Genomic DNA, 57,671 nt, shown 5'->3' with positions numbered 1-57,671 from the left:
AAAATGCATGGATTTGAAAAAAAATAGTGCTGCCAATAACACCAAAGGCGTTGCGACAATAAAGTTGGTTAAGGTACTGTTAAATGAGTTTTCTGCTGTTTTACCTAAAATACTATAAGCAGCCCAAGCGATGCCAGAAATGATCATCACCATTGAGTAAAGCAAATCTGGTGCATGCGCATCTGGTAAAAGTAATAGGATAATTCCAGCAAGTGCGAGGATTAAACCAGAACCTTTCTGTAGATTAATTTTTTCGCCATTTAAAAGCCCATAAAACACCATGGTCAATTGTACTGTTCCAAATAATAATAATGCTCCAACTCCAGCATCAATTTTTACATAGGCAACGGAGAGCGCAATAATATAAAGTGCAAGAAAAAAACCATCTTTAAAACGCCAATGCAGTGATATTTTTGTTGTTGATTGACTTGCGCTCACTAAAAATAAAATCCCCAGTACAACTGCGCCACTCAATACACGTAACAAACTAAAACTCATCGGATCAATATGATTTTGTGCTAAAGCGAGTCTACATAACACTGAATTTGCGGCAAAAGCCAACATTGCAATGGTTATTTTAAAATACATAAAATTCCTTTTTTGCTTTATTCTCTCTATATTTTAATGATTACTCATCTTTAAAATATAAGTTGAAATATCACTGATATCCATTTCAGTTTTAAAACGTCATTGCCATTTTTTTATTTAAATATAGAGGTGATTAAATAAAAAAATGCCTAATAAATACTATTAGGCATTCATACAAAAGGAAAGTCTATTTTATTATTTAGTCAAATATAAATACTTCGTTAAGCGACAGCACGCTCCTCTATTGGTAGCACTTTACGCAATTCATAACCCGTATAATCCGCACTTGGACGAATAATACGGTTGTCTGCACGTTGCTCCATCACATGCGCAGCCCAGCCTGTTACACGGCTCATCACAAAGATTGGTGTAAATAGTTTCGTTGCGATATCCATGAAGTGATAAGCAGATGCATGGAAGAAATCTGCGTTACAGAATAATTTCTTCTCACGCCACATCACTTCTTCACAGCGTACAGATACTGGATAAAGCACTGTATCGCCAACATCTTTCGCTAATTTTTCAGACCAAATCTTGATGATGCCATTACGTGGATCATTGTCTTTATAGATCGCATGACCAAAGCCCATGATCTTTTCTTTACGCTCAAGTTTGCCCAACATTTCACATTCAGCTTCTTCTGGTGACGTCCAGTTTTCGATCATTTCCATTGCAGCTTCGTTTGCGCCGCCGTGGAGTGGACCACGTAGTGAACCAATCGCACCTGTGATACATGAGTGCATGTCTGACAATGTCGAAGCACATACACGCGCTGTAAATGTCGATGCGTTAAACTCATGCTCAGCATAAAGAATCAACGATACATTCATCACTTGTTCATGGAGTTCGTTTGGTTTTTCACCACGAAGTAAATGCAAGAATTGAGCGCCGATTGAATCATCATCGGTATTTTCTTCGATACGCACACCATCATGGCTGTAGCGATACCAATAGCAAATGATCGCTGGTAAAGTCGCCAAAATACGGTCTGCAACGTCTTGCTGTTCATCAAATGATTTTTCAGTTTCGATGTTACCAAGCATTGAAACACCTGTGCGCATCACATCCATTGGGTGTGAATCCGCAGGAATACGTTCTAATACTTCTTTTAATGCTTGTGGTAATGAACGCAATGATTTGAGTTTTGCTTTATATGCAGCAAGTTGTTCTGCTGTTGGCAATTCACCAAAAAAGATTAAGTAAGCCACTTCTTCAAACTGGCAATTTTCAGCAAGGTCTTGTACATCGTATCCACGATAAGTTAAGCCTGCACCGCTTTTACCCACGGTTGATAATGCTGTTTTACCTGCAACTTGCCCACGCAGTCCTGCGCCTGTCAGTACTTTACCTTCAGCCATTTTTTATTTTCCTTCAGTGAATAATTTGTCTAATGTATTTTCAAAAGTGTGATAATCAAGGAATTCGTAGAGTTCTTTGCGCTGTTGCATTTTGTCCAGTACGTTGACTTGTGTACCGTCTTTACGAATCGCTTGGAAGACTTCGAGCGCTGCTTTTTGCATCGCACGTGTTGCAGACAATGGGTAAAGCACCATTGAAATGCCTTGTTCGCCCAATTCTTCAGTGGTGTAATATGGTGTATCACCAAACTCTGTGATATTTGCCAATACTGGTACACCGACTGCATCACACACAGTTTTATACATGGTGATGTCAGTCATTGCTTCGGCAAAAATCGCATCTGCGCCTGCTTCTACACATGCACATGCACGGTCAATCACAGCTTGTAAGCCTTCTTTTTGTAATGCGTCAGTACGTGCCATCACCACAAAGTTTGAATCTGTTTTTGCATCAACAGCAGCTTTGATGCGGTCAACCATTTCTTGTTGGGTCACGATTTCTTTGTTTGGACGGTGACCACAACGTTTTTGTGCCACTTGGTCTTCAATATGAACAGCGGCTGCGCCTGCTGCGATCATTTGTTTTACAGTACGTGCGATGTTAAATGCACCGCCCCAACCTGTATCGATATCGACCAATAATGGTGTATCAACACGTTCGGTAATACGACGAACATCTTCTAATACGTTGTCTAAGCTGGTCATACCTAAGTCAGGTAAACCATAAGAATAGTTTGCAACACCCGCACCCGAAAGATAAATCGCCTTGTAGCCGACTTGTTTCGCCATCATTGCTGCATAAGCGTTGACTGTACCGATAATTTGTAATGGTTTTTCCACTTCCAGTGCTTGTCTAAATCTTAAGCCTGCAGACGTTTCTTGTGTCATATTCCTTTCCTTGATCATTTGTTCAATGTTTTAAAACCAAGTGTTTTGGCACTCTATTTTGAATCAACATTTTGCAAATAAAATACTCACTCAGTTTCCAATAAAACTGATCCATACATTTCACGTAAATCTTTCTTTAAAATCTTACCTGTGCCACCAATTGGAATTGCATCAACAAAAATCACTTTGTCTGGAATTTGCCATTTGGCTATTTTGTTATGGTAGTAGTCCAATAGATCTTGTTCTGTCACAACGCCATGAGCAGATTTTTTTGCAATCAATACAGGACGCTCATCCCATTTCAAATGCGTGGCAGCAATGACCGCGACCATGTCGATGTCAGGATGTGCAATTGCAATATTTTCAAGCTCGACCGATGAAATCCATTCTCCGCCCGATTTAATCAAGTCTTTGGAACGATCTGCAATGTTCATATAGCCATCTTGATCTAAAGTGGCAATGTCACCTGTATCAAACCAACCATCTGTTGTGAGCGCCGATTCATCTTGACCAAAGTAGGTATCGACAATCCAATGTCCTTTAATCTGTAAATTACCTACACTACTTCCATCACGTGTAATTTCTGTTGTGCCATTTTCCTGTTCACAAATCCGTAATTGCACACCATAGGGCGGACGTCCCTGTGACAAGCGTACTTGATCTTGTGCAGCATCATCCAATTGCGCATGTTTGGCTTTAAGCTGATTGATTACACCCATCGGGCTTGTTTCAGTCATGCCCCATGCATGAATGGTTTCACATTGATATTTTTCTTTAAAGGTTTTAATCATTGAAGGTGGACATGCTGCACCGCCTACAACATTGCGTTTTAAACTGCTCAGTTGACTGCCCAATTGCTGTGCTGCATTGAGCAAACCTTGCCAAATGGTCGGCACACCTAAAGCAGTGGTCACCTGAAAATCATCAATCAGATTGACCAGACTTGTACCGTCGAGCATTGGACCCGGCAATACCAGACTCGCTCCAACCATTGCTGCGGCATAGGGTGTACCCCATGCATTGACATGGAACATCGGCACGACAGGTAAAACACGATCATTTGCAGATAAGCAAAATGAATCAGGCAAGCAACTTGCATAACTATGCAAAACAGTTGAGCGATGGCTATATAGCACACCTTTAGGATTCCCTGTTGTACCAGAGGTATAACATAATGAACTCGCTGAATTTTCGTCTAGTTTTGCCCATTCAAATTGTTCAGATTGGGGCTGAATCAGATCATCATAGAACTGAATGTCAGGGAAAATTTGAGCGATGTCTGCATCATAAGCATCCAAACAAATAAATTGTTTGACCTGCGGAATGCTGTCTTTAATTGACAAGACTAAATTGACGAATGTTTTATCAAAAATCAGCACTTGATCATCTGCATCATTGATAATAAAACTGAGTTGCTCAGGGAACAGGCGTGGGTTAATGGTATGACAAATCAAGCCACTGCCTGACACCGCATACCAAGTTTCCAAATGACGATGGTTGTTCCATGCAATGGTTGCCACACGATCGCTTGCAGCTAAATTCAATGTTTGTAAATAATTGGCAAAGCGTTTCGAGTTTTGGGCAATATCGCCCCAAGTTGTTTCAGTGATTGTGCCATTGGTATTTTTTGAAATAATGGCAGTATCTGCATGATAAGTTTGCGCATGTTCAATTAAACCACTGATCAGCAAGGGCTGAAACATCATATTGCCATACATGGAAAATATCCTTATTTCCGAATTCGCAGAAATCAATTTTTTTAAATTTCAGTGTCAAAGCACTGTGAGTATGTTTTTTAAATTAGCTGATTTTTTCTTTTATTTTTTATCATTTGACGACTCGAATTTATCTTTTCGACACATTTCGGTTCTTTTTTAGGAGGTTTTTTAAATACTGCCCAACTTTAAAAATTAATTTCCCCACTAAACACGATGTATGCATTACCCATAAAAATGTCTAATCATGTTTAAAAAAAGTATGCTAATAACATTTCGCATTTAATCCCAATACAAGCTGTAAAATTAAATTTAACGGAGTGGTGCTATCTCAGGCGACATGGATGTCGCCGTTGGGTAAGGGCGATAGGGACATCCCCTTTACCCAACAAAGGATTTTTGTTACTTTTTATCCTTAAAAAGTAAGGCATTGCCTACACAAATGATTTTGAATTTTTCAATACGAATGGGGCAGTGCAAAATATTATTCTACTAATTTCCTCAATAATCAAATCAGCATACATTTTAGAAAACTACCAAATACCTTATTCTCTATTTAGAAAATAAGGCATCTAAAAATTAATCTAAGTATAAATGGTGGAAATTCTAAAACTGCATTTTAAAGACCAAAGATGCAAAATCACGATCATCCAATACACTAAAATCGTTATTGCCAAAGAAATTGGTATAGGAAAGTTCAGTCACATACTTTTTCTGATAAGTTGCAGAAACGCCTGCACTGAGCGCCATTTGCCCTTCCTGAAAGTTAGGACCATAACCTTTGACATCGTGACGGAACATCAGACTTGGTGAAACTGTGGTATCTGCAAGCAAGTCATTATAATTGAGAGCACCACGTAAACGATAACCTGCTGACCATTCCTCAAAAAAGCCCTTATCATTACAATACTTGGCATTTAAATCACGGATTTCCGCATCTGACAGTTGCGCAGTTTTTGGCGAAATACAATAGGTTTCGACTTTGTCAGGATCATAAGCCGCTGTGGTTAAACCACTACGTCCAAATGCGCCACTGCGCCCAAAATGGTATTGATCCGTATCGCCAATGTGATTGACACCCAACTCACCCACCAACGACAAAGCACTTGCACCCAAAACATTCGGAATTGTTGTCGCAGCCCCTAAGGTAAACTGTGTAACGGGGACTTCAGCAAAACCATTGATCCGTTGCCCTAATTTTAAAGTTTCACCCGGTGCTGTGATCGGTGTGTCATTATACAATGCCTGCGCATAGACCATATCGGTACTGTTAAAGTGCAATGGCATGTTTGGCTTATAATTTAACTCACTGAAAATAGAAGTTTTTCCAAATTTTCCTGCAAAACTTAAACCATACATTTCAATGTCTTCAGGATAAACAGATACAATGCGTGCTGTATGATAATTGGCGGCTCCCGGCTCAGACACCACCACGCCATCAAAATGCATCATTCGACTATGGTAATTGGCATAATACGCTCCGATTTCAGCATTATTTAAACTTGGGATCGTGTGTTTAATCGCAAGACCATATTGACCACTGTTTTTGGCATATTCACTTGGTAAACGCGCCACAGTAAAGTCTAAAGGTCCATTCATTGCCTGATCAGAAGTAAAGCCCGGACCGCTGATGAGTAAAGGACCACAATTTTCTGCAAAGACATCGGAGACTTCAAAAAAAGTTCCACAGCCATCAACAACCGATGGACGGAATTTGAACTGATAAAAACCTTCTACTTTGGTTTTATCACTCAGACCTGCCACAAAAGAGAACATCTCTACAGGAATAATGCGTTCTTTGACATCTCCACCCGGACGGTTAAATGCAGCATAATCAAAGGCACTGACAGAGTTGATGCCATTATGAAAAAACTGTGATTTCCCCCAATTTAAAGCATGTTTACCTAATTTCAGGTCTAAACTTCGATCTTGATCAAATTTAAAATTTTTCCAAATATAAGCATCCCAAAGATCAATGCCTTTGAACTTCACCAAACGAGGCCAAGCCGAATCATCAAATTCAGTAAAATCGCCTTTGCCTGTTTCATAAGCATGGTCATACCAATATTTGGCACTCAACACAGCGCCTTGATCTTTACCATTTAAGCGAAATTCAGTTAAACCTTTAATGACCTGTGAAATGGCATCTCCTTTTTCAAAGTTGGTACGTCCGTTATCACCATTAATGTCAATACTTGAACCGTCTTTACCAATACTCATGGCATCAGGTTTATATAACAATGCTCCGTCAGGATCGGCTGTACTCCAACTTTGCCCAATACTTAGACTTGTATTGCTTTCGAGTTTCCAATCTTCATTTAAGTCAAAACTCACTGCTGAAGCCTGAGACATCAGACACGCCAAGCCCACGCTTGCACAAAGTTGAGTCAACTTAAAAACAGGCAATTGGATATTTTTACAGGTGAAAAAATGCCGAACCATATCATCTCCCTATCGATATGATGTGTTTTAAATTATTTTGCTGTGATCGTCCTGATCATCAACAAAACCATAAATTGTTGTTGTATAAGTCTTTTTACTGCATGAATATTTAAATCAATACATCTTTGGCATCGGCTTAAAATGGATTAAACCGATGCAGTTTTAAAATATTTAGGATGCTGAAACGACAGGCTGTTGCAGACGATCCAACTCAGCAATAAACTGAGTCGCTGCTGACCAAGGTCCAAAACCTGCCGCAGGGTTCATATGTCCGACTTGCCCAAGATTGACCAACTGACTGCCCCATGTATCAGCCATCGCTGTGACGGCTTGTAGACTTGCCAAATAATCATTGTCACTTGCAATTACAATGCTTGGAAATGGCAAAGCCTGTTGCGGCAAAGGCTCCCATCCTTCCTGACGCAAACTCTCAGGACTTGGATAATTGTCCGGCCAATCCTGATTTAAGTCGGGTGGCGTAACCAATAATGCGCCTTGAATCTGTGTCGATGTATGTTGAGCTGCCCAATGTACGGTCATCAGCACGCCTGCGCTGTGTGCCACCAAAATCACAGGACCATCAATCTGATCAAGTTCTGCCTGAATACGTGCCACACGATTGGCACAACTCAACTTATCGGTTTCCGCAGGAGGTACAGCACGCACTTTACTGAGCTGTTTGACTAAATGGGTTTGCCAATGTTCTTCCACATGATCACGTAAACCGGGAATAATTAAAATGGTTGCCTTTGTGTCGATTTTTTCCATCTTTACACCTTGAGCATCATGCTCGTTGAGGACAATAATTGATCGCAAATCTTCATCCACAATAAAGGCTCGGTTTGTGCAAAAATGCACTTCAGGCGACAGTCATTTTTCATTTCATGACACATTGTATAAATCAATTAATTTCAATAAAGAAAACTGAAAATTTATATTTATATAAAAATCAATAAATACAGTCAGATGGTGTAACTAACGATGAATAGGGACTTTCAGAAAAATGCTAATTTGGTTATAAATATACTGTTCATCAGGATGATGAAACCAAGAATAAGGAGATAATTAATGGTGCCTTTGGTGCATAGCACAGTTTTAAAAAATTATGTTGGCGTGATGCAACAATTAGAGCTGAACGCGTACCATTTATTATCCAATGTCGGTCTGAATCAAAATCAGCTCAGTGACAGTAAACAGCGTATTCCTGTAGAAAAAGCCATCGATTTATTGGAACAATCTGCCCGTTTGAGTGGTTGTGATGTGTTTGGTCTGTATATGGCAGAACAACGTGAACTGTCTGACTTTGGTGAACTCAGTCTATTACTCAGTTATCAGCATAATTTACGTGATGCGCTGAACACGATTAATCGTTATCGTAATTTACTGAATAATTCGCTCGCACTTTATATTGAGGAAGTCGGTAATACGGTGATTATCCGAGAAGAAATTGTCACCATGAATTCGGGCTACAGCCGTCAATCCATTGAGCTTGCATTAGGCATTACGCATCGTTTATGTGCTGCCTTACTTGCCAATAAATGGCGTCCACTCAGCATTCATTTTACCCACAATGCGCCACAGGACTTGTCGGTACATCGTCGAATTTTTGGTTGTACGCTCGAATTTGGCAGTGAATTTAATGGCATTGTCTGCACCACACATGACTTGGATACGGCAAATCCTCAAGCCAATCTTGCCATGGCAAATCATGTTCAGCGTTATCTCGATATTTTGCCAAATAATGGTGAGTCTTCGATTATTTTTGATATTCGCAAAAGTATTTACCTGTTGTTGCCAATGGGACGTGCCACCATTGAGCAGGTTGCGATTACGCATGGGGTAAATGTACGCACCTTGCAACGTCGCTTGGAGGCGGTTCAAACGAGTTTCAGCGATCTTGTGAATGATGTACGGCGTAACCTTGTTTTTCGCTATTTAAAAAATTCCAATTATTCATTGGGTCAAGTCTCTGATATTTTAGGCTATTCCATGCCGAGTTCATTTACCCGTTGGTTTATCAGTCAGTTTGGTATGGCGCCAATGACTTGGCGTAATATCAATAAAGCCATTTTGGAATAATCAATCTGACTATAAAAGTAAAAGGCTTTCAATCCATGTTGAAAGCCTTTTTTATTACATTTCAATGATATTTAATCCTCATCTTCTCCAAAAGAAGAAGGGATTGACCATACTCATTTCTCTATCAGATCAATTAGAACAACCAATGCATCAGGGTCAAAACCAATAAAATCAAGAATACTGTTTCACCAATCATCAATAAAATCGGTTTCATTCCCACAGAAGCCAATTCTTTCAATTGGGTTTTCATGCCTAGCGCACTGATCGCAATCACCAGACACCAACGAGATAAATCATTTAAACCCGTTTGTACGATTGTTGGTACCCAACCCGTACTATTAATACACGCCAATACTAAAAAACCAACTGCAAAAAATGGCAATAAAGGCGGACGCTCTCCTGTTGCGTCATTGCCCTGCATACGGGTAATCATGGCTGCACAAATAATCACAGGCAACAACATCGCAACACGCATCAGCTTTACAACTGTTGCCGTGTCACCCGTTTCAGTCGACATGCTATAACCTGCACCCACTACTTGCGCCACATCATGAATGGTTGCACCTAAAAATACACCTGCTTCAATTGGTGACAAATTTAACCATTTGGCAATCATGGGATAAACAATCATGGCGAGCGTGGACAGCGCAGAAACACCGATCACTGTAAATAAAGTCGCCTTTTCTTTTTGCGGATGATTTGGCAATGCAGCGGAAAGTGCCAAGGCTGCCGAAGCGCCACAAATGGCTGTTGCACCACCTGTCAACATGCCAAAAAACTTATTAAAACCAAGTGTTTTTGCCGCAATCACTGAGGCTGAAATGGTGATTGCAACCAAACTGATCACCAACACAATCGGTTGCCAACCAAGTGCAGTAATTTGTCCAAGCGTAATCCGCATGCCGAGTAAAGCAATCCCGATACGCAGCACCGTTCGAGCAGTAAATTCAATGCCTGCCTTGCATTTACCATCAGCAGAAAGGAAATTCAGCCCCATTCCCAACAATAAGGCAAATAACATGACAGGAGCGCCATAATGTTCCGACAAAAAACAGGCTGCTGCTGCCACGACTGCACTGACAATAAAACCGGGTAAAAGTTCTTTACTACGTTGGTGGGCATTCATGAGTGCATTAGCCATGTGCCTCTCCTGAATCTAAAACAATAAAGACCTGACCTTCAACCTGTTCAACAGGATAGGAAGCGACTTTCATGTGCGCAGAATTGAGTAAATAACCACTTTCCAAATCAAAACGTAAACCATGCGCACAGCACTGAATCACCTGACCTTCAAGTTTGCCACCAAATAAAGAAGCGCCTTGATGCGGACAACTGTCATCAATCGCATAGAGTTTTTGATTGACATTAAACAGCGCAACAAACTTTTCCCCAAGCTGTAAAAAGCTCCGTTGACCTATGGCGGGAACTTTTTCATGAGGTACCTGAAAACGTAAACTCATACACACTGTCCTTGTGTTTCAAGTGCATCCAACATAGCTTGATACAGCACCGCAGCAGGCTGTGCACCTGCCATGGCAGAACTGCCATCAAAAACAAAATATGGCACCCCTTTGCCGCCTGTATTGGCAGATACAAAGGAAATATCGGTTTGATTTAAAATCGGGCTGACTGTTTCTTCGGCAATGCCACAGTACACCGCAATTTTCTGTAATGTCGCAGGATCACTGATATTTTCTGAATGATGAAAATAAGCGGAAAATATACCTTCCAACAAACGATCCTGCTGTTCAGGACTCATACGTCGGGCAGCATTTTTAAAAAAATGATGTGCTTTTGCGGTATTCGGCATGCGTGGAATACGTTCAAAATCAATCTCCACCCCAACAGCCTGTGCTGCCTGACGCACTTGAGCCTGACGCATTTTGACCGCAGTGCTTGTACCCAGACGTTGCAAATAAAATGCTTTAAATGGAATACCTTCTTCCGCAATATGCGGCAATAACTGCACACCGCGCCAATGCAGATTCACCGTGACATCGGGATGACTCTGTTGTAATAAATAAATTGCTTTTTGCAATTGGCGCTTTCCAATCAGGCACCAAGGGCAAATAAACTCAAAAAAGACATCAATATTTAAATTACGCATATTTTACGCATCCAATTTCTGTTGCTGTGTTGCAGTTGGAGGCAGTAAGCCTTGTTCAGTTAAACGCTGAAGATCGTGGTGATAATGGCGTTTTGCATAGAAAAATACCGCAGCAGACAAAATACTCATGAGTGGCATAAGCTGAAATGCATCATGCAGACCCACATGATCCGATATTTTCCCAATCACCAAAGGACCTAAAGCCATACCCAATAGATTATTGGCAATGGTTAATGTGGCAAAAGCAGAACTATGCACTGAGGTGTGTGTGAGGTTTGCCACCATCGCAGTGGATGGACCATTGGTTCCAATCACAATAAAAATGCCAAGACACAGTAAAATCAGTTGCAATGTTCCCGCAGGCAGAGCAAAAGCAAGAGAAAGTAACAGGCAACTGCTTAAACAAAAAGTAATTGCCAAACTGGTTTTTCGATCTGCACGTTCACGTCCCAGACGGTCACATAACATGCCGCAAATGATCGTACCCACTGCGCCACCAAGCACAATTAATGCCGCCAAAATACCTGCTTTATCGGTTGGCATAGCATAGTAACGATTGAGATAACTCGGCATCCAGACAATGATTGCACCTGCAACAAAGAGCTGTAAGCCACTGCCAATATAGGTTGAAACCACTGTTTTAGATGTGTACAGGGTTTTCAAGGCATTTTTGACTTTCAGCGGTTTTTGCTCAGTGTTGTAAGCTTGCCCTGTAGGGTTGATTTTTTTCTCTTTCACCACTATCGGGTACAAAATGGCAAGCACCAAACCAAAAATAGCCATGCCAGCAAATGCCCAGCGCCAGCCAAAATGTTCAGCCAATACGCCGCCCAGTGCCATACCCAAAAATGAACCACACATACCGCCAGCCATAAAGGCACTGGCTAAGGTTGCACGCATTTCCCGTGGAAACGCTGCCATAACCACAGCAATACCCACACTGCCATAGGCTGCTTCACCAACGCCCACCAAAAAACGGGCTACAAACATGTGACTATAACTTTCAGCCAAGGCACAACCCAAAGTTGCTAGGCTCCACAGCACAGCCATAAATGCTAAGCTTTTGACACGACCAAAACGATCTGCCAGGAAAGATAATGGCAGTGTCAATAATCCGACCATCAAAGCCACAATCCCACTCAGCCAACCCAACTGGCTGTCCGTCAGTGCCCATTCAGCTTTTAGTAGGGGAAAAACTGCATTCAACACCTGTCTGGACATATAGTCCGAAATCAGTAAGCCAAATGTCAGGGCAAAAACAATCCATGCGTAGCGACGTGAAACACCGACTGATGAATCAACAGCAGTGGCTTCAGCTGTATAATGATGCATACCCATGCAACCTCCTTGTGTATTGTTATAATTTTCTGCTTTGAACCGCCAAGGGATTACGCTTGAAAATCAAACCGTAATCCCCTGGTTTTTGCACAACATCTGAGTTAAAACTCCATTTAACTCAAGATTTGATTAACGCTGTGGTACACCTTTTTGACCCGCTTTGCGGTTTGGTGCCATACCATTGGCCAATAAGGTTTCTTCAATGGTGTCGTACTGTACACCAATACGGTAAATTTCACGTGCTTCTTTACCATTTGCCACTTCACGACCTAACTCATGTGCAATACGCACCGTCTGTTTAATCTGCTCGACCGAAGAGAAACGCTCACCTTTATGATCGATAATCGTGTCTTCATTCCCCACACGGGCATGTAAACCCATTGCCATTGAGATGGTATTCAACGGTAAAACATTCTTCAGCAATGATTCAGAAGTTAAAGTACAACCATCTGGTACACGATGGACAAAATTGAAGAAGTTGAATGGATTTGGACCGTCAAAGCCACCACCGATCCCGATCCATGTCAGGTTCATTGGTCCTTTATATAAGCCCTTGCGTACAAGACGCTCCAAGGTTTCCAATCCGTGCATTCCTGTCAGTTGGAAATGTGGTTGAATCCCATTGGCAGCTAGACGTTTTAAATGTTCAATCAGCCATTCAGGACCCGCAGGAACCGTCATTTCAGCATACGCTGCTTGAATAGCAGGATGTTCAAGTGAAGTGCCTTTTAAATATTCTGGATACAACAATTCCATAATATTCATTTGCGTGGTGTTGACCGCCACTGTGACCTGATCTGGCTTAGGATCAAGTTCTGCCAGTTTATGACGGGTGTCATCACTCAGCCATACTGCCGCTTCACCTTCAGTTTCTGGTGCAAAAGAAATCGAACCACCCACCTGAATAATCATGTCAGGCACTGCGGCACGAACACCTGCAATCAGTTCATTAAACTTAGACAAGCGTTTTGAACCTTTGCCATCCAACTCACGCACATGCAAATGTAGTACACTTGCACCTGCCTCATAACAGTCGACAGCTTTCTGGATTTGCTCTTCCATCGTGACAGGAATGTCTTCCGGGAAATCTTCAGGCATCCACTCTGGACCATATGGCGCAACGGTAATAACCACTTTTTCCATGTTTTCTGGGTGCAAAGAATCATCAAAAAATTGCATGTGCATCTCCTATGCATTTTTAAACTAAAGGTAAATATTTGAATTTAATGGATGGACTGCAAGATCAATAAGTCGCATCACCAATAATGCCCGCGCGTTCCATTTTGCGATGACAGGCTGGATAATCCATCACAGCATAATGCTGAGTACTGCGGTTGTCCCAAATCGCAATACTGTTCGGCTCCCAGCTCCAACGCACCTGATATTCAGGGATGTTGGCTTGTGTAATTAAATAACGCAGCAGTTCGCCCGCACCTGGGTTGGCATCCTGACCAAAACGTACACGTTCCTTGGTGTGGTAATTACTGAAATGGGTTGCAAAAGCATTGACATACAGGATTTTTTCGCCTGTTTCAGGATGTGTACGCACCACGGGATGCTCTGCATCGGGATACTGTGCTTTGAGTGCCAAACGTTTTTCAATGGGCATAGCTGCACCAAAACTCGCCTCAATACTGTGATAGGCACGTAAATCTGCAATTTTGGTTTTAATTTCCTCAGGCAAATTTTCATAAGCCATCACCATATTGGTCCACATGGTATCACCACCGACTGTTGGGCATTCCACACAGCGTAGTACGGCCCCCATTGGTGGAATCTTGCGCCAGCTGGCATCGCTGTGCCATGAGTTTTCATAACGATCAATCGGGCTGTCTGGGCTTTTATAAATCTGTACCAACCCTGGATGATCAGGATGACTACCTACGGCTGGATGGTCTTCCAATTGTCCAAAACGCTCAGCAAAAGCCACATGTTCTGCACGAGTAATATCTTGATTTCTCAAAAATAGAACACGATGTTTCAGCAGATTTGAATGAATTTCAGAAAATAAACCATCATCGTGAATGGCATCTGCCAGATTAACGCCATGTAGCTCTGCACCAATACTGCAGGTTAATTGTTCAACTTGCATAAGAAATCCTTTTCAACCACAAATTTAAATCACAAAAATAGACGAGCCAGTTGTTTTACGTGCTTCAAGGTCACGATGTGCCTGAACTGCATCCTTGAGTTCATAGCGTTGGTTAATTTCAATTTTGATACGACCACTTGCCACATGATCAAACAATTCATCTGCAAGTGCTTTTTTCTCAGCAGGATCAGCAATGTAATCTGCCAATGCAGGACGAGTAATAAATAAAGAACCCTTCATTGCCAGTAATACAGGATTAAATTCTGCAATCGGACCTGAGGCTGTACCCACACATACCATCAGACCACGACGTTTCAATGAATCAAGCGATGACATGAAAGTATCTTTACCGACACTGTCAAATACGACATTGACCCCAACGCCATTGGTGAGTTCACGAACACGCTCTGCCACATTTTCATGACTATAATTAATGACATGATCACAACCATGCGCACGGGCAATCACGGCTTTCTCTTCTGAAGAGGTCGTTCCAATTACGGTTAAACCCAATAATTTCGCCCATTGTGAAACGATAAGCCCTACACCACCTGCTGCGGCATGCAATAAAATGGTATCGCCAGCTTTAAAGTCATAAATACGACGCATTAAATAAGCTGAGGTTAAACCACGCATCGTCATTGCTGCGGCTGTTTCACAGGAAATACCTTCTGGTAATTTGATCAGTGCATTGGCAGGCACTAAGCGTTCTTCGCTATATGCACCTAAGGTATTGATAAAACCTGTATAGGTCACACGATCACCTACCGCAAAGTCTGTGACACCCTCACCGAGTTCTTCAATAACTCCTGATGCTTCTACACCCATCCCATTTGGCATTGGAATCGGATAAGTCCCATTGCGGAAATAGATATCTGCATAGTTCAGACCCACCGCCACATGACGCAGACGAACTTCTCCTGCTTTGGGTGATCCAACTTCGACTTGTTCAAGTGTTAAAACGTCTGGTGTTCCGATTTCATGAAAGCGTACTGCTTTGGTCAATGTCATTGTCCTTTCCCTATTTTGCTTATTTTAAGTGCTCAGTGCATAGAGCAAAACTACAATACTCTGCCTGAATGCCCTTTACATTTCATGACACCTACTTGTCATTTTGCGACATTTAAATTTAAGTATTTCTGATGAGCTCATTGAAAAAAATGCTTTAGGAAAATGACTAAGCTTAAAAAAATGAAGTGTGTTATTTGCAAACCCATGCAGTTTGATTTTTGAAATGCGTTTATGTTTAAAAAATACTTAGGCTATTTAAATCAAATCATATAAAAGTCTTCACAATAAATCGTCTCTTTAGAGCTATTTATAAGATTTAATATCAGTTGAATTTTCTTTTAAAATAAACATGAAGATCGGACTACAATACAACACACATACTTTTTAAATGGCTTGAAATTTATTATGACACTCAAACAACTCAAAGCCTTTTTGGTGCTTGCCCGTGTTTTAAATTATGCCAATGCCGCCGATGAACTGTGCCTGAGTCAGTCCGCCTTAAGTTTGACCATTAAAGCTTTAGAAGAAGAATTGGGCGGAAAATTATTTAAACGTACCACTCGTTTGGTCAATCTGACCCCTGAGGGACAATCCTTAATTCCCTATGCCAAAAAATTACTCGCCAATTGGGAAGACATGGAAAAAGATGTCAAACAACGTTTTCAGTTGCATCGTGGCAACTTAAATATCGCCTCCATGCCTTTCGCCACGCATACCGTTTTACCTGCGATTTTGCATGAATTTTCAAAGCAACATCCAAATATTAATTTTTCCATTCATGATGTGCCCAATGAAAAAATTATTGAAAAAATTCAAGATGGTATATTTGAAATTGGGATTTGTTTCGAGCCACAATTTCATCACCAACTGGTGTTTAAACCTTTGTTTAAAGAAGATTTTGTTGCCGTTGTTCCCAAAGATCATCCATTGGCACAACATCCATCCATCCGTATGGCAACGCTGTGTAGTTACCCATTTGTGACTTTACAAAAACCATCCATCGTTCGCCATGTGATTGAAGAATGCTGCATACAAAACAACTTGGTTTTGGACTTAAAACTGGAATGTCATCAGATCAGTTCGCTGTCCCATTTTGTTGCTTATGGTATGGGTGTCAGTGCAATTCCACGACATTTTCAGCAATTTATTGATTTAAAAAATAATGTCATCGTTGAAATCACTGAAGGCAATGTACAGCTTAATTTAGGCTTAATGTATAAAAAAGATACGGAACTTTCACATATTTCCGCGCAGTTTATTGAAGTCATTACTGCATATTCATTTTAAACAAGCTGCATGCATTTACACACGGCTCAATCCATTTTGCTGATTAATGAGTTTTGCTCATTAATCCTTTAAATCTTTCAATTTCTCATGCGCTCCCTGCAATGCTAATAATAACTAAAAGGACATGGAGTCAGCACAATGAATAAAGTGGTTGCCAATGCACACGTTGCTTTAGCAGATTTGGTCAAAGATCAGCAAACTATTGCTGTAGGTGGTTTTGGCTTATGTGGCATTCCTGAAGTTTTAATTGATGCCCTGATGGAAACTGGCGTGACAGGCTTAACCTGTATTTCCAACAATGCAGGTACAGACGGTATAGGCTTAGGAAAATTACTCGCAAGCAAACAGATTAAAAAAATGATTTCATCTTATGTCGGTGAAAACAAAGAATTTGAACGTCAGTTTTTACAAGGCGAACTTGAAGTTGAACTGACACCACAAGGCACATTAGCCGAAAAACTCCGTGCAGGGGGTGCAGGTATTCCTGCATTTTATACCCAGACAGGCGTTGGTACGCTGATAGCAGAAGGCAAAGAAGTCCGTGAATTTGATGGAAAACCTTATATTTTAGAACCCTCACTCACTGCGGATCTTGCTTTGGTCAAAGCCTATAAAGCAGATAAATCTGGCAATCTGGTGTTCCGTAAAACGGCGCGAAATTTTAATCCTGACTGTGCTATGGCAGGAAAATTCACCATTGTCGAAGTGGAACAGATTGTTGAAATTGGTGAAATCGACCCTGATGATATTCATTTGTCTGGCATTTATGTCAACCGAATTGTGCTCAATGCCAACCCTGAAAAGCGCATTGAACAAATGACCTTAAAAGCAGTGGAGGCTTAAAACATGGCTTGGACACGCAATGAAATGGCACAACGTGCCGCACTTGAACTGGAAGATGGTTTTTATGTCAACTTGGGTATTGGTCTGCCGACGTTGGTTGCCAATTATATTCCTGAAGGCATTAATGTGTGGTTACAGTCGGAAAATGGATTACTTGGTATTGATGAATTTCCAACGGCTGAAACAGTCGATGCAGACTTGATCAATGCAGGTAAACAAACTGTCACTGCTCGTCAGGGAGCTTCATTTTTCTCAAGCTCTGAATCTTTTGCCATGATCCGCGGTAGTCATGTCAATATTGCAATTTTGGGTGCAATGGAAGTTTCTGAAACAGGTGACCTTGCCAACTGGATGATTCCCGGCAAAAAAGTCAAAGGCATGGGCGGTGCCATGGACTTGGTGGCAGGCGTTAAAAAAGTGGTGGTTCTGATGGAACACTGCGCCAAAGATGGCAGTCCAAAAATCGTGCCACAATGCACATTACCTTTGACAGGACAAGCTGTGGTCAGTCGAATTATTTCTGACTTAGGCGTGATTGATATTACCCCACAAGGTTTGAAACTGATTGAACTTGCCAAAGACGTTAGTCTTGCTGAAATACAGGCTGCAACAGGTGCAAGTTTAAATATTGAAGATTTAAAAGTGGCTTAAACTTTTAGAAACCCTCCAATAGTACTGATCTTATCCCTCTTTTTTAAAGTAGGGATAAATCATATTTTGCTCAATAATTTTCATAACCTTAAAATAAAATGAATACCGCAAGTTAAATTTCTGATATTGCATTTTTACCAAGACGAATTACTTTTGCCTTTAAAAAAGTCAGCTCTTCATACTGATGTGTCACATAAATCATCGGTAAATCAATCTCATCTTGTATCTTTTTTAAAAAAGGTAAAATTTGTTGTTTTAAATGCGTATCTAATCCTGTTAAAGGCTCATCCAATAATAACAACTCTGGCGATGACAATAACGCTCGACCAATCGAAACACGCTGCGCTTCCCCACCCGACAATTGATGTGCTTTACGAGTTAATAACTTTTTAATTTCTAATAATTCTACAATCTGCTCAAAGCTAAATTTACGTTGCGATGCTGTTAAACATTTTTCTGCATAGACTAAATTTTGTTGTACATTCATATGGGGAAATAACAACGCATTTTGAAAAACCAATGCAATTTTTCGTTGGTACATTGCAATATTAATCTTCCTTTCACTGTCAAACAGCGTTTGACCATTAAATTGAATAAAACCCGCACTTGGTTGCAATAAACCCACTAAACACTTTAAAAAGGTACTTTTCCCACTCCCTGAAGCACCGACAATACCCAGTAATTTTGTATGTTGTTCCAGTTTAATTTTCAAGTGAAAATCAGCATATTGGTATTCAAAATCACAACGCAACATAAACTCAACCTTTTAGTTTTTGTTGATATTTTTGTAAAATAAAATAATTCGCAATCAAAGCACTCAATGCCAAAACTAACGACAAAACCACTAAACGGATCGCCATTTGTTCACCTTCCGCTTGTTGTAAAAAAGAATAAATCGCTATCGGAATGGTTCTGGTTTCATCAGGAATATTACCCACAAAAGTAATGGTCGCACCAAACTCGCCTAAACTACGACTAAAACATAAAATACTGCCAATCACGATACCGGGTAATGCTAAAGGTAAACTAATCGTTAAAAATACTCTTTTCGGACTTGCGCCCAAACTGCCTGCAATCTGTTCAAACTGTTGATTAATTAATTGAAAAGATAAACGTATCGGTTGCACCATTAATGGAAAAGCCACAATCATTGAAGCTAAAACAGCACCTTTCCAATTAAAAGCAAGCTCAAAACCGATTTGATGCAAATAACGCCCAATCCAACCATGTTGACCAAATAAAACCAATAATAAATAACCCAATACAACAGGTGGCAATACCATTGGAAGTTGCAACAGCGCTTCAACTAAGAATTTGAATTTAAAATCATAACGCGCTAAATACCATGCCAAAGCCACCGCAAAAGGTAAACAAAATAGCGTAGCAAATAGAGCAACTTTGGCAGAAAGATAAAGCGCGCTGAGTTCTTCTGGACTTAATATCATCATCATTTGCGCTATTTATTGGCTTAGGCTAAATCCATATTTCTTAAATATCATTTTTGCTCGGATATTGGTTTTAACAAATTTTTCAAATTGGCGTGCTTCAACATTTTTTACACCTTGTTGTGTCAGCGCAAGAGGATAAATAATGGCATGATGCGAATCTTGCGGTAAAGTCCCAATAACTTTCACTTTAGAACTAATCAAAGCATCTGTTTTATAAACAATTCCCACATCACACTCACCTCGTTCAACAAAGGTTAATGCAGCACGTACATCGTCTGTTCCCACAATACGACCTTTTAAGCTGTCTAACCAATTTAGATAAATTAAACTTTGTTTGGCATATTTTCCTGCAGGTACAGACTCCATCTGTCCAGTACATAATTTCCCTTGAAATGATTGTGCAAAATTAAAATTTGCTTGTGGTTTAAACGTAATTTTTAAATTTTTCGGGCTAATCACGACTAATTGGTTATACAGCAAATCTTGTACATTATTTTCAGAAATGAGATTTTTTTGAATTAAATACTTCATCCAATCCACATCTGCGGAAAAGAACAGATCACTTTTCGCTCCTGCTTCTTGCTGTTTTGCCAAAGTAGATGATGCGCCAAAGACAGTGATCACTTTGGTTTTTGGATGAAGGCGCTCATAATTTTTTGCAATTTCAGTCATTGCATTGGTCAAACTTGCAGCCGCATAAACTTTCACAGTATCTGCTTGACTCAGCGAACTCAATGTGAATAAAAGTCCTGTCAGCAATAATTTTTTCATATGTATACTCATATTTATAATGATTGAGCATTTCAGCTCTAAATAAAAATACCTTGCACAATCTGCCCTGCTTTCGGTGTTTGCCCCGCAATAATGCGAACTAAGCAATTGGCTTGCATTAAATTAGTCAACATATGTGACTGCTGTTTAGATAAACTATTTACTGTTAAAGTTACTTGTTCAAACTGCGCTGTCATTCTTAAAAAACGATCTCTGGCATCTGCTTTTAAATCGTGCTTCAACACAGCATTAAACCATTTTAAATCATTGGCTTGACCTTGTAAGGCTTGGATGAGAGTAGCCGTATAAATCTGCATCCCCACATAAACCGCAGCAGGATTTCCCGGTAAACCTAACAGATAGCAAGGTGCTTTTTGTGGGCGTTCTTGTTTTGCAAAAAATATCGGCTTCCCCGGCTTTTGCTTTACTTTCCAGAAAATTTGCTCAAAACCTAAGTTCAATGTGACTGGACGAATAAAATCATAATCACCAACTGACACGCCGCCTGTGGTCAAAATCACATCATGATCTTTTGCTAAATCTTGTAATAATGTTTTGACCGCATATTCTGTATCAGCAACATGAAAAATTTCGACCTTTTGGTTATTTTGTTGAAACCAAGCTTGAATCAGTGGTGCATTGGCATCAAAAATTTTACCCGATGCTAAATCATCAACATTGACAGCAACTTCATCACCTGTAATCACGACTGCAATTTTAGGATATTGAAAAACCCGAACTTGTTGTATACCCGCCATACTCAATGCCGCAATTGCACCAATAGTCAGTTGCTGTCCTCGCTGTGCGAGACATTGCCCGACTGCAATTTCTTCCCCTTGATCACGTGTATCTGCATGCAGTTTTAAAGTTTCTGTGAGTTCAATTTTTTGATTTTCAATGATTTTAATAATTTCTTGTCGTGCAATTGTTGTCGTACCTTCGGGTATTTGAGCACCTGTAAAAATACGTATTGCTTGACCTTGTTTTAATTGAAGCTCACTGCATTGACCTGCTTTAATTTCACCTAAAAGTTCAAATTGACAACCTATTTCAACCGTACCATTTGAACAAAGTGCGTAACCATCTACTGCACTTTGCGCAAACAAAGGCAAATCTATACTTGAATAGAGATCTTCAGCTAAGTAACGATTCAGTGCTGAATGAAGTGCTAATTGTTCTATTGCTAAAGCTTGAGTATGACTTGAAATCAATGCCAAAGCTTGCTCAATACTGATCAAACCTGACTCTGCACCACATGCTGACATTATTGATAACCTCCTGCATGTGGAATATTTTTTTGTACATCAAATAAATGCACCAAGGCAGGTAAAATTGCGGTCAATGACTCTTTCGCGCCCTGACGACTTCCCGGTAAGGTAATCACTAAACTTTGTTCAATATAACCTGCGACACCCCGACTTAAAGCAGCATAAGGCGTACGACGTTGCCCAAAACTACGTGAAGCTTCCATTAAACCCGGAATTTCACGTTTTAATAAAGGTTGCAAGGTTTCTACTGTCAAGTCTTTCGGTCCTAGACCTGTACCGCCCACCGTTAAAATCAAAGGATATTGATTTTTTTGCTGTTCAATCAGTGCCAATAATTGTTCTGGTGAGTCTGGAATGACTTGATAATGAATCTGACTAAAATTGGCTTCTTCTAAAATTTCTAAAACATTTTGCCCTGCTGTATCTGGTTTTTTCCCTGATGCGACAGTATCAGAAAGCACAATAATCGAAGCAGACAAAGACTCTTTCAATACACGAGTAAAATGCGATTTTCCGCCTTTCTTTTTCTGTAATTTACACTGGTCTAAACATAAGTCTTCAGGTTCACAATGTGGTTTTAACATATCGTACAGTGTCAAACCTGCCAAACTGACTGCGGTCAAAGCCTCCATCTCAACCCCTGTAGGCCCGATCGTTTCAACTGTTGCAATAATTTCCACATGCTTTTCATGCAGTTCAAAATCGACATCAGCGCGATAAATCGGTAAAGGATGGCAAAGTGGAATCAGTTCATCTGTACGTTTTGCCGCAAGAATTCCTGCAATACGTGCTGTTTTTAAAGCATCACCTTTTTCTGTATTTCCCTGTCTTAATAATTCAATACAATGCGGTGGTGCATGCAAAATCCCTGTTGCAATTGCGATGCGATAACTCTCAGCCTTCATACCCACATTTTTCATTTATTTATCCGTACTTTTATTTGGTTTACATATATGCTGTTTTTAGATTGTTGATCTACATTCATCCATGTTCATGATGTGAATGTGCTTGATGTTGATGAGTTTGCTGTACATGCTGCTCATCATAGTCTTTGCGAATACAACAACCTGAAACAAACTCATGGGTACCATCTGTATAAAATTCTTCTTTCCATACAGGCACTTCGTGTTTAACACGTTCGACTGCTTCTTCACAAGCGGCAAAAGCTTCACGACGATGCGCTGCATAAGCAATTGCAATAATGGCTTTTTCTCCAATCGCCAAATGCCCAACTCGATGAATTACTCTGACATATTCCACTTGATATTTGATTTGAATATCCAGCTCAATTTGTCGAATCATCTTCTCTGCAATCGGTGCATATGCTGTATATTTTAAAGCCTCTACACTACGTCCTTCATGGTGATTACGCACTGTCCCAATAAAAATACCAATTCCACCGCAACGGGGAAATTGCTCAATTACTGCAAAATCATCGATATCTAGCGGTGTATTTTGAATACGAGCAAATGTCATTTCATCCTCCTGCGACAGGTGACAACAGAACTAAAGTACAATCTCGCTCTAGCAAGGCTTGACGTGCGATCATCTCATCACCAATTGCACATGCACATTTTTGAATCGCTTGTTCAGCTTGAGGATACTGGCGAATCACTTCATCAAGTACCTGTTCTACTTGAAGTGATTGTTTCGTCTTCATATCTATCATTAATGCGCTAGGTAAAAACTGAGTCACTGCACCATAAGCTTCGATTTGAACTTTGATCATCACTAATTTATCCCCCTAACATATGCATGGTAATTTTACGTGATTGTTGTTTTGCCTGAATTTCATGAAAACCTGCTGCTTTATGCCAAATATACTGTTGAATCTTTTGCGTTAATTCTGCTGTCGCCTGTATGGTTGGCTTATGTCGCCAAGTTGAAATTTCATCTTTTAATGACAAGCCATGAATTGCAAACAAACAATTATAAAGTTCACCATTTGCAGTCAAACGGATACGATCACAAGCACCACAAAATGAATGACTAATGGTTGAAATAATTCCAATGACATAATTTGAATCTAAATGATAATAACGTGCGGGTTCATGATTTTGAGGAATTGCATCTATTCGATATTTTTCAGCCACTACATTTAATATGTCTTGTTCTGTGACCACTTCATGGCGATGCCATTTTGCATCACCATCCAAAGGCATATATTCAATGAACCGTAGCATGATCTGTTTTTGCTGTGCCCATTCAATCAGGGGCAAAATTTGTGAGTCATTAATCCCTTTCATCAACACAGTATTGATTTTAACTTTTAGCCCAACGTCTAAAGCTTGCTCAATTCCTGCAAGTACAGGTGCTAAACGACTTTTCGTTATCTGCTGAAACTGTGCTGCATCTAAACTATCTAGACTGATATTAATATCATCCAAACCTGCATTTTTAAGTGCTTGTGCATATTTTTTGAGATAATGCGCATTACTTGTCATCGCAATACGTTTTAAACCTTGCGGCTTTAACTGTTGTAATTGTTGAATAAAATGAACAATTCCTTGACGCATTAGCGGCTCGCCACCTGTAATGCGAATATGCTCTATTCCGCCTTGTACCATCAACTCACAAAATGAATATAAAGCTTCAAAATCCAAAAGATGCTTTTTATTCATCCATTCAGGATGTTCAGGCATGCAATACTGACATTTAAAATTACAACGATCAGTGACTGAAATTCTCAGTTTTCTTTTTTCTCTTCCGAATTGGTCCACCCAAATGGAGTTCATCCTTTGCATGAGCAATTTCTCCAATCCTGATTTTCATAATGATTCGTATGTTCAACTCAAATTAAACGACAAAAGTTGTTGATATTGTTTCAATTCATCCATTGAATTGAGGCTATGTACATAATTGTCAGCTTGTTCTATACAAAGTGCTTTGCCATTCAGCAACTTAAAACTATGCTTCAAACTACCTTGCTGTTGTTGCATTTGGTTTTTAAGTACCTGTAATGCCTCACGCTTCATTAAACAAAACGGATATAAAGCATCTTGATTAAACTGCACATACACCACAGCACTATTGCTAAACTGCTCAAGCCGTAAATGAAGTTTTTGCAAAATATCTGTTGGAATCTGTGTAATATCACACGGAATAAACAGTACATAATCTGCTGTTGTATATTGCCAAGCACTTATCATGCCAATTAATGGTCCTAAAAAACCTGTGCATTCATCTGTAAAACACGCAATATTTTTATCAATTTTTTGATATTCCTCATCATCCCGATGACTATTGACCCAAATTTTGGCAACATCTTGCCGAAAATGCTGACAAATTTTTTCTAACTGGATTTGCCCATCAAAATTCATTAATAACTTATTTTTCCCTTTCATACGTCGTGCTTGACCACCCGCCAAGATCACTAAATCAGTTTGAGGAAAATCATTTTTCAACATTGATTTTATTTCATTATTAATATTTTTTAACATTTAAAATCAACCCTCTAAGGCTAAGTCAAATGAGGCAGTTGGGTATAGACTGAAAAACGCTGTTCACGACAAAAACTTGCTAACGTTAAGCCTGCTTGTTGAGCCAAATCAATCGCTAAACTACTGGGTGCAGAAATGGTGGCAAGCATGGCAATATTGAATTGCACACATTTTCGAATTAACTCATAACTGGCACGGCTGCTCATCAGTACAAAACCTTGTGTAACATCAATCTCATGTTTTGCCATATAACCCAAAAGCTTATCTAAAGCGTTATGGCGACCAACATCTTCGAATAATGCAATAACGATACCATCTTTAACCCATGCGGCAGCATGTGCTGCACCTGTTAAACTGCCAAGTACTTGTTTATCATTAAATAGACCAATTGCAGATTCAATTTCGCCTAGCCATTTTTTATTAAATGGAGTACTCACAACAGCTCCAAGCTGCAATTGTTGTAAACTTTCAATACCACATAAACCACAACCACTTCGCCCAGTCATATTACGGCGCTGCTGTTTTAATAAAGCAAAGGCACGTGCAGAAATTGTCATTTCGATGCTAAAGCCTTCTTCATACTGTTGTATTTCGATTGCATATAACGCACTTAAGTCAGAAATAATTCCTTCTGACAAACTAAAACCAATTGCAAACTCTGTTAAATTTACTGCGGTCATCATCATCACAACATGACTAATTCCGTTATAAACCAAAGCCACTGCAACTTCTTGTAAAATATGTTCTTGTTTATAAAATATTTGTTGGTCACGATATTGCTCAACAGGATACAATCGTGCCCCTTTCAGTTGTTTTGACTGTTGCGATACAGCTTGCCCATGCATCTCATCACTCAATATCTGCATATCAACTCTCCAATGCGGCTGGCTCTAAATTAGTTGAATCCGTTGGTGCAGAAGTTGGATGTAAAATCACTGGAATATTTTTTGAAGCAGGGATTTTGGCACGTTGATCATGGCTGCTCAAAGCGACCAGTGGGTTCGTTTCAGGATAATATGCACCCAAACAACCACGTGGAATATCATATGAAACTATTCTGAACTGGTGGACGATACGCTTTACACCATCAGAAAAAATACTTTCAATATCAACATATTGATTTGCAACTAATCCAGCCTCTGCAATATCCAGTTGATTCATAAATAGTACGCGTCGTAAACCAAACACACCACGATAACGATCATCAAGCCCATATAAAGTTGTGTTGTATTGATCATGAGAACGCATGGTCATGAGGGTATAGACTTTTTGTTGTTGATATTGCGCACTAAATTGATGCTCTGTATCTTCATACACCGCTTTTAATGGCGTGATCATAAATTGGGCTTTACCCGTTTGCGTACGCCAATGATGAATATTTGCAGGATGCTCCAAATGGAATCCACCAGGTTGATACACTCTTTGATTAAAATCCCTAAACTCATCAAAAACTTCTGCAATCGCATCACGTATACGATCATAACTTTCAATATACCAACGCCATTTTATGCTACTGTTCGCTAAGACTTTTTCAGCCAAACGCGCCACGATATCAGGCTCTGAAAGTAACATTTCTGAAGCAGGCTCATTACGCCCTGCGGATAAATGTACATTACTCATCGAATCTTCAACTGAAATCGATTGCTGACCATGTACTTGTAGGTCTAGCTCAGTACGTCCCAGACATGGCAAAATTAATGCCTCTTGACCACAGGTTAAATGGCTTCGATTTAACTTCGTTGCTACATGTGCGGTCAGTTCGCACTGCTTCAGTGCATAATGCGTAAAGTGTGTATCAGGTGTTGCTTCAGAAAAATTCCCTCCCATCGCAAAAAAGACTTTAATGCGTTTTTCTGCCATGGCTTTTATACTTTCTACCACGCCCAAACCATGTTTACGTGGAAATGATGTTGCAAAAACTTGCTCTAATCGATCTAACAATGCATCTGAAGGATGCTCATTGATCCCCATTGTACGATCACCTTGCACATTACTATGACCACGTACAGGACATGCTCCAGCACCTTGACGTCCAATATGACCACGACTCAGTAATAAATTACTTAACATATGGATATTGGCAACCCCATGACGATGCTGTGTCATCCCCATTCCCCAACAAAAAATCACGCGTTTGGCATCTTTAAACATCTGTGCGAGTTGCAGTAATTCTGGCTCAGTGAGACCCGTATGTGCATGAATATCTTGCCATGCTGTCGAAGCAACTTCTTGTAAGATTTCATCAAAATATGCAGTATTTTGGGCAATAAAAGTTTCATCAAAAATCGTCGATTTTCCCGATTTTTTTGCTTCTTGATCCCACTCATACAAATGCTTAAACATTCCCATTAAAACCGCATAATCCCCTCCAATTTTTGGCTGAAAATAATTACGACTGATCGGGGTACTACCGTTAGTGATCATTTCCAATTTATTTTGTGGATCTTGAAAACGCTGTAAGCCTCTTTCTTTCAAAGGATTAATTGAAATAATATTCACACCACGTTTATAAGCAGCACTCAAAGTGCTTAACATTCGTGGATGGTTCGTGCCTGGATTTTGCCCAAAGATAAATATTGCATCTGTATGTTCAAAATCTTCTAGAGTCACAGTACCTTTACCAAGACCAATGGTATCGCCTAAACCAACACTGGTGGCTTCATGGCACATATTGGAGCAGTCTGGAAAGTTATTGGTTCCAAAACTTCGCACAAAAAGCTGATATAAAAAAGCGGCTTCATTACTGGTACGCCCTGATGTATAAAATGCGGCTTGGTCTGGATGCGCTAAAGCATTTAGTTTTTTTGCGACAAGTTCAAATGCAGCGTCCCAACTAATCGGCACATAGTGGTCTGTCTTAGCATCATAGTACATAGGCTCAGTCAAACGACCTTGTGATTCTAAAAAATAATCACTTTGTTGCTTTAACCATGACACTGAATGTTCAGCAAAAAACTGAGCGTCTACACGTTTACTGGTGGCTTCAAAAGCGATTGCTTTTGCACCATTTTCACAAAAGTTAAAGGTATGCGTATGTTTTTGCTCTGGCCACGCACACCCTGGACAATCAAATCCAGTGGGTTGGTTCGCATTGAGTAAAGTAATTGCACCTCTTGTGACCACTGCTTGCTTTTTTAAATTACGCGCAACACTCAGTAAAGCCCCCCAACCACCTGCAGCATGATGATAGGGTTCAATTTTAGAATAGACACTAACCTTAGTACTTTCACTGATTTGCTCATCATGTTGCATCATAACTTTCCCTGTTTAATTTTGTTTTAACTGATGAATTTAACAACTACCTATTTTCTATGCAGACCATAACTCAATAAAAAATCATCTGAACTTTGCTTGATTCTATCCATAAATACTGAGCAAAATTTATCTGACTACAAAATACCCACCAAAAGCGATGATCATCAATGGTTAAAAATACCTTTCTGAGTTTTTTATGTGAAAAATTTATTATTTTTATAGTTTCATATACTTAAATAAAATCTAGGCTTTATAGTCAAATAAAGCCTAGACCATCGTTAAAGATTCATTTTCTATCAAATACTATTTTTCAGGTTGCCCAATACAATCACCATAAAAACAAATGCGTTGTGTGTAGTTATAACGCGCAGGCGCTTCAACAACACCCACTCGTTTGGCATATTGTTGCCATTGTTTACTCATTTTCGTCACTTGTTCAGGAAACTGTTGTGCCACATCAACTTTCATCGCAGGGTCAGTATCACGGTTAAAAAGCTGCCATGTGCCTGTTCCATAAGGTTTTGCTTGTTCAAGCAACACCCAGTTACGATCATGTATCACTTTACGGTTATTAAACTCCCAATTAAGTGTCCGATTTTTTAACTGCTTATTTTTAAAAATATTTGTAAATGAAACACCCTCAAATTTTAAACTTTTATCCTGCTGTACATGACGAATACCTGCATAATCTAGAACTGTAGGTACAAAATCCATAACATGCAGATTTTCATTTTTCATAATACCTGCTGGAATTTTCTTTGGATAACTCATAATCGCAGGGACATGAATTCCACCATCAGCTAAAAACCCTTTGGTATATGGATATGGTGTCGCTGCAACTTGTGCCCATTGTGGACCCAACGCGATATATGAACCTTTACGTCCCATATTTTCAAGTGAATTATCAAATGAAGAGTTTACCCATGCCATAAAACCGTCACTTTCATCTAGTCCTTGAATATCAGAAACTTCAGGTCCATTATCAGAAATAAACAATACAATTGTATTATCTAACTCATTCTTTTCTTTAAGATAGTTTAATATTTTTCCAATATTTGCATCCATGTTGTCAATCATGGCTGCATAAACTTGCATCGCTTTTGTTTCACGAGCTTGTTGCTCGGCTGTTAAGGCTTCCCAAGGCTTTAATTGTTGCTCAAAAGGATTATTAGCCTGAGTATTTTGAGGAATGATACCCTGTTGTTTTAAACGTGCTAAACGATTTTGACGAATCGCTTCATAGCCATCTTTATATTGACCTTTATATTTTTCAATATATTGATCTGGAGCTTGTAGTGGCCAATGTGCAGAAGTTAATGCTAAATAGGCAAAAAATGGTTTTTCTTTATCACGTGATGTTTCCAAAAAATTCAACATTTTATTGGTATAATAATCTGTAGAATAAAAATCATTGGGTAAACTCACCTTTTTTCCATTTTCTAAATAAATCGGATCATAATTCAGTAAAAGTGGAGTTTCATCAAAATGCCCAGCGCCACCTTGTAATAAAACAAATGACTGATCAAAACCACGTGCAGACGGAATTAATTCTGGTTTTTTACCTAAATGCCATTTACCACTCATAAAAGATTGATAACCATTTTGATGTAAAATTTCTGCTAATGTTGCAGCTTTATGATTCAAAACTCCCTGATAACCTTCATTCCCCTCATGCTCAGGCTGCAAGAGTTCAGCCATTGTCCCCATTCCAACTTGATGATTATCTTGACCTGTCAGCAACATTGAACGTGTCACTGAACAAGTTGGACCAGAATAAAAGTTTGAAAGTGTTGCACCTTGTTGTGCTAATTTTTGCAAATTTGGGGTTTGAATCTCACTACCAAAAGGCTGAATATCAGAAAATCCAACATCATCCGCCACAATCAAGAGAACATTTGGTTTTTTTGCAAGGGCAAAAGGTGAGCACATCAAAACTGAGACCAATAGCGCACCATATTTTTTTACTTTCATTCATCATTCCTTTGAATATAAACCGATTTAAAACTTAAATTGCGTTGTCACACTTAAATAGTTATTGGTTTTTCCACCTGTTTCCTTTAATGCTTGCGCTGCATCAACATTGGAAAATAAAAGATTAAAATTCAGATTACGGTTATATTGATAATCCAGTTCTACCTCAGTAATGCCTGCAATATCTTTAGATTTGGTTTGATCATGCTCATTCCATGCAATACCAGAAGGTGCATGATAAATTGCATCATTATTTTTGTGTTTTTTCAGTACACCATAAGACGTTTTCAAATTCATATTTGGCATGAGATCCAAAGCAAATGTTGGCTTGATAAATATCGCATTCATTAAGCCAAATTCTGCTGCACCACTAAATAATGCAGTACGTGGAAATGGAGACTCGAAAGTCTTTAGGCGCTGATCTTGTAAGTCATTATCCCCACTAAACAGCATGCTTTGTAGAGATAAATGAGGATTGAGTTTTTGCTCAAAGTGATAGCCGACTTGAGAAAAAGTAGCATAGGCACGAATATTTTTATCGCCATAATCACCAAACTGGCGAATATACTCAAAATCATAATCAATATTTTCTTTTTGCCCAAATACACGAGCACCTATACTTTTTCGGTTCTGTACATCTGCACCATCAGTAAAAATACGCTGATCATGATGCATATCAAAATAGTACAGATCTAATTTTGCTTGGTTTGCAGGTTGCTCTAATATTTTACCATTAAAATAAATACCTTTTAACTCTCGACTCTGATCTGTTTTATCGTCAAAAGAACCTCTTTGAAATTTAACAGGCTTAACATCAAACACATCAATTTTTATCTGATCTCGATAGTTAAACCACGTTGCTAAACCATCATAATTATATTGAACATTACTACCATCACGTGTGGAAACAAGAATTTTACTTCCTAATGGCATCACAAAACGTCCAGGTCTCAATGTCAATTGAAGATTTTCTGTGATTGGTAGTCTATAATCAACAAAAAATTGTTGTATATCAAAAGCATCATAATTTGCTGGTGTAGGTACTTCTGCATCAAATGCCCAATTATCACCCAGTTCTAAAAACATTCTAAAGTTTTGTTGTAGATGTAAATCACCAAATAATCGCAAACGTTGTGCGACTGATTCATTACGGTCTTGAGGCGTTAAATTTGCTGTAGCATGATTTAAATATTCATACATCCAGCGAGCTTCCCCACCCACTGTGATATAGTTCTCAGCATCATTTCCTAAAGGTATATAGTTCAAATGCTCATTCCAAGTGCCTTGTCTATTTTCACTTTTACTTAAATAAGAATAATCATTATTCCAAGCCAAAAAACGAGGACCACCTAAATCTTTTGGAATCTCAACGCTTGGAATATGATCTTCAGCATAAACATGCGTAATACATGAAAATAAAGAAATCACTGCTAAAACTTTCATTTTCATTGTGACAACATCCTTGTCATTTTTCACTTTAATTAATATATTAACTAAAATCAAGTGCCTTATTTAAACGATTAAAATAAACAAGGTTCATCTATACAGATCAACCTTGTTTTAATGCCTATGATTTATCAATATTCATATTAATGTTGTGAAGGTGTTTTATGCTCTTCACTTTCTAATGTTGGCGTACTATCAAAGAAGTTCCACGGCTTTAACATGGTATAAACCCATTCTGTTGGCATAATTGGCCATTCTTCTGCACGTGCAACATGCGTCGTTCCTGTGGTCATCCACACAACTAAGTCTTTGTTTTTAATATTGTCATTATTTGCAATAAACTGCCCTAAACCTGTATCACGATCTGAACGATTTGAATATTTGCCTTCAGGAAATTTCTCATTTTCATCACGTTTAGTGACCCAAATTTGTTTATCCATAAAACTTAAACGCTTAAATAGCCATTCATCCGTAGCAAAATTTGCCCCTTTCGCAATAGGATGCGTACCTCCTGCAAATGGAATAACTTGATAAGACACAGGATTACCCAGTTTATTTTCTTTGTTAGCATTGCTTAATAAGCGAATCGTAGATGGATCAAACTTTTGTACTGCTTCCTTTTCAGTATCAACTGTTCTCTCCTTAACTTCCATTGCGCTAGTGCGTGGTCCACCACGCGTATTTTTTACGACCACTGGATCCATCTCGACAAAACTATTATTTTCGCCATCGACATCTAGATCTAAACGGAAGTTATAAATATGTTGATGCGTTGTCCCGACAATATTGTGATCAATTAACGTTCCATAACGTGTATCTTCTTTAGCAGTTGCGTCATGCATCGTTTTCGCTTGTACACCTTTTACTGCTTCAATGCCTGTTGCACCTGCATTAATTCCAATAATCCCGTTATTATTAAAAACCCAATCAAAAATATAATCATAGTTTCCAACTGTACTAATCCAACGCACCACCAATTCACGGCGCTCAGCACTAATATTTGGCTGATTCATTTCTTGATGTTTAAATTCAGGACCAGCATAACGTTCAAAAATTGCAATGGCATTTGGAATAACACGTGGTTGACCTGTATAGTCAGCAATCACAGCATCTAACAGAACAGCATTATTTGGCGCATCCACACCCTTTTCAATCGATGATGTTAAAGTTCCCATGCCATACTCACCCGAATCTAAATAGGATTTAAAGTACCATCCCATATCAGGATCGCCATAAGGCACAACCATCCCACCTAAATTCCCCTCATACATGACTTTACGTTTGACGCCTTTGTCCTTATAAGTTGCTGTTGAAATTTGCAAACCTACACGTGAGTCTAAACCTACATGAAAACACCATGGTCCCCAATGAATCGTTTGCCCAGTAATCGAGAAATTTTTACCATCAGGTTCTGTGACATTTAATGCTTTAAATTGTTTTTGGTTTTTAATAGCAATTGGGTTTGGCTGCATAGGTACAGGAATAATCGAACCTTCCTCTAGCTTTACAATTTTCTTATTTTCTAAATCAACCACAGCCACTAAGTTTTCAATCGGATGCGCCCAATAGTTGCCATCACCTGTATCTAAATACGATACGACTTTTAAGACGTTTAACTCACGATCTAAACCATCTTTGCCACCAAAAAAACCCACCGTCAGCGGCGTCGTCACCACTTTGGAAACATCCTGAATTCCACGTTTTGCTAAGGCTTTTTTATAGGCTGCATCTTTAGTCACAATTTCTTGCACTGCAACCATGTCATCATATAAAACCATACCATGTGTATTTTCAAGCACATTCCATTGTGTGACTTGCTTTGTTTTCAAATCCACAGCACCTTCAATCACTTGTTTACCTTTAAGCAAGGTAAAAATAGCAACACGGTCTTCGTCATATGCTTTATGATTTAAAAATACATCCCAAACTTTTGATTTTTCAGGTTCTTTTAATTTAATTTCTGAAAATCGCATATTATTATATGCATATTTAGATTGTTTAATCGCTTCAAAGCTTTGTGAAATTTCTTGTGAAGTTAAACCATTTAATGGATGTGGCGCTGCCTCGACTTTAAATGTTTGATCTAAACCTGACTGAAAAATTTCTGTAGCAAACTCCTTACTGACAATCGGTTTACCTTCTTTGATCAGCAACGGAACACTCACTTTTAACGGTTTTCCATTGACTAAAACAATATCAGAATTCGGTTTTGCTCGAACAATTAAGGAGCCTTTAGAAATGGTATAACTATTTGTAAATTCATCTTTTTGTACATCGGCACCAAAATCTGTCATATTTTGATAAAGCGGTACCATTTCAGCAGCTTGTCCATGTGCTAAAACGTGTTGATTCATACTCAATAATGCTGTAGCAACAGCTAAATTTACACCTAACCATTTTTTTAATGATCGCGTGATTGCATTATATTGCATTGTCTTATATCCATTTAAACAAACTTATACAGTTAAATTAAATGAATCAAGCTGAGAATAAATCATCCTTGAGAATGATTTATCTCAAAAAATTACAGAGTAATTCTTGTCTACTTTTTACATTGGTTTTTTGATAAATATGTTGAATATGCGTTTTGACTGTCGCCAAACTACAGTTTAATTTTTCAGCAATCAAACCACTTTCTAAACCATTAAATAACTCTTCTAAAACGACAATCTCTTTTTTAGTTAAATTAAATTTTTCCATAAAAAAATGTTTATCGACTGTATCCATATGATGCTGAAAATATTTTTCAGATAAAAAATAGAAAGATTTCAATATTTTTTTATCTTGCTCTGTAAATTTTTTTTGATTATTTTCTCGCACAATACTTAAACCAGCGATTGGCTCACCATTACGCTTTCTAAAAAATATTTCTGCGGTATCTACAATATCCCAACGTTGCATAAAATCTAAATATTCTTCATTTGACTCATGCTCACCTAAAAACTCAACATGTGTATGATGGTCTGAATAAAAATGACGAAAACATACAGGGTCTTGTTGTATTTTTTTCCGAGATATTCATCTAAAGAGTTTTTGGAAATATTAAATAAATGATAATTATGTGTGTGGTTAATATTATCAATTGAATATAATAAATAACCATCTATATCTAAAACACGTTGAACTTGTTCAACAAAGTTCTCACCAAACTGTGTTAAAAACTGCTGATTGAGCATAAATTTCCTTCCTTTTTAGAAAATTTATTAAGACCAATGGGGCGAAAAAAGCCTTTTGCATCCTGCAAAAGGCGATTTATTCTCGCTATTTTGTAATATGAATCGCTTGTTTTTTCGTGAACAATAATAACCCACTCAAACCAAATGAATAACCCAAACCTGATAATTTCCAACCACCAAATGGTGCAGCAGGTGATAAATCTGAATGGCTATTGATCCATACGGTTCCTGTTTCAAGTCGACTGGCAATCTGCTGCGCTTGCTCAAGATCTTTTGACCAAACTGAGCCACCTAAACCAAAAGATGTATGATTCGCTGCATAAATTGCATCTTCAACTTGGCTAAATTTCACAATTGGCAACACAGGACCAAACTGTTCTTCATCAACTAAGGCAACCCCTGCATTGACATTGGTCACTAAAGTTGGACGAATATAATAGCCTTTTTCAGTTTCTTGATTTTGTTGGGTAATAATTTCTCCACCTTGTGCCACAGCATCATCAATTAAAGATTTTACTTTTTGATATTGCATACGGTTTTGAATAGGTCCAAAAGTTGTATTTTCATCTAGACCATCACCCACGACTTGTGCATCTGCAAGTTCTGCCAATTTTTGGGTTAATTGATCATACACATCTTCATGTACATACAAACGTTTTAATGCAGCACACGTTTGTCCCATATTCAAAAATGCAGAACCAAAAATACGTGGTGCAATTTCATTCACATCCACATCATTTAATACAATACCAATATCATTTCCACCCAACTCAAGTACGACGCCTTTGAGCGATGCAACTGAATGACTTAGAATACTTTGTCCTGTTCGTGTTGAACCCGTAAATGTGACTTTTGCGACATCTGGATGCTCACTTAACGCCTGCCCAACGCCCCCTTGACCTAAGACAATATTACACACACCTTGTGGTAAATGACGATTCATGATCTCTATGAGTTTAATGGTACTCAGTGGCGTATATTCTGATGGTTTATTGACAATACAATTTTTCGCTTTTAATGCAGGAAATAAATGCCAAATCACAATCATAAAAGGCCAATTCCACGGTGTAATGGAGGCAATCACACCCAATGGTCGGTTAAATACTTGTATGGTTTTGCCACTCGGATCATCTATTGTTTCTACAGGAATATTCAAGCTTAAAATATATTCGATCCAGTTTGCACCTGCTTCTACTTCAAACTGTGCCAAAGCTAAAGGTTTACCTTGTTCCAAAGTAATTAAACGTGCAATTTCACTTTGTTCATGACGAATATCCGCCACAATTTTTGTGAAAATTGTATTTATTTCTTCATCTGAAATAAATTGCCATGTTTTAAATGCTTGAGCAGCTGCTTGAATTGCTTGGTTTACCTGTTCGACTGAAGCACTTGCCACTGTTGCAATAACCTGTTCATTTGCAGGATTTAATACTTCGAAAGTATCCGCAGCTCCTTGCACTTGTATCCCATTGATGAGCATATTTGTATTCATTACGATTCGTCCTTTGTCTTTTATCATTCATGATTTTATCGATGATATTTTTTGCACCAGTCATCCTTAAGGATGATTTTAAGCTAAAGATCTATTTATTTATCTCATAATATTTAATTTCATAACATAATCTCATAGCACTTCACTTAAGTACGTTGCATTAACAAATCAACGCCTTTTTCTGCAACAGCAATGGTCGGTGCATTGGTATTTCCACTTGGAATTGATGGAAATACAGAACAATCTATTACGCATAGATTTTCTATACCATGCACTTTTAACTGAAGATCAACCACAGAATAACGTTGATCAGTCCCCATGCGGCATGTTCCAACAGGATGATAAGTTGTTTTACATGTGCCACGAATGAACTCAATCAATGCTTGATCATTCTGATGAGAACTTTGAGGAGGTGAAAATACCTGATCCAACAAAGGTTCAAAAGATGGCATTTTTAGTAGCGCTAAACCAAATTTTGTTGCACGAAGCATACCTTGAATATCATCAGGATGACTCAGTAAATTTGCTTGAATTTTCACATTATCATGTGGATTTTTACTTTTTAAGAAAATTTCTCCACGAGATTTTGGACGTAAAAAACAATTTTTCAGGGTAATTCCATGTGTTTTTCCTTTTCCAAGTCCATCAGGATCATCCCATGTATCTAAGCCCGGCAAAAAGTGAGCTTGTACATCTGGTCGACCTTCTTGATGAGTATCAATAAATGCGCCTCCCTCAAGAATATTAGAAGATACAACACCTGTTCGTGTAAATACCCACTGCGCGCCATTTTTTATTTTTTTAAATCCTAAATTTTGCCCATAAAGTGAAATAGGTTGCTTCGTTTCGGCATTAATCGATACATGTAAATGATCATGATAATTTTGCCCGACAGGTAAGTCCTGAATGGTTGTGATTCCCACATCATTTAAATGATTTTTAGGACCAATTCCAGAAAGCATTAAAATCTTAGGCGTACCAATCGATCCTGCACTTAAAACAATCTGTTTACGCGCTTTAAAAATATGTTTTTTACCTGCAATTTCACATTCAATTGCACAGGCTTTTTGATTTTCCACAACGACTTGATGCACTAAAACATTTAATTTAAGCGTTAATTGTGGATGATCCTGTACTAATTTTAAATAGGTTTGCGAAACACTTGCTCTTTCACCATTTTGTGTAGTGGTTTGAAAAAACCCGACACCTTGCTGTTTATGCCCATTAAAATCATTAACATAAGGCAAACCTAACTCTTGACCTGCTTTAATAAAGACTTGAGTAAGCGGATGTCGATAACGATTTTCACTTACAGACAATGGTCCTGTCGTTCCATGATAAGGCTCAGATAAACTTTCATTTTTTTCTGCTTTTTTAAAGTAAGGTAATAGCGCATTAAAGTCCCAACCTGCACATCCATCTTCTTGAGCCCACGAATCATAATCTTCTTGCTGCCCTCGAATATAAATCATGCCATTGACTGAGCTACTACCGCCTAATACTTTTCCTTGTGCGCAAGTCATACGACGTTGATGGGTATTTTCATCAGGTTCTGTCGTGTAATCCCATGTTTTTGTTGGAATCACTTCCGAAACACCCGCAGGCATTTTGATGAGAATATTATCATCACTACCACCTGCTTCAAGTAACAGTACACTTCCTTTATTTTCTTGTATTAGACGTGTTGCAACCACACACCCTGCTGAACCCGCACCACATACAATATAATCATATTCTTGCATACATACCATCCAATGTTTCGCTTATCATTTTTTCATTAAGGCACTGTTTATTCTGCTGTATTTGATCAATTTCCTCTGTCGTCATGGGTTTTTATACAAAGGAAAAAGATCAATCATTCAGACAATTTATTGATTTAAAGGAATGACCATGCCATCTTTTCCAACGACAATTTCACCTTTATAAAATGCACCAACATCTTTTTTCCAAACAGCATCGGTTAATTCTGGATCACCTACAGGGACAATATGGCTCAGTACCAGTTTTTTCACTTGTGCTTGAGTTGCAGTTTTTCCAACATCTTGAGGTGTAATATGATGAGCAATCACAGCATCTCTAAAACTTTCACCATATCCCATACGTTTGGCTAAACGACCAATACCATCGCCATGTGCAACTTCATGAACCAAAATATCGGCATTTTTTGCAAACTTGGCAAAAGGTGGGTAATAGTTAGTATCTCCTGAAAATACAAGGTTTTGTTTCTGAGCTGTTTCAAACTTAAAGGCAAATGCCTCACCCATTTTAAAAGGCTGATGTGGTACTCGTTTGGCTGTTACTTTGACATTTTCATCTTGATATACATCGCCTTCGTCAAACTCATGAACTTTTAAAAACTTATTTAATGGCTCTCGACCTTCATCCTCATAACGTAACTGAATATCGACGTTATACGCTTTTAAAAGATTTTCTGTCATTTCTTTTGTCCCTTTTGGACCAAAGACTTGAATCTCATGATCTAGACTACTTAACCAACTGTTCATTAACAAAGCAGGATAATCAAGAATATGATCACTGTGTAAATGCGTAATAAAAATAGCTTTAATATTTTTCAACGGCACTTTTGCTTCTAGTAAACGATAACTTGCACCATATCCTGCATCAATCACATAAACATCATTCTTTATTTGTATTGCACTTGACTGTGGTAATGACTGTGTTGAATAAAGTGAAGGTCCACCTTTAGTCCCTAACAAAATCAGTTGATCTTGGGCTATCGCCATAGAACTGAGCAAAAAACCACCGAGTGTTAATGCGCTTAAGATCGCATTTTTAACGTTCAACATATCCATGTCCTCATTCAACTATTTTCCATTTTTCAATCGAATGCTATTTATTTAAATATATTAAAAATTGATATACCTGATTGATACCGAATTAGTTCACATATTTAATAACATTAATGTTAATATATTAACTAAATAATCAACTTTCAACCTTTATTTACATTTAAAGAGATTTAAATTGCCAAAAATATTCCAAAGTCTAAATTATCCTAATTTTAGAAATTACTTTATTGGGCATACTTTATCAACTTTAGGAACATGGATTCAGCAAGTTGCTTTGGCTTGGTTGGTTTATGAACTTACACATTCTGCTGTTCTTCTGGGTTTCATCACATTTTTTGCACTCGCACCGCAACTGGTGATCAGCCCCTTTGTTGGAGCAATGATTGATAAACTGAATAAAAGAAAAGCGCTGATTTTTGTACAAATTCTTTTTTTTATACAAGCATTTCTCTTGGCAATCTGTGCTTATTTTAAATGGCTTGATGCGATCAGTATTTTGGCACTTTCCATGTTTTTAGGTGTACTCAGTGCCATTGATACGCCATTACGCCAATCTTTTATCAGTGATTTAGTTGAAGATAAAAATTATATTGCAAATGCTTTGGCTTTAAATGCCATGATTTTTAATTCATGTCGTTTTATTGGTCCACCTATTGCAGGTTTATTACTGGTCATTGCTGATCCTATTTTGTGCTTTATTTTAAATGCCTTGTCTTATTTTTGCCTCATCATTGCTTTAATGTATATGAAAAATATTCAAGTTGTGAAAGCAAAAGGCTCTATTCAAAGTGTGCTCAAAGAAGGTTATATCTATGTTTTTCATCATGTTGAATATCGATGGATGATGTTATCAATCGCCATTTTAAATTTAACTGCATCAAGTTATGTGGCTATTTTGCCTATTTTTGCAAAAGATTATTTAAATGGCAATGAAACAACTTTGGGCTACTTATGGGGAGCGGCTGGTGTCGGTTCTCTGCTTTCAGCTCTGATCTTAGCCAATACACAAAATGAACAACAAATCAAAAATCGTATTTTTTATAACATGCTGCTTTGTGTTTTAGGTCTTATCGCATTAGCACTGATAGATTTAACTTTCTTTTATTATTTTGCTATGTTTTGTTTAGGCTTTGGTATTTCCACCACCAATGTTTCAACAAATATTCTCATTCAACGCCATGCGCCCAGTGAGTTTCGTGGGCGTGTGGTTTCAATTTATACCTCTTTACGCTTTGGATTTGACGCTTTAGGTGGGTTATTTGCAGGCATCCTTGCCACCTATATTGGTGTGAAAAACACCATGTTGATTTTTGCTTTATTATTGGCATTGTTTATTCTTTTTAAATTTTTACACGATAAAAAACCCATGACGACATCATAAAATACCAATAAAATGACTTGATCTTAAAGTTTAATTTTTGACAAGTCATTCAACATGGTCATGAGTTGCTGCATTTTTTCTACCCCATATTGCTCTTGAATTTTTTTATAAGAAGCTTCCATTTTAACGGCTTGCTGCTCAAAGCATGCCTTCCCTTCATCAGTTAAGGTGATCAAATTAATACGCTGATCATTCACATCTTTACGTTTTAATATCAAATCTTGCTCAATCATACGGTTTAAAATCCCCGTTAAGCTTGGTTTTAAAATACATGCAAAATCAGCAAGTTGATTACTTTCTAACTCTTCATATTGATATAAAATACGGATCACTCGCCATTGTTGCTCAGTTAAACCTATTTCATTCAATGCAGGACGAAAATAGGTCATCGTTGCTTCGCGTGCTTGTAACAATGCCAAAGTTAAAGAGGGACGGATCGTTTTCATATCAAACCTAATCATTTATTTTAATAAACATATTAACTTAATTTTGGATCATATTTATATTTTCTTTTGTAGAAGAATGACCATTTTTAAAAAATTTATTCATGCTTCAAACAATTTCACATCATAAATAGTGAGCAAAATTTTTAATTTAATCTACAAAAAATGGATGATTTTCTTCAGATTAAATCATCCACTTATTTCAGATTATGAGCTAACTCACAAAATTAGAACTTTTTATTATAGGTTAAAAAAACACGATTTTCCTGAAAATCATTGCCATGATCTACATCATATTTAACATACATATATTGCACACCTAAACCTTTTAATTTTTCTTGCTGAAGATTATAACTTACAATTAAATCAAGCTCAGTTTCTTGGTTTTTACGTCCATCAACCATTTTAATATCATCGCCATATGAATATTTAGCAATCGTATTTAAACCCGGAATGTGATCTTTAAAATTATAGGCATATACCAAGTGATAAGATTTTTCTTCTTGTTTGGCAAAGCCTGTTACATTCCAGTTAATAAAATAAGGTTCAGGTAAAAAACCATCTAATAAAGGATAAGCATCGCCAATAATCTGTTGATAGCCTACAGCTACACTATGATTTTTATATTTTACGGTTTCCAATACGCCAATATTTTGCGTATCAATATGTACGGCTTTACCCGTATCTTGCGCATTAAAATATTTAATTTTAGAGTTTAATGCCAACTCATCAGCGAGTTTAAATGTATGGTCTAAACCAACATAATGTAAATTAAATAAATCAGATAAATTTCCGAAATAATATTCACCTTTTAAAGCATCATTAAACTTATAACGAACATCAAGATAATTCAAACCATCTGATTTGTGTTTAACACCTTGTTGCGTATAAGAAAACTTAACAAAGTCTTCTTCATTACGAGGTGAAACACGTGAAACATGACCGACCTCAATCCCAAGCTGATCATTAACTTTACTGTTAAAATTTACCCCCATATAAGAAGATAATAGCTGACGACTGCCATCAACTGATGTGAGTGGTGTATCTAACCATAACTCACCTGCACGTAAGACATTATCTTGGTATTTAAATTTTAAAGTTCCACCATATTTTTTAAAATCATTGGCTTGGCTCTTAGACTGTGCATCAAAAGGTAAAATACTGTCTGAAACATGTTTGTCTGAACTTAATCGTGTTGCATATTGTGCTGATGCATCTAAACCAATTTCTAATTGATCAAAAGGTGTTTTTTGATAATCTGAAGTATAAAATAAAGAAACTCCTTGAGACCAACTACCCTGATCCTTAACTGCCTCAGGATCAAAATCACGATCAATATAAGCATTTTTCAGTGAAAGTTTCCAATTATCTTCAGCATAAACTGTATGACTAAATACCATGCCAACCAAAGTAGAATGAAGAAGAACAGTACCCATTTGCCTCATGGCTATTTTTAAATTTTCCATAATTTTATCCTTTAAAATACGATCCTGTATTTTTATACGTTGTTCATAGTGAAAAATTACAAAACAAGTTAATATATTAATTATATTTATTTAACATATTAACTTAAAAGAAAATAAAACTCTAGCACTTAAATTCTAGAGTTTTATTATTTTTAAAAATCAGATTAAACTTGTTCTTGCTCAGCACGTTTCTTTAAATAAATTCGTGTAGCAACAGCAGGTGAATCACTTGCGACAGAAATTTCAAAATGATGTTGATCTCGATCATCGAGTACTTCTTCTAAAGCACCCAAGCCTTCTACATCTTCTTGAAAAGCAGCAAATAACTGTTCATGCATAAATGCTTCAATATGCTCATCATCTAATGCGAAGTCACGCCCATGAACAATAAAATAGTGCATCGTATTATTGGTTTCAGGTGTTAAAATATGTGCCGTATGAATTTTAAATGTTTGGCGAGTATTTTCATCGAGCGCCGAGTCATAGAATGAAACACTCACTTGATGCAAGCCAGGTGATAAAAATTCTGATGTTGCAATACGTGCAGCCGTTTCCTTACCTGCAAGTCCTGTCGTTTCACCCCATACAGGTGATAAAGTCGTCGGTACAACTTCACGAATTAACTTATAGTGACCCTCTTTTAATTCGGTTTTATAAGGTGCGCTGGCATAATCTGGTGTACCAATTGTATTGGCATGTAAAAAAGTGAGATGCGTTAAATCCATAAGATTTTCATGCATACTGACATAATTTCCGGGATGGAAAAAATAACCTGAGGTAGATGCCCACTGTTCACTCTCCAACCACGGCAATTGGGGAATTTTAGACTCATCAGCAAGTTGTTGATCTCCCAACCAAATCCAAACTAAAGGACCTGTTTCAACCAACTTATATGTTTGAATACCAATACCATGTGGGCACTGTTTTTGTGATGGAATTTCGACTAAATCGCCTGAACTATTATATTTAAAACCATGATAACCACAGATAATATTATTGCCATCTAAATGACTTTTTGACAATGGAAATGAACGATGTGCGCAACGATCTTCAAGCGCAACGGCTTGCCCCTCTAAAGTACGATACATCACAACACGCTTATTTAAAATTTTACGTGCAAATAAATTTCTACCAATTTCACTTTTAAATGCCGCGACATACCATTCATTTAAAATTAATGGCGTATCTTTATTTGCCATTTTATCTGCGGCTTTACGACATGCTTCTATAATATTTACGGTTGGAATGGTCATACAATATCGTCCTGATGATGTCTGAATATTTTGAACTTAAAGATCAAGCTCAATCATTTGGCTTTTGGCTCTAGAAACACAAATCAGCATGCTTTTATTTTCAGCACGTTCTTCGTCACTTAAAATCATATCTTGGTGATCAGGTGTGCCTGAACACACCGTGGTTTCACAGCTTCTACAAATACCTGCACGGCATGAAAATGGCAGTTCAAAGCCCTCTTGTTCTAAAGCATCTAAAATCGACTGATCTGCCATAACCTGAATTTCTTTACCTGAGCGTTTGAGTTTTAAGGTAAATGAATCTGAGGTCTGTATCGCTGAATGCTCCAAAACAGGCGCGCTAAACCATTCAAAATGTACACGCTCTGGCGCAAGATGCTGTGCTGCCTGTTGCACACTTTGCATCATTGCATTTGGACCACAACAATAAATATGTTCACTCGCATTTAGATTTTTAACAATTTCTTCTACATTTAAATGCTGTTGTGCATGTTCATCATTAAAATAAAATTGAATATTTTCAGGTGCTAATTGAATTAAATCCTCATAAAAACTCGCACGTTGCTTATGTCTTAAAGCATAAATTAATCGCCATTTTTTATGATTTTTGATACACCAATGAATCATGGATAAAATAGGTGTAATACCAATACCACCTGCAATAAAGCAGTACGCATCGGCATCAAGCAAAGGAAAATTATTACGAGGTGAGCTGACTTTTAAAGTATCACCCACACGAATTTTTTGATGAATATATTGTGAACCACCACGTCCATCCTGCGCTAGCCCAACTGCGATCACGTAACGTTGTCTTTCACTTGAACAATTCAACAAGGAATAATGACGAATCAAACCATTTTCAAGATAAACTTCTAGATGTGAACCTGCACTAAACTGTGGCAGGTCTTGCCGCTGCGGATGTTGTAACTCTAAAACAAGTGTGTCTTTGGCTTCTGCCTGCACATGCGTAACAACCAACGCGAATAATGAACTTTCCATAGTGACTGACTCCCTTTCATATGACTCATATGAATAAGATTCAGTATAAATAGGCTTCAAATAAAGCCTGTCCCCCAAAAGGAGGACAAAATCTAAAATAATGTGATAAAGAGATGTAATGCGATAGCATCACTTCGTTAAGTCTAATGTGATGGGTTGAATTTAGAATATTTTGCAATCACGATTCATTGCGTTTCACAGCACAGTAAAACCACTACAAAAACAAAGCAAAGAGTTGATTTTTAAAATTAATTCCTAATTTTTCAAATGCACGATTACGATAAGTTTTAATGGTAGATTCTTTTAAATTTAAATCAGCAGCAATGCCAATATAACTCATTCCTTTTAAAATACGGCTACATACTTCAACTTCTTGAGTTGTTAGTAAAGGCTGATACTTGAATAGTTGCTGTTTTAAGTCTTTTTGCTGACTTTTTTCTTGTAAAGCCAAATGACCTTGAATCAGTTTGACCAATGCAGGAATGATACGTTCAAAGTTTTCAATTTCATGATCTGAATAAAAACCTTGTTCCTTATGACGATACAAATTAAATAAAATTGGCGAATTATCATCGTCTCGATAAAGACCACATAGCCGCTGAATTAAACCATTTTTCTCATAAATTTCTTGCCGATAAGGTGAAAAAATAATTTCATCTGCGCAAAGCTGTCCTGTTGTCGTTTGATGCTGCTCTATATTTTGCGTGGCTAAATTTTGATATAAATCATCATAGAGATGATAGCGTTTGACATAAGATTGCCCACAATGCCATGCAACATTTGGACGATCATGTTGTCGATCACACAATAATAATGCAGGAATATTATCTTTAACGCGCAAAATAGAAAAATGCTTCGATTGCACCCATGTATTTAAATAAAACAATAAGGACGAATCAAACTCTGGACGCCCCATGAGTGCCGCTAAATCAATGAAATTTGAAAAATTTTGACGATTATTCATCTTCTAAATCCATTTAGATGATGACTTATTAGTATATGAATCTGTGCGGCTTAGCAAGATTTATTATTGAAAAATGAAAAAGGAGTTTTCACTTTGTGATCTATATAATTCATTCTGTAAAAGTGAAGCATAACATCATCTAAAGACAACAATTCACTTCACTTTTACAGTATAAAATTAAATACCAATTAAGTCTTTTAACATCTTTTTAAATAGCTCACGATCTTCAGGCGCATATTGAGCAAAAACTTCCTCCTGATGACTTTCTGCAATTTTATAAAGCATATGAGCACATTCATTTCCTTGCGCTGTTAACTCATAAGAATGCCCAGTATCAAGCAATAAACCTTTTTGTGCCAAAATTTCTGTTGCTTGTTCGATTTCATGAATCGGCATTGCCACTTCACGTTGCAAATCACTTTTACTGGTCGCAGTTTTACTTTCTAAAACCAGAAGTAAACGTGCTTCACTGGTTCTAAAACCACTCGTGAGTTGCTTAGGTTGATAATCATTTTGATATGCACGTACAGCTTGAGTCAGCAAATAGTACATATTGTTATATAAACGTCCCGGAAATACGCTTTCTTCTGTACTTGCTTTACTGTTTAAGCTTGGGTGAGGTAAAACTGCAGAATAAGCACCTTGATGATATAACAAAGGTGAACGACCATGATCATGAAATTTAATAACTTTTCCGATAATAATCCAATGATCACCACCTTCAACAATATTAAACTTTTCACACTCAAAAACAGCCGAACAGTTTTTTAAAATGGGGCTAGATCCCACCCCGATTTCATACTCAATTCCTGCAAATTTATCTTCAGTACGACGAGCAAATTTATTGGATAAATCAATTTGTGCTGCCGACAAAATGTTTACTGCAAAATGCGTCGCTTCTGAAAAAATACGGTAACTTGATGAGTTTTTATCAATACTCCATAAAATTAATGCAGGATCTAAAGAAACTGAATTAAAACTATTTGCAGTAACACCTACACGCTCACCTTGCGCATTTTGCGCTGTCATAATGGTGACACCTGTCGCAAAATTACCTAAGGCACGACGAAATGCTTTTGGATCTAGTGCTTGTATATTCATATTTTCGACCATGCTATTCATATCACAACTCCTTGTATTTGAATAATAATGAAATTAAACCATGCTTGGATCTGGTTCTAAGCCCATTAATTCACGACCTAAAATTTGCGCACAAACATCATAGTCGGTATAAGCATGCGCACCTGTCATATGTGCATCACGGAATAAACGTTGGAGTTCACTATTATCTAACCAACTGGTTGCCCCTGCACCTGCCATCAAACGATCTACAGCTTCGATACACATCTTGACTGCATAGGCTTGATTTGTACGCCAAAAAGCCAATGTCTCTTTATTTGGATAAAGATGATTAACGCCATGTAAACGATGGTCTTCCCAAGTTTTTTCTAACAATGCACGTGCAGCAGCAACTTGATGTGTTGATTCAGCTATGCGCATTAAAGCAGGTGTTGCAACGCCAACATTTACACCTGTATAAGCACGAATACGATTGCGCTGCTTATCTTTAAACGCTTCAATCATACGTTCTGCCACACCTAAACTCACTGCGGAAAAACCACTCGCAAAATATGGACGATAAGGTGAATAGAAGATTTCTGACTGAGGATATAAACCAAATCCTGCCGATTTACCTTCCATCATGTCTTTGGCTTTAGAAATACGATATTCAGGAATGAATACATCGACTAATTTTAATTGTTTTGAACCACTGCTCTTAATGGCTTGTGCATACCAGTTATCCACAATTTCATAATCTTGACGAGGAATCACACCAAAACTATAGATTTTATGACCTTCTGCATCAAAACGGTTAAAACCAACGATGGCATATTCAGCATGATCACATCCACTGCTCCAGCCATATTCACCATTTAAAATAATGCCACCATCAACCTCTTGTACTTTGCCAAAAGGTGCAATTGAGCTGCTTGCTGTTGCATCAACATTATTCAGCCAGATTTCATCTTGTAGCTGTTTGCTAAACATCGCAATTTGATGGCTATGCGTACATAACAAACTAAAAGCCCATGCAGTTCCTGCACATGCACCTGCTAAAGTGACAATACAATTGGCAAAATCAGGCAAACTCATTTCCAACCCACCATATACTTTAGGTTGGAATGCACGATGAAAATTAATTTCTTTTAGCAAAGCAATATTTTCATCAGGCACACGGCGCAGTTGTTCTGCTTCTTCAGCACGTGCCGCAATTTTTGGTAAAATTTCCTTAATTTTTTCTAACATCGTTTTTTCTGACGAAATTGGGTTTGCTGCTTCTGTATAAATCATTTGGATTGAATCAGATGCGTCATTTGCATAGTTCTCAAAAGACTCATGTGTCGAAATTGTATTTTCCATGATTACTCTTCCTTAAAAATCAGATATTTATAAAAAAATATTTATTTAACTTCCTAATATTTTTCTATTATTCATGGAATACACGATTTAGTTAATGCATTTTTCACGTATTAATTTGTACTTTTCATGGCTTTTTATCGCTGTATTTATGAAAGCTTGTCATCCCCGTCATTTCATATTTTATTTATCATAAAAAAACCAGCCGAAGCTGGTTAAAGATGTTTTCAAATAAAATATCAATTAATTTTTATGCCATATAATCGGTGATTTCATTTGCTCTGCCTCATGGTCAGGTCCTAACGGAATACCTGAACGATCACGCAAGGACAGCGTAGACAATAACGCAATACTGGTCATCACTGCTAAATAAATCGTGACGGAGAATGTCGAACCTGTGACACTCACTAGCCATGTTCCAATCATTGGGGCAAATGCACCACCTAAAATTGCACCTAAAGCATAAGAAATCGAAATTCCAGAAAAACGCACTGATGCTGGAAATAACTCAGAGTAAAATGCTGATTGCACCCCATAAGTCAAACCAATACCACTCGCAAGGAAACATAAACCTAAAGCAAATAATGGCATTGCACCTGTATTAACCAAAGGAAATAATGCAAAAACGCCACATAATTGAATAATCCACCCGATGATATAGGTTTTTTTACGTCCAATTTTGTCTGATAATGCACCTGAAATATAAGTCGTAATCAACCAACAAAAAGAAGCCAATGTGACACAAATCAGGACAGGTGTTCGTTCTAGCTGTAAAGGTCCTGTAGGGTTCGTCGCATAGTTTTGAATGAAGCCACCTGTCGTCATATAACCACAAGCACTATTTCCAGCAAAAACCAAAGCAGCCAATAAAACCAGTAAAGCATGATTTTTAAATAAATCACGAATAGGCGTTTTAGAGGCACTTTTACGTTCTTTAATTTCTTCAAACACAGGACTTTCTTCTACAGTACGACGAATCCAATGCCCAACAAACAACAAAACGATACTAAAAAGAAAGGGAATGCGCCAACCCCATTCGATGAAAGCTTCACCGGGTGCAACGATACCTGTCATTAAAGCAAACATACCTGAGGCTAAAATCAATCCCAAAGGCACGCCAATTTGTGGAAATGAACCAAAGCGTCCACGCTTATGTGTAGGTGCATGTTCAACTGCCATAAGCACAGCCCCGCCCCATTCACCTCCTGCGGCAAGACCTTGTAAAATACGCAAAATAAGTAATAGGACTGGAGCAGCAACACCAATACTTGCATAAGTTGGGAGCAAACCTATACATGTTGTTGCGATTCCCATCAGTACCAGTGTCATCACCAGTACAATACGACGCCCATATTTATCACCTAAATACCCTGCTAAAAATGCACCTAGTGGTCGAAATAAAAAGCTAATTCCAACGGTTGCAAATGCCAGTATCGTTCCAAGCGTATTACCTGCAGGAGCAAAAAATAAGTCTTTAAAAATCAGACCTGCTGCTGCCGCATAAATAAAAAAGTCATACCACTCTACAGTCGTACCAACGATAGTTGCATAGGCAACTTTACGTTCTTCCTTGGTCATTTTATCTGATGTAGACGCATAGGTAGATGTTGTTTCCATTTCTATCTCCTTATAGAGAAACAATCAGCTTTATTTTATTCAACCTCATGAATTTAATTAACATATTAACAAATTGATTTTAATAACACCTAAATATCTAGAGAAATTAAAATCAAACATGAGGGATTTTACAAAAAACTTAATATTCTAAAAAATACTAAATTGTTAATATATTAATTAATAACATATACAACATCTAATTAAAATACATTTTCAATAAAATTAATTAAAATATTAAGTCAAATGACTAAAATAAAGTTGACTATATGGGTTGAGTTTTGTGAAATAGATATTTGCTTCAGTCAAATTGGCAGCAAGATTTAAGTCATGATCTGAGAACATATTTCTCATCCTTTAAAAGAATGAATAACGACACATCAGAAAATAAACTTTTGATATTTATTGATTAAACGATAAATATTTACTTTGGACGATCAGCATGTTAACCATTTCATTTTCAAGCATCATTTTATCTATATATAAGTAAAAATAAGGGTCGCTACACCCTTATTTTAAATCATGATAAATAGATCTAAATGCCCATACACATGTATTTTAATTCTTGATAATCTTCAATACCATATTTTGAGCCTTCACGCCCACAACCTGATTCTTTGATTCCCCCGAACGGCGCAACTTCTGTTGAAATTAAACCCTCGTTGATCCCAACCATTCCATACTCTAATGCTTCACCTACACGCCAAGCTCGACTTAAACTTTCTGTATAAATATATGAAGCTAAACCAAATTCTGTATCATTTGCCATTTGGATTGCTTGTGCTTCGGTAGAAAACTTAAAAACAGGTGCCAATGGACCAAAAGTTTCATCTTTAGCAACCAACATATCAGGAGTAACATCGGCTAAAACTGTTGGCTCAAAAAAGGTGTGCCCTAAAGCATGACGTTGCCCACCCACAACAACTTTTGCACCTTTTGATGTCGCATCTTCAATATGTTCTTGAATTTTTTCTACTGCTTTTTCATTGATCAACGGACCTTGTTCAGCACCTTGTTCAAAAGCAGGAGCAACTTTAAGCTGTGCCACGGCAGCTTTTAATTTTTCAATAAAAGCATCATAAACAGTATCTTGTACTAAAATACGGTTTGTACATACACAAGTTTGACCGCTATTACGGAATTTTGAAGCAATTGCACCTTCTACAGCTCGGTCTAAATTTGCATCATCAAAAATAATAAATGGCGCATTTCCACCTAACTCCATACTGACTTTTTTCATCGTTGATGAACATTGCTCCATCAATAATTTGCCAATTTGTGTAGACCCTGTAAAAGACACTTTTTTGACCGTAGGATGTTGTGTCAATACCGCACCAATTTCACGTGCGCTGCCTGTCACCACATTAATCACACCTTGAGGAATCCCTGCTTGCTCTGCTAAAGCCACAAGTGCTAAAGCTGACAATGGGGTTTCAGAAGCAGGTTTAATAATCACGGTACAGCCCGCAGCAAGTGCTGGACCTACTTTACGCGTAATCATCGCATTTGGAAAATTCCATGGTGTAATGGCAGCGACTACACCGACAGGCTGACGAATGACAACAAGACGACGACCTTGTTTATCATGAGGAATAACATCGCCATAAGTACGTTTTGCTTCTTCAGCAAACCATTCGATAAAACTTGCACCATACAAAATCTCACCACGACTTTCTGTCATGGGTTTCCCTTGCTCAGTACTTAAAATCATGGCTAAATCTTCTTGATTTTCAATAATCAATTGATACCATTTCTTTAATAATAATGAGCGCTCTTTTGCAGTAGTGAGTTTCCATGTGGCTAATGCAGTATCCGCAGCAACAACTGCTTGTTCAACTTGCTGAGCTGCAACAGATGCAATATTTGCAATGATTTCACCTGTGGCAGGATTTGTAACTGCAAAGGTTTTATTGTCGTGTGCATTTACCCATTGACCATCAATAAAAACTTGTTCTTTAAATAAAGTTGTATTTGTTAATTGCATACTTAAATTCCTTAATAGACGCTTGGTGCTTGTGGCTGAGTCGTTGCGTCTGTCTGTTTAAATTTTCCTAGCAATTGTGTCATCGACTTCATCAATAAACTCGTGTCTACGCCAACAGCGACAAATTCTGTACCTAAAGCCAAATATGTTTTTGCCAAGGTTTCATCCGCAGATAAAATACCCGCAGCTTTACCTGCTTGGCGAATTTTTTGAATTGTTTCTACAATCACTTTTTGTACTTCAGGATGTCCTGCCTGCCCACGATAGCCCAAAGCAGCAGACAAATCAGCAGGACCAATAAAGACGCCATCAATGCCTTCGACTTGTAAAATTTCGTCTAGATTTTCTAAGCCTTTTTTGGACTCAATTTGTATCAACACACTAATTTGTTCATCAGCAGTCTGTAAATAATCTGTAATGTTATTCCAACGAGAAGCACGTGCTAATGCAGCACCTACGCCACGAATTCCTTCAGGTGGATACCGTGTTGCTTGTACCATCAATTGTGCTTGCTCAGCCGACTCCACCATTGGAATCAACAGCGTTTGAGCACCAATATCCAGTAATTGTTTAATCAGATGAATATCACCTGTTACAGGACGAACCACAGCTTGGCTCTGATAAGGTGCAATGGCTTGTAGTTGTTCTAAAATACTACGAACATCATTCGGTGCATGCTCACCATCAATCAATAGCCAATCATAGCCAGCATTGGCAGCTATTTCTGCACAATACCCCTGTGCAAGCCCGACCCACATCCCAATTTGCTGTTCAGTTTTGAGTTTCTTTTTAAAATAATTTGTTGTATCAATCATGTCTGCTCCTCAATTACATAAAACGAAATGCAATTGAACCCAATTGATCATAATCAATATGGAAAGTATCACCTGCTTTTGCTGCAACAGGACGAGTAAATGAACCACCTAAAATAATTTGACCTGCTTCTAATGTCACACCATATGGATGTAGTTTATTGGCAAGCCACGCCACACCTTTGGCTGGATGATTCAATACCGCAGCAGACACTCCAGACTCTTCAATCACCCCATTACGATATAAAATTGCAGAAATACGACGTAAATCGAGTTCAGTCGGCTTAATTGGTCGACCACCTAATACAATTCCTGCATTGGCTGCATTATCTGAAATCGTGTCAAATACCTTACGGGTAATTTGTGTCTCAGGGTCTACATTATGCAAACGTGCATCAATAATTTCGACCGCAGGAATAATATAATCCGTTGCATCTAGCACATCAAAAATCGTGCAATTTGGTCCTGAAAGTGGTTTACCCAAAATAAAAGCTAACTCCACTTCAACACGTGGCACGATAAAGCGCGACATTGGAATGTCAGTTCCTTCATCAAATACCATATCATCTAATAACGCACCATAATCAGGTTCAGTAATATTAGAAGAAACTTGCATGGCACGTGAAGTTAAACCGATCTTATGCCCAACCAATTTACGTCCTTCAGCAATTTTATGTGCGACCCATGCTTTTTGAATTTCATAGGCATCTTCAATGGTAATCTCAGGATATTGCAATGAAAACTGACGAATTTGTTGACCTGATTTTTCAGCTTGATCCAGTTGCAAAGCCAGTTCTTGAATTTTTGCTTGATCTAACATAAAGATATCCTTATCTAACCATTATTTTTTAAAAATTGATGAATATTGTTGGATTTGAAATTTAAAACAGGATCTAGTTCTTTCATCTCAAAAGAAATCGCCAATAAACGCTGCTCTTTTAATGGTTGAAAAAATGCTTCAATTTTTGCAAAGAGTTCTGTTGCTACACGTTGACGTGTTTCTAAATCACGTCCAGAACCAACTTTTAGCGTCATATGAACAAAGGCATAATCATGTAAACCATCTGCCATACGAAATTTATCCATACGAATCGCACGACTACGAATACCACCTAAAGGGAAGATTCCTGTGCCACCTAAAAAGTTATTCACTTGTGTAAATAAGTCTTGAAAATCGACTGATTCTTCTAAATTTGCACTGTATTCAGCAATAAAATGAGGCATCAGAAATCTCCTTTTTATGATTTAAACAATTGAGTCAGGCAGTGGGAAAATGGCATTGATTTGCCCTGTTCCTGAACTCGGAAACGCTGGCGTAATAATTTCTACGGCTTTGTCATACTGATCCCAGCCTAATAATCCAAGTAGCATTGCAGTGTCATGCATACCACCTTCGCCATAACAGTATTCTGCATATTCAGGCAACATATCTGTAAACTCTTTCCACTCTGCACGTTGCCACATGCCGACAACATGTTTATCCACTTGGCGATCCCATTCACGGGTATATTCATCCATACCACGCTTATATTCACGATCCCAAATAAAACGATGTGACAATGAACCACTGGCAAATACCGCTACAGTACCTTCATATTTTTCAATCGCTTTGAGTAAACCCTCACCAAATTTACGGCTGTCTTCTAATTCATGAGAAGTTAAAAAAGCAGATACTGAAACGACTTTAAAATGTTTATCCTGATTCATATAACGCATTGGAACCAATGTGCCATATTCAAGTTCAAGACTTTTAATATTATGTGCTTGTGCTCGAATGCCTGTTTTACAAATTTCTTCTTGCATCAACTGACCCAATTCAGGGTTTCCATCGTAATCAAATTCCATATTTTGAATAAAATGTGGCAATTCATTACTGGTATAAACACCACTAAAATTTTCACCTGCATTAATATGAAATGCGCTATTGACCAGCCAATGGCTATCAAAAACAATGATCGTATCGACACCAAGTTCACGACAACGACGACCAATTTCAATATGACCATCAATTGCTGCTTGACGGATTCCATTGGTTGGACCTGGCAATTCTGATAAATACATTGACGGTACGTGTGTGATTTTTGCAGCAAGAGCAAGCTTACCCATTTCTATCTTCCTGATATTCTTCTTTCAAATGTTGTGTAAAGCATTTTCTGATCGCTGAGTTTCATATTGAATATTTCCTTTATATTAAGAAAAGACTTAGAGTGAGGTCAAAAGCCCACTCCAAGCTTCAAATAAAGACAAAAATCCAATATATCTCGTTGAGAAACACATCACACAAAACTTAATATTGAGTTGATTTTCCTGTATTTGATCTCACACAAGAATGCTGTTCTTAAATTCCAAATGGCGTGTTACACGCCCCATTTTGGTATATGGTGCGATCCCATTGAAATACAAACATTTTTGATTTCCGTAAATACTTCAAGGCTATATTCACCGCCTTCACGCCCTGTTCCTGAACCTTTTACACCACCAAAAGGTTGACGTAAATCACGTACGTTTTGGCTGTTAATAAACACCATACCCGCTTCAATACCAGCAGCTAAACGATGTGCTTTACCAATATCTTGTGTCCAGATATAAGATGCCAAACCATACTCAACATCATTGGCTAAATATAATGCCTCAGCTTCATCTTTAAACTTGATCAAACATACAACAGGTCCAAAGATTTCTTCTTGCGCAATACGCATACGGTTATCAACGTTGGCAAAAACCGTTGGCTGAATAAACTGACCTTTTTGTAAATGTTCAGGTAAATTTGCTGGACGCTCTAAGCCACCTGCAACTAGGCTTGCACCTTCCTCAATACCAATCTTGATATAACCTGTCACTTTGTCATAATGTGCTTGCGTAATCATTGAACCAACTTGCGTTTTCGGGTCTTGTGGATCACCAACAATGATATTTTTTGCACGACGTGCAAACTCTTTTACAAACTCATCGTAAACCGATTCTTGAATGAAAATACGGCTACCTGCGGTACAACGTTCACCATTTAATGAGAAGATCGTAAATAATGCTGCATCTAATGCACGTTCAAGATCGGCATCTTCAAAAATCAACACAGGTGATTTACCACCTAACTCCATTGAGTATTTTTTCAGCCCAGCATTTGCCATGATACGACGACCTGTTGCCGTACCCCCTGTAAATGAAATTGCACGAACATCAGGATGCTTCACCAAAGCATCACCTGCTGTTGCACCATAACCTTGAACAACGTTAAATACTCCTTCAGGAATACCCGCTTCCAAAGCTAAACGTCCTAATTCATTCGCTGTTAATGGTGAAAGCTCCGACATTTTCAGAACAGCAGTATTACCTAATGCCAAACATGGTGCAGTTTTCCATGTTGCCGTCATAAATGGTACGTTCCAAGGTGAAACCAAACCACAAACACCCACTGGTTGATGCAATGTATAGTTCAACATTTGATCATCAACAGGATAAGTATGCCCATTCATGCGAGTGCAAACTTCAGCAAAGAAGTTGAAGTTATGTGAAGCACGAGGAATCAAAACATTTTTGGTTTGATGAATTGGTAAACCTGTATCTAATGTTTCAAGTTCAGCAATTTTTGCAACGTTTTGATCAATCAGATCACCTAAGTTACGCATTAAACGCGCACGTTCTTTTGCAGGTGTTTTCGCCCATTGTGGTGCTGCACGTTTCGCTGCGGCAACTGCAAGATCAATTTCAGCTTGCCCACCACTTGCAACTTCACCAATCGCTTGATTTGTCGCAGGATTATAGTTTGTAAATGTTTCTTGGCTTTCGACTTCTTTACCATCAATCCAGTGTTTAATCATACCGTTCATCCCTTAACTTAAACTGTTTTAAAAAATTCTGTTTCTGAAACGATGTAGTTACGCAATTGACCTACACCCTCAATTTCTACAATCACTTCATCACCCGGCACGACATCTGAAAGCCCTTCAGGTGTTCCTGTCGCAATCATGTCGCCCGCTTGTAAAGTCATAAATGATGAAATGTACTCAATGAGAAATGGCACATCAAAAATCATATCTGCCGTCGTACCTTCTTGGCGCAGTTCACCATTTACCCAAGTTCGAAGGGTTAAATTATTCGGCTCAGGGACTGAAGCTGTATCAATAATGTATGGACCTACAGGTGTGGTTGAATGACGGTTTTTAACACGTAAGTTTGGACGATAATAATTTTCTAAATAATCACGAATCGCATAGTCATTACATAAGGTATAGCCAGCAACATAATCTAAAGCATCTTCACGCTTAACATTTTTTGCAGTTTTACCAATCACAGCGACCAATTCACATTCATAGTGCATATAGTCAACGTGGTCAGGACGCCATGTATTTTTATTGTGACCCGTAAATGTATTTGGCGCTTTAATAAAAATAAGCGGTTCTTTTGGTGGTTCAAAAGCCAATTCACGCGCATGATCCGCATAATTTAAACCAAGAGCAAACATTGTTCCTTGTGCAGGAGGCAACCATTCCACAGATTCTTCACTTAAAATTTCACCATTTTCAAGTTGAACGCTTAAGTCTTCTAAAACTTCAACATTAACCACTTCACCCTGATGACGAATACGTGCAGTTTTCATGATTTATACTCCCTGTTCCTGAATCGTGTTTTCTATCGCACCCAATTGATCAATCTCGATACGAACCATATCATTTGCATTTAAATCAACACGTCCTAATGGGGTTCCTGTCAAAATCACATCACCTTCATTGAGTGGCATATACTCTGAAATTTCTGCAATGATCTGCTCAGGTGTACGCAACCAGTTTGAAGTATTGCCTTTTTGTTTCAATTCACCATTGACCAAAACACGTAACTCTAAATGATTGATATCTGTGACTTG

General features: G+C 38.0%; 53 protein-coding genes (2 of these 53 running past the window's edge). 5 read left to right on the top strand and 48 right to left on the bottom strand.

Going from position 1 to position 57,671, the window contains the following annotated elements:
- The 6 genes from HX124_RS05965 to HX124_RS05940 form a co-directional block, all read right to left on the bottom strand.
- Positions 1 to 588 carry the 5' portion of a DMT family transporter gene (locus HX124_RS05965; RefSeq protein ID WP_286382258.1) on the bottom strand. The gene continues 276 nt to the left of window position 1, outside the view, so the window shows 588 of its 864 coding nt (coding positions 1-588); the start codon lies at positions 586 to 588; its stop codon lies beyond the left edge, outside the window.
- A gap of 221 nt (positions 589 to 809) precedes the next feature.
- Positions 810 to 1,946: a bifunctional 2-methylcitrate synthase/citrate synthase gene (prpC, locus tag HX124_RS05960; RefSeq protein ID WP_286382257.1), complete on the bottom strand. Its 1,137-nt coding sequence runs from the start codon at positions 1,944 to 1,946 to the stop codon at positions 810 to 812.
- A 3-nt stretch (positions 1,947 to 1,949) separates the two neighbouring features.
- Positions 1,950 to 2,834 (bottom strand): methylisocitrate lyase, encoded by an 885-nt coding sequence (prpB, locus tag HX124_RS05955; RefSeq protein WP_286382256.1) that lies wholly within the window; start codon positions 2,832 to 2,834, stop codon positions 1,950 to 1,952.
- An 86-nt stretch (positions 2,835 to 2,920) separates the two neighbouring features.
- Positions 2,921 to 4,552, bottom strand: coding sequence for a long-chain-fatty-acid--CoA ligase (locus HX124_RS05950; RefSeq protein WP_286382255.1), 1,632 nt, complete (start codon positions 4,550 to 4,552; stop codon positions 2,921 to 2,923).
- 603 nt (positions 4,553 to 5,155) lie between these two features.
- On the bottom strand, positions 5,156 to 6,991 hold the full coding sequence (locus tag HX124_RS05945; protein ID WP_353619582.1) for a DUF1302 domain-containing protein: 1,836 nt from the start codon (positions 6,989 to 6,991) through the stop codon (positions 5,156 to 5,158).
- Between the two features lie 171 nt (positions 6,992 to 7,162).
- Positions 7,163 to 7,759 carry an RBBP9/YdeN family alpha/beta hydrolase gene (locus tag HX124_RS05940; protein ID WP_286382254.1) on the bottom strand — a complete coding sequence of 199 codons (597 nt, stop codon included), beginning with the start codon at positions 7,757 to 7,759 and terminating at the stop codon, positions 7,163 to 7,165.
- A 300-nt stretch (positions 7,760 to 8,059) separates the two neighbouring features.
- Between HX124_RS05940 and HX124_RS05935 the strand changes: the two genes are divergently transcribed.
- Positions 8,060 to 9,070 carry an AraC family transcriptional regulator gene (locus HX124_RS05935; RefSeq protein ID WP_286382253.1) on the top strand — a complete coding sequence of 337 codons (1,011 nt, stop codon included), beginning with the start codon at positions 8,060 to 8,062 and terminating at the stop codon, positions 9,068 to 9,070.
- Positions 9,071 to 9,203: 133 nt separating this feature from the next.
- On the opposite strand, the gene HX124_RS05930 is transcribed toward HX124_RS05935, so the two are convergent.
- The 7 genes from HX124_RS05930 to HX124_RS05900 all read right to left on the bottom strand — a co-directional run bounded on the left by HX124_RS05930 (position 9,204) and on the right by HX124_RS05900 (position 15,618).
- Positions 9,204 to 10,211, bottom strand: coding sequence for a YeiH family protein (locus HX124_RS05930; protein ID WP_286382252.1), 1,008 nt, complete (start codon positions 10,209 to 10,211; stop codon positions 9,204 to 9,206).
- Positions 10,204 to 10,530, bottom strand: coding sequence for a Rieske (2Fe-2S) protein (locus HX124_RS05925; RefSeq protein WP_286382251.1), 327 nt, complete (start codon positions 10,528 to 10,530; stop codon positions 10,204 to 10,206). The genes HX124_RS05930 and HX124_RS05925 overlap by 8 nt, the downstream gene beginning before the upstream one ends.
- Positions 10,527 to 11,177, bottom strand: coding sequence for a DsbA family oxidoreductase (locus HX124_RS05920; RefSeq protein WP_286382250.1), 651 nt, complete (start codon positions 11,175 to 11,177; stop codon positions 10,527 to 10,529). The genes HX124_RS05925 and HX124_RS05920 overlap by 4 nt, the downstream gene beginning before the upstream one ends.
- A 3-nt stretch (positions 11,178 to 11,180) precedes the next feature.
- The gene (locus HX124_RS05915) at positions 11,181 to 12,515 is read right to left on the bottom strand and encodes an MFS transporter (protein WP_286382249.1); all 1,335 of its coding nucleotides are present in this window, start codon (positions 12,513 to 12,515) and stop codon (positions 11,181 to 11,183) included.
- 129 nt (positions 12,516 to 12,644) lie between these two features.
- Complete coding sequence (locus tag HX124_RS05910; protein WP_107006640.1) at positions 12,645 to 13,694, bottom strand: beta-keto acid cleavage family enzyme; 1,050 nt, start codon at positions 13,692 to 13,694, stop codon at positions 12,645 to 12,647.
- Positions 13,695 to 13,758: 64 nt separating this feature from the next.
- Positions 13,759 to 14,607, bottom strand: a complete 849-nt coding sequence (locus tag HX124_RS05905; protein ID WP_286382248.1) for a TauD/TfdA dioxygenase family protein — start codon at positions 14,605 to 14,607, stop codon at positions 13,759 to 13,761.
- Between the two features lie 24 nt (positions 14,608 to 14,631).
- Positions 14,632 to 15,618, bottom strand: a complete 987-nt coding sequence (locus HX124_RS05900; protein WP_286382247.1) for a quinone oxidoreductase family protein — start codon at positions 15,616 to 15,618, stop codon at positions 14,632 to 14,634.
- 405 nt (positions 15,619 to 16,023) lie between these two features.
- On the opposite strand from HX124_RS05900, the gene HX124_RS05895 reads away from it, so the two are divergent.
- The 3 genes from HX124_RS05895 (at position 16,024) to HX124_RS05885 (ending at position 18,399) form a co-directional block, all read left to right on the top strand.
- The gene (locus HX124_RS05895; protein WP_286382246.1) at positions 16,024 to 16,905 is read left to right on the top strand and encodes a LysR family transcriptional regulator; all 882 of its coding nucleotides are present in this window, start codon (positions 16,024 to 16,026) and stop codon (positions 16,903 to 16,905) included.
- 138 nt (positions 16,906 to 17,043) lie between these two features.
- A complete protein-coding gene (locus HX124_RS05890; protein WP_286382245.1) occupies positions 17,044 to 17,748 on the top strand; it encodes a CoA transferase subunit A in 705 nt (234 codons plus the stop codon).
- A gap of 3 nt (positions 17,749 to 17,751) precedes the next feature.
- The gene (locus HX124_RS05885) at positions 17,752 to 18,399 is read left to right on the top strand and encodes a 3-oxoacid CoA-transferase subunit B (protein WP_286382244.1); all 648 of its coding nucleotides are present in this window, start codon (positions 17,752 to 17,754) and stop codon (positions 18,397 to 18,399) included.
- Positions 18,400 to 18,511: 112 nt separating this feature from the next.
- Here HX124_RS05885 and HX124_RS05880 read toward each other — a convergent pair whose 3' ends face one another.
- From HX124_RS05880 to HX124_RS05790, 19 genes are all read right to left on the bottom strand, one after another.
- Positions 18,512 to 19,153, bottom strand: coding sequence for an ATP-binding cassette domain-containing protein (locus tag HX124_RS05880; protein ID WP_286382243.1), 642 nt, complete (start codon positions 19,151 to 19,153; stop codon positions 18,512 to 18,514).
- Between the two features lie 4 nt (positions 19,154 to 19,157).
- The gene (gene modB, locus HX124_RS05875) at positions 19,158 to 19,841 is read right to left on the bottom strand and encodes a molybdate ABC transporter permease subunit (protein WP_286382279.1); all 684 of its coding nucleotides are present in this window, start codon (positions 19,839 to 19,841) and stop codon (positions 19,158 to 19,160) included.
- Between the two features lie 18 nt (positions 19,842 to 19,859).
- Positions 19,860 to 20,618: a molybdate ABC transporter substrate-binding protein gene (modA, locus tag HX124_RS05870; RefSeq protein ID WP_286382242.1), complete on the bottom strand. Its 759-nt coding sequence runs from the start codon at positions 20,616 to 20,618 to the stop codon at positions 19,860 to 19,862.
- Positions 20,619 to 20,656: 38 nt separating this feature from the next.
- A complete protein-coding gene (locus tag HX124_RS05865) occupies positions 20,657 to 21,883 on the bottom strand; it encodes a molybdopterin molybdotransferase MoeA (RefSeq protein ID WP_286382241.1) in 1,227 nt (408 codons plus the stop codon).
- Positions 21,883 to 22,806 (bottom strand): bifunctional molybdenum cofactor biosynthesis protein MoaC/MoaB, encoded by a 924-nt coding sequence (moaCB, locus tag HX124_RS05860; RefSeq protein ID WP_107006631.1) that lies wholly within the window; start codon positions 22,804 to 22,806, stop codon positions 21,883 to 21,885. Before moaCB ends, HX124_RS05865 begins: the two co-directional genes overlap by 1 nt.
- Before the next feature lie 61 nt (positions 22,807 to 22,867).
- Positions 22,868 to 23,362 (bottom strand): molybdenum cofactor biosynthesis protein MoaE, encoded by a 495-nt coding sequence (locus HX124_RS05855; protein WP_286382240.1) that lies wholly within the window; start codon positions 23,360 to 23,362, stop codon positions 22,868 to 22,870.
- Between the two features lies 1 nt (position 23,363).
- Positions 23,364 to 23,615: a MoaD/ThiS family protein gene (locus HX124_RS05850; protein ID WP_107006629.1), complete on the bottom strand. Its 252-nt coding sequence runs from the start codon at positions 23,613 to 23,615 to the stop codon at positions 23,364 to 23,366.
- Positions 23,616 to 23,622: 7 nt separating this feature from the next.
- Positions 23,623 to 24,630, bottom strand: a complete 1,008-nt coding sequence (gene moaA, locus HX124_RS05845) for a GTP 3',8-cyclase MoaA (RefSeq protein ID WP_286382239.1) — start codon at positions 24,628 to 24,630, stop codon at positions 23,623 to 23,625.
- A gap of 42 nt (positions 24,631 to 24,672) precedes the next feature.
- Positions 24,673 to 25,290 carry a molybdenum cofactor guanylyltransferase gene (gene mobA, locus HX124_RS05840; RefSeq protein WP_286382278.1) on the bottom strand — a complete coding sequence of 206 codons (618 nt, stop codon included), beginning with the start codon at positions 25,288 to 25,290 and terminating at the stop codon, positions 24,673 to 24,675.
- 56 nt (positions 25,291 to 25,346) lie between these two features.
- Positions 25,347 to 26,171: a formate dehydrogenase accessory sulfurtransferase FdhD gene (gene fdhD / locus HX124_RS05835; RefSeq protein WP_502872809.1), complete on the bottom strand. Its 825-nt coding sequence runs from the start codon at positions 26,169 to 26,171 to the stop codon at positions 25,347 to 25,349.
- A 22-nt stretch (positions 26,172 to 26,193) separates the two neighbouring features.
- On the bottom strand, positions 26,194 to 28,578 hold the full coding sequence (locus tag HX124_RS05830) for an FdhF/YdeP family oxidoreductase (RefSeq protein WP_286382277.1): 2,385 nt from the start codon (positions 28,576 to 28,578) through the stop codon (positions 26,194 to 26,196).
- A gap of 306 nt (positions 28,579 to 28,884) precedes the next feature.
- Positions 28,885 to 30,552, bottom strand: coding sequence for an arylsulfatase (locus tag HX124_RS05825; RefSeq protein ID WP_286382237.1), 1,668 nt, complete (start codon positions 30,550 to 30,552; stop codon positions 28,885 to 28,887).
- A gap of 27 nt (positions 30,553 to 30,579) precedes the next feature.
- Positions 30,580 to 32,001, bottom strand: coding sequence for an alginate export family protein (locus HX124_RS05820; protein WP_286382236.1), 1,422 nt, complete (start codon positions 31,999 to 32,001; stop codon positions 30,580 to 30,582).
- 140 nt (positions 32,002 to 32,141) lie between these two features.
- On the bottom strand, positions 32,142 to 34,430 hold the full coding sequence (gene tynA, locus HX124_RS05815) for a primary-amine oxidase (protein WP_286382235.1): 2,289 nt from the start codon (positions 34,428 to 34,430) through the stop codon (positions 32,142 to 32,144).
- A gap of 79 nt (positions 34,431 to 34,509) precedes the next feature.
- Complete coding sequence (locus HX124_RS05810) at positions 34,510 to 34,899, bottom strand: helix-turn-helix transcriptional regulator (RefSeq protein WP_286382234.1); 390 nt, start codon at positions 34,897 to 34,899, stop codon at positions 34,510 to 34,512.
- 35 nt (positions 34,900 to 34,934) lie between these two features.
- On the bottom strand, positions 34,935 to 35,174 hold the full coding sequence (locus HX124_RS05805) for a hypothetical protein (protein WP_286382233.1): 240 nt from the start codon (positions 35,172 to 35,174) through the stop codon (positions 34,935 to 34,937).
- 85 nt (positions 35,175 to 35,259) lie between these two features.
- A complete protein-coding gene (locus HX124_RS05800) occupies positions 35,260 to 36,666 on the bottom strand; it encodes an aldehyde dehydrogenase family protein (RefSeq protein WP_286376415.1) in 1,407 nt (468 codons plus the stop codon).
- Positions 36,667 to 36,812: 146 nt separating this feature from the next.
- Positions 36,813 to 38,408, bottom strand: a complete 1,596-nt coding sequence (locus tag HX124_RS05795; RefSeq protein ID WP_286382232.1) for a GMC family oxidoreductase — start codon at positions 38,406 to 38,408, stop codon at positions 36,813 to 36,815.
- Positions 38,409 to 38,534: 126 nt separating this feature from the next.
- A complete protein-coding gene (locus tag HX124_RS05790; protein WP_286382231.1) occupies positions 38,535 to 39,473 on the bottom strand; it encodes an MBL fold metallo-hydrolase in 939 nt (312 codons plus the stop codon).
- Between the two features lie 178 nt (positions 39,474 to 39,651).
- Between HX124_RS05790 and HX124_RS05785 the strand changes: the two genes are divergently transcribed.
- Positions 39,652 to 40,857: an MFS transporter gene (locus HX124_RS05785; protein WP_286382230.1), complete on the top strand. Its 1,206-nt coding sequence runs from the start codon at positions 39,652 to 39,654 to the stop codon at positions 40,855 to 40,857.
- A 23-nt stretch (positions 40,858 to 40,880) separates the two neighbouring features.
- Here HX124_RS05785 and hpaR read toward each other — a convergent pair whose 3' ends face one another.
- The 16 genes from hpaR to HX124_RS05705 all read right to left on the bottom strand — a co-directional run.
- On the bottom strand, positions 40,881 to 41,303 hold the full coding sequence (gene hpaR / locus HX124_RS05780) for a homoprotocatechuate degradation operon regulator HpaR (protein ID WP_107006619.1): 423 nt from the start codon (positions 41,301 to 41,303) through the stop codon (positions 40,881 to 40,883).
- Positions 41,304 to 41,527: 224 nt separating this feature from the next.
- A complete protein-coding gene (locus HX124_RS05775) occupies positions 41,528 to 42,766 on the bottom strand; it encodes an OprD family outer membrane porin (RefSeq protein WP_502872808.1) in 1,239 nt (412 codons plus the stop codon).
- A gap of 164 nt (positions 42,767 to 42,930) precedes the next feature.
- Positions 42,931 to 44,019 carry a Rieske 2Fe-2S domain-containing protein gene (locus HX124_RS05770; protein ID WP_286376420.1) on the bottom strand — a complete coding sequence of 363 codons (1,089 nt, stop codon included), beginning with the start codon at positions 44,017 to 44,019 and terminating at the stop codon, positions 42,931 to 42,933.
- Between the two features lie 36 nt (positions 44,020 to 44,055).
- Positions 44,056 to 45,018 (bottom strand): PDR/VanB family oxidoreductase, encoded by a 963-nt coding sequence (locus HX124_RS05765; protein WP_286382229.1) that lies wholly within the window; start codon positions 45,016 to 45,018, stop codon positions 44,056 to 44,058.
- 214 nt (positions 45,019 to 45,232) lie between these two features.
- Positions 45,233 to 45,982 carry a helix-turn-helix domain-containing protein gene (locus HX124_RS05760; protein ID WP_286376422.1) on the bottom strand — a complete coding sequence of 250 codons (750 nt, stop codon included), beginning with the start codon at positions 45,980 to 45,982 and terminating at the stop codon, positions 45,233 to 45,235.
- Between the two features lie 177 nt (positions 45,983 to 46,159).
- Positions 46,160 to 47,104: a p-hydroxyphenylacetate 3-hydroxylase reductase component gene (locus tag HX124_RS05755; protein ID WP_286382228.1), complete on the bottom strand. Its 945-nt coding sequence runs from the start codon at positions 47,102 to 47,104 to the stop codon at positions 46,160 to 46,162.
- A 33-nt stretch (positions 47,105 to 47,137) separates the two neighbouring features.
- Complete coding sequence (locus HX124_RS05750; RefSeq protein WP_286382227.1) at positions 47,138 to 48,403, bottom strand: p-hydroxyphenylacetate 3-hydroxylase oxygenase component; 1,266 nt, start codon at positions 48,401 to 48,403, stop codon at positions 47,138 to 47,140.
- 240 nt (positions 48,404 to 48,643) lie between these two features.
- Complete coding sequence (locus HX124_RS05745; protein ID WP_286382226.1) at positions 48,644 to 50,017, bottom strand: MFS transporter; 1,374 nt, start codon at positions 50,015 to 50,017, stop codon at positions 48,644 to 48,646.
- A 532-nt stretch (positions 50,018 to 50,549) separates the two neighbouring features.
- Entirely contained in the window at positions 50,550 to 51,998 is a 1,449-nt protein-coding gene (locus HX124_RS05740) for an NAD-dependent succinate-semialdehyde dehydrogenase (RefSeq protein ID WP_286382225.1), read from the bottom strand.
- Positions 51,999 to 52,009: 11 nt separating this feature from the next.
- Positions 52,010 to 52,813 (bottom strand): 4-hydroxy-2-oxoheptanedioate aldolase, encoded by an 804-nt coding sequence (gene hpaI / locus HX124_RS05735; protein ID WP_286382224.1) that lies wholly within the window; start codon positions 52,811 to 52,813, stop codon positions 52,010 to 52,012.
- 13 nt (positions 52,814 to 52,826) lie between these two features.
- The gene (gene hpaH, locus HX124_RS05730) at positions 52,827 to 53,630 is read right to left on the bottom strand and encodes a 2-oxo-hept-4-ene-1,7-dioate hydratase (RefSeq protein ID WP_107006608.1); all 804 of its coding nucleotides are present in this window, start codon (positions 53,628 to 53,630) and stop codon (positions 52,827 to 52,829) included.
- A 14-nt stretch (positions 53,631 to 53,644) separates the two neighbouring features.
- On the bottom strand, positions 53,645 to 54,034 hold the full coding sequence (locus tag HX124_RS05725) for a 5-carboxymethyl-2-hydroxymuconate Delta-isomerase (protein ID WP_286376429.1): 390 nt from the start codon (positions 54,032 to 54,034) through the stop codon (positions 53,645 to 53,647).
- Positions 54,035 to 54,055: 21 nt separating this feature from the next.
- The gene (gene hpaD / locus HX124_RS05720) at positions 54,056 to 54,916 is read right to left on the bottom strand and encodes a 3,4-dihydroxyphenylacetate 2,3-dioxygenase (RefSeq protein ID WP_286376430.1); all 861 of its coding nucleotides are present in this window, start codon (positions 54,914 to 54,916) and stop codon (positions 54,056 to 54,058) included.
- Between the two features lie 251 nt (positions 54,917 to 55,167).
- Positions 55,168 to 56,628 carry a 5-carboxymethyl-2-hydroxymuconate semialdehyde dehydrogenase gene (gene hpaE, locus HX124_RS05715; protein WP_107006605.1) on the bottom strand — a complete coding sequence of 487 codons (1,461 nt, stop codon included), beginning with the start codon at positions 56,626 to 56,628 and terminating at the stop codon, positions 55,168 to 55,170.
- 17 nt (positions 56,629 to 56,645) lie between these two features.
- Positions 56,646 to 57,407, bottom strand: a complete 762-nt coding sequence (locus HX124_RS05710; RefSeq protein ID WP_286382223.1) for a fumarylacetoacetate hydrolase family protein — start codon at positions 57,405 to 57,407, stop codon at positions 56,646 to 56,648.
- 3 nt (positions 57,408 to 57,410) lie between these two features.
- Positions 57,411 to 57,671: the final stretch of a fumarylacetoacetate hydrolase family protein gene (locus tag HX124_RS05705; protein WP_286382222.1), read on the bottom strand. It continues 399 nt past the right edge of the window; 261 of the gene's 660 nt are visible here — the last part of the coding sequence; the start codon falls outside the window, past its right edge; it ends in the stop codon at positions 57,411 to 57,413.

This window comes from Acinetobacter sp. 226-1 (genome assembly GCF_030329325.1).
Taxonomy (GTDB): domain Bacteria; phylum Pseudomonadota; class Gammaproteobacteria; order Pseudomonadales; family Moraxellaceae; genus Acinetobacter; species Acinetobacter sichuanensis.
This window is presented reverse-complemented; position numbering and strand designations above follow the sequence as displayed.

What these genes read in the sequence shown, in the direction of transcription:
- HX124_RS05920 (WP_286382250.1), bottom strand. Translation starts at nt 11,177, where the DNA reads ATGCGTAATTTAAATATTGATGTCTTTTTTGAGTTTATTTGCCCTTGG.
- HX124_RS05915 (WP_286382249.1), bottom strand. Translation starts at nt 12,515, where the DNA reads ATGGGTATGCATCATTATACAGCTGAAGCCACTGCTGTTGATTCATCA.
- HX124_RS05905 (WP_286382248.1), bottom strand. Translation starts at nt 14,607, where the DNA reads ATGCAAGTTGAACAATTAACCTGCAGTATTGGTGCAGAGCTACATGGC.
- hpaH (WP_107006608.1), bottom strand. Translation starts at nt 53,630, where the DNA reads ATGTTAGATCAAGCAAAAATTCAAGAACTGGCTTTGCAACTGGATCAA.
- hpaD (WP_286376430.1), bottom strand. Translation starts at nt 54,916, where the DNA reads ATGGGTAAGCTTGCTCTTGCTGCAAAAATCACACACGTACCGTCAATG.
- HX124_RS05890 (WP_286382245.1), top strand. Translation starts at nt 17,044, where the DNA reads ATGAATAAAGTGGTTGCCAATGCACACGTTGCTTTAGCAGATTTGGTC.
- HX124_RS05805 (WP_286382233.1), bottom strand. Translation starts at nt 35,174, where the DNA reads ATGCTCAATCAGCAGTTTTTAACACAGTTTGGTGAGAACTTTGTTGAA.
- HX124_RS05790 (WP_286382231.1), bottom strand. Translation starts at nt 39,473, where the DNA reads ATGTTGAACGTTAAAAATGCGATCTTAAGCGCATTAACACTCGGTGGT.
- HX124_RS05755 (WP_286382228.1), bottom strand. Translation starts at nt 47,104, where the DNA reads ATGAATAGCATGGTCGAAAATATGAATATACAAGCACTAGATCCAAAA.
- HX124_RS05850 (WP_107006629.1), bottom strand. Translation starts at nt 23,615, where the DNA reads ATGATCAAAGTTCAAATCGAAGCTTATGGTGCAGTGACTCAGTTTTTA.
- HX124_RS05820 (WP_286382236.1), bottom strand. Translation starts at nt 32,001, where the DNA reads ATGAAAATGAAAGTTTTAGCAGTGATTTCTTTATTTTCATGTATTACG.
- HX124_RS05945 (WP_353619582.1), bottom strand. Translation starts at nt 6,991, where the DNA reads ATGGTTCGGCATTTTTTCACCTGTAAAAATATCCAATTGCCTGTTTTT.
- moaA (WP_286382239.1), bottom strand. Translation starts at nt 24,630, where the DNA reads ATGCAAAGGATGAACTCCATTTGGGTGGACCAATTCGGAAGAGAAAAA.
- prpC (WP_286382257.1), bottom strand. Translation starts at nt 1,946, where the DNA reads ATGGCTGAAGGTAAAGTACTGACAGGCGCAGGACTGCGTGGGCAAGTT.
- HX124_RS05795 (WP_286382232.1), bottom strand. Translation starts at nt 38,408, where the DNA reads ATGCAAGAATATGATTATATTGTATGTGGTGCGGGTTCAGCAGGGTGT.
- modA (WP_286382242.1), bottom strand. Translation starts at nt 20,618, where the DNA reads ATGAAAAAATTATTGCTGACAGGACTTTTATTCACATTGAGTTCGCTG.
- HX124_RS05940 (WP_286382254.1), bottom strand. Translation starts at nt 7,759, where the DNA reads ATGGAAAAAATCGACACAAAGGCAACCATTTTAATTATTCCCGGTTTA.
- hpaR (WP_107006619.1), bottom strand. Translation starts at nt 41,303, where the DNA reads ATGAAAACGATCCGTCCCTCTTTAACTTTGGCATTGTTACAAGCACGC.
- fdhD (WP_502872809.1), bottom strand. Translation starts at nt 26,171, where the DNA reads ATGCATGGGCAAGCTGTATCGCAACAGTCAAAACAACTGAAAGGGGCA.
- HX124_RS05750 (WP_286382227.1), bottom strand. Translation starts at nt 48,403, where the DNA reads ATGGAAAATACAATTTCGACACATGAGTCTTTTGAGAACTATGCAAAT.
- moaCB (WP_107006631.1), bottom strand. Translation starts at nt 22,806, where the DNA reads ATGAAAAATGTGGGTATGAAGGCTGAGAGTTATCGCATCGCAATTGCA.
- HX124_RS05855 (WP_286382240.1), bottom strand. Translation starts at nt 23,362, where the DNA reads ATGACATTTGCTCGTATTCAAAATACACCGCTAGATATCGATGATTTT.
- HX124_RS05825 (WP_286382237.1), bottom strand. Translation starts at nt 30,552, where the DNA reads ATGAAAGTAAAAAAATATGGTGCGCTATTGGTCTCAGTTTTGATGTGC.
- HX124_RS05765 (WP_286382229.1), bottom strand. Translation starts at nt 45,018, where the DNA reads ATGGAAAGTTCATTATTCGCGTTGGTTGTTACGCATGTGCAGGCAGAA.
- HX124_RS05725 (WP_286376429.1), bottom strand. Translation starts at nt 54,034, where the DNA reads ATGCCTCATTTTATTGCTGAATACAGTGCAAATTTAGAAGAATCAGTC.
- HX124_RS05935 (WP_286382253.1), top strand. Translation starts at nt 8,060, where the DNA reads ATGGTGCCTTTGGTGCATAGCACAGTTTTAAAAAATTATGTTGGCGTG.
- HX124_RS05745 (WP_286382226.1), bottom strand. Translation starts at nt 50,017, where the DNA reads ATGGAAACAACATCTACCTATGCGTCTACATCAGATAAAATGACCAAG.
- HX124_RS05810 (WP_286382234.1), bottom strand. Translation starts at nt 34,899, where the DNA reads ATGCAACGTTGGGATATTGTAGATACCGCAGAAATATTTTTTAGAAAG.
- HX124_RS05930 (WP_286382252.1), bottom strand. Translation starts at nt 10,211, where the DNA reads ATGGCTAATGCACTCATGAATGCCCACCAACGTAGTAAAGAACTTTTA.
- HX124_RS05770 (WP_286376420.1), bottom strand. Translation starts at nt 44,019, where the DNA reads ATGACCATTCCAACCGTAAATATTATAGAAGCATGTCGTAAAGCCGCA.
- HX124_RS05865 (WP_286382241.1), bottom strand. Translation starts at nt 21,883, where the DNA reads ATGTCAGCATGTGGTGCAGAGTCAGGTTTGATCAGTATTGAGCAAGCT.
- hpaE (WP_107006605.1), bottom strand. Translation starts at nt 56,628, where the DNA reads ATGATTAAACACTGGATTGATGGTAAAGAAGTCGAAAGCCAAGAAACA.
- HX124_RS05800 (WP_286376415.1), bottom strand. Translation starts at nt 36,666, where the DNA reads ATGAATACAAATATGCTCATCAATGGGATACAAGTGCAAGGAGCTGCG.
- HX124_RS05710 (WP_286382223.1), bottom strand. Translation starts at nt 57,407, where the DNA reads ATGAAAACTGCACGTATTCGTCATCAGGGTGAAGTGGTTAATGTTGAA.
- HX124_RS05775 (WP_502872808.1), bottom strand. Translation starts at nt 42,766, where the DNA reads ATGGAAAATTTAAAAATAGCCATGAGGCAAATGGGTACTGTTCTTCTT.
- HX124_RS05895 (WP_286382246.1), top strand. Translation starts at nt 16,024, where the DNA reads ATGACACTCAAACAACTCAAAGCCTTTTTGGTGCTTGCCCGTGTTTTA.
- prpB (WP_286382256.1), bottom strand. Translation starts at nt 2,834, where the DNA reads ATGACACAAGAAACGTCTGCAGGCTTAAGATTTAGACAAGCACTGGAA.
- HX124_RS05880 (WP_286382243.1), bottom strand. Translation starts at nt 19,153, where the DNA reads ATGTTGCGTTGTGATTTTGAATACCAATATGCTGATTTTCACTTGAAA.
- HX124_RS05760 (WP_286376422.1), bottom strand. Translation starts at nt 45,982, where the DNA reads ATGAATAATCGTCAAAATTTTTCAAATTTCATTGATTTAGCGGCACTC.
- HX124_RS05910 (WP_107006640.1), bottom strand. Translation starts at nt 13,694, where the DNA reads ATGCAATTTTTTGATGATTCTTTGCACCCAGAAAACATGGAAAAAGTG.
- HX124_RS05830 (WP_286382277.1), bottom strand. Translation starts at nt 28,578, where the DNA reads ATGCAACATGATGAGCAAATCAGTGAAAGTACTAAGGTTAGTGTCTAT.
- hpaI (WP_286382224.1), bottom strand. Translation starts at nt 52,813, where the DNA reads ATGATTGATACAACAAATTATTTTAAAAAGAAACTCAAAACTGAACAG.
- HX124_RS05740 (WP_286382225.1), bottom strand. Translation starts at nt 51,998, where the DNA reads ATGCAATTAACAAATACAACTTTATTTAAAGAACAAGTTTTTATTGAT.
- HX124_RS05925 (WP_286382251.1), bottom strand. Translation starts at nt 10,530, where the DNA reads ATGAGTTTACGTTTTCAGGTACCTCATGAAAAAGTTCCCGCCATAGGT.
- HX124_RS05900 (WP_286382247.1), bottom strand. Translation starts at nt 15,618, where the DNA reads ATGACATTGACCAAAGCAGTACGCTTTCATGAAATCGGAACACCAGAC.
- HX124_RS05950 (WP_286382255.1), bottom strand. Translation starts at nt 4,552, where the DNA reads ATGTATGGCAATATGATGTTTCAGCCCTTGCTGATCAGTGGTTTAATT.
- tynA (WP_286382235.1), bottom strand. Translation starts at nt 34,430, where the DNA reads ATGCAATATAATGCAATCACGCGATCATTAAAAAAATGGTTAGGTGTA.
- HX124_RS05885 (WP_286382244.1), top strand. Translation starts at nt 17,752, where the DNA reads ATGGCTTGGACACGCAATGAAATGGCACAACGTGCCGCACTTGAACTG.